This window comes from Nocardia sp. NPDC047038, from assembly GCF_040644075.1.
Lineage (GTDB): Bacteria > Actinomycetota > Actinomycetes > Mycobacteriales > Mycobacteriaceae > Nocardia > Nocardia sichangensis.
The window spans coordinates 482,311-539,981 of the sequence record NZ_JBEYVQ010000004.1 but is presented as its reverse complement, the minus strand read 5'-3'; the positions used below and the strand labels follow the sequence as shown (position 1 = coordinate 539,981).

The 57,671-nt window shown below is 68.0% G+C and carries 51 protein-coding genes and 1 pseudogene (2 of these 52 only partly in view); 23 read left to right on the top strand and 29 right to left on the bottom strand.

Translation table 11 applies throughout. From position 1 onward, the window contains the following. From ABZ824_RS19075 to ABZ824_RS19065, 3 genes and pseudogenes are all read right to left on the bottom strand, one after another. Positions 1-256, bottom strand: the beginning of a protein-coding gene (locus tag ABZ824_RS19075; protein WP_356964447.1) for a site-specific integrase. Its footprint begins 848 nt before the window's first position; the window shows 256 of its 1,104 coding nt (coding positions 1-256); the start codon lies at positions 254-256; the stop codon falls past the left edge of the window. Beyond that, the gene (locus ABZ824_RS19070; protein ID WP_356964446.1) at positions 253-726 is read right to left on the bottom strand and encodes a hypothetical protein; all 474 of its coding nucleotides are present in this window, start codon (positions 724-726) and stop codon (positions 253-255) included. Before ABZ824_RS19070 ends, ABZ824_RS19075 begins: the two co-directional genes overlap by 4 nt. 118 nt (positions 727-844) lie before the next feature. Next, positions 845-1,126: pseudogene (locus tag ABZ824_RS19065) on the bottom strand (enoyl-CoA hydratase-related protein); the annotation flags it as partial. Between the two features lie 239 nt (positions 1,127-1,365). Here ABZ824_RS19065 and ABZ824_RS19060 point away from each other — a divergent pair. Then, on the top strand, positions 1,366-2,127 hold the full coding sequence (locus ABZ824_RS19060; RefSeq protein WP_355074129.1) for a 3-hydroxyacyl-CoA dehydrogenase: 762 nt from the start codon (positions 1,366-1,368) through the stop codon (positions 2,125-2,127). A gap of 86 nt (positions 2,128-2,213) precedes the next feature. On the opposite strand, the gene ABZ824_RS19055 is transcribed toward ABZ824_RS19060, so the two are convergent. Then, positions 2,214-3,104, bottom strand: coding sequence for a hypothetical protein (locus ABZ824_RS19055; protein WP_356964445.1), 891 nt, complete (start codon positions 3,102-3,104; stop codon positions 2,214-2,216). 98 nt (positions 3,105-3,202) lie between these two features. Beyond that, the gene (locus ABZ824_RS19050; RefSeq protein WP_355074127.1) at positions 3,203-3,964 is read right to left on the bottom strand and encodes a DUF4239 domain-containing protein; all 762 of its coding nucleotides are present in this window, start codon (positions 3,962-3,964) and stop codon (positions 3,203-3,205) included. Between the two features lie 1,060 nt (positions 3,965-5,024). On the opposite strand from ABZ824_RS19050, the gene ABZ824_RS19045 reads away from it, so the two are divergent. The 5 genes from ABZ824_RS19045 to ABZ824_RS19025 all read left to right on the top strand — a co-directional run bounded on the left by ABZ824_RS19045 (position 5,025) and on the right by ABZ824_RS19025 (position 11,047). Next, positions 5,025-6,137: a hypothetical protein gene (locus tag ABZ824_RS19045; RefSeq protein ID WP_356964444.1), complete on the top strand. Its 1,113-nt coding sequence runs from the start codon at positions 5,025-5,027 to the stop codon at positions 6,135-6,137. 358 nt (positions 6,138-6,495) lie between these two features. Continuing rightward, complete coding sequence (locus ABZ824_RS19040; RefSeq protein ID WP_355074441.1) at positions 6,496-7,761, top strand: cytochrome P450; 1,266 nt, start codon at positions 6,496-6,498, stop codon at positions 7,759-7,761. 152 nt (positions 7,762-7,913) lie between these two features. Next, complete coding sequence (locus ABZ824_RS19035; RefSeq protein ID WP_356964442.1) at positions 7,914-9,344, top strand: hypothetical protein; 1,431 nt, start codon at positions 7,914-7,916, stop codon at positions 9,342-9,344. A gap of 134 nt (positions 9,345-9,478) precedes the next feature. Continuing rightward, entirely contained in the window at positions 9,479-10,354 is an 876-nt protein-coding gene (locus ABZ824_RS19030) for a DUF4231 domain-containing protein (protein WP_356964441.1), read from the top strand. A gap of 309 nt (positions 10,355-10,663) precedes the next feature. Further along, positions 10,664-11,047: a VOC family protein gene (locus tag ABZ824_RS19025; protein ID WP_355074122.1), complete on the top strand. Its 384-nt coding sequence runs from the start codon at positions 10,664-10,666 to the stop codon at positions 11,045-11,047. Between the two features lie 117 nt (positions 11,048-11,164). Here ABZ824_RS19025 and ABZ824_RS19020 read toward each other — a convergent pair whose 3' ends face one another. The 3 genes from ABZ824_RS19020 to ABZ824_RS19010 form a co-directional block, all read right to left on the bottom strand. Further along, positions 11,165-11,596: a hypothetical protein gene (locus tag ABZ824_RS19020; protein ID WP_356964440.1), complete on the bottom strand. Its 432-nt coding sequence runs from the start codon at positions 11,594-11,596 to the stop codon at positions 11,165-11,167. A 137-nt stretch (positions 11,597-11,733) separates the two neighbouring features. Beyond that, entirely contained in the window at positions 11,734-13,332 is a 1,599-nt protein-coding gene (locus ABZ824_RS19015; RefSeq protein ID WP_356964438.1) for a serine hydrolase, read from the bottom strand. 149 nt (positions 13,333-13,481) lie between these two features. Continuing rightward, positions 13,482-15,203, bottom strand: coding sequence for a GMC family oxidoreductase (locus tag ABZ824_RS19010; RefSeq protein ID WP_356964437.1), 1,722 nt, complete (start codon positions 15,201-15,203; stop codon positions 13,482-13,484). 187 nt (positions 15,204-15,390) lie between these two features. Between ABZ824_RS19010 and ABZ824_RS19005 the strand changes: the two genes are divergently transcribed. Next, the gene (locus ABZ824_RS19005; protein WP_355074115.1) at positions 15,391-16,089 is read left to right on the top strand and encodes a WHG domain-containing protein; all 699 of its coding nucleotides are present in this window, start codon (positions 15,391-15,393) and stop codon (positions 16,087-16,089) included. 118 nt (positions 16,090-16,207) lie between these two features. Beyond that, positions 16,208-17,128 carry a nitronate monooxygenase gene (locus ABZ824_RS19000; RefSeq protein WP_356964571.1) on the top strand — a complete coding sequence of 307 codons (921 nt, stop codon included), beginning with the start codon at positions 16,208-16,210 and terminating at the stop codon, positions 17,126-17,128. Between the two features lie 5 nt (positions 17,129-17,133). Here the strand turns inward: ABZ824_RS19000 and ABZ824_RS18995 are convergent, their stop codons facing one another. Both ABZ824_RS18995 and ABZ824_RS18990 read right to left on the bottom strand, forming a co-directional pair. Further along, a complete protein-coding gene (locus ABZ824_RS18995) occupies positions 17,134-17,328 on the bottom strand; it encodes a hypothetical protein (protein ID WP_356964436.1) in 195 nt (64 codons plus the stop codon). A 34-nt stretch (positions 17,329-17,362) separates the two neighbouring features. Further along, on the bottom strand, positions 17,363-18,682 hold the full coding sequence (locus ABZ824_RS18990) for a family 1 glycosylhydrolase (RefSeq protein WP_356964435.1): 1,320 nt from the start codon (positions 18,680-18,682) through the stop codon (positions 17,363-17,365). A gap of 443 nt (positions 18,683-19,125) precedes the next feature. On the opposite strand from ABZ824_RS18990, the gene ABZ824_RS18985 reads away from it, so the two are divergent. The 4 genes from ABZ824_RS18985 to lexA all read left to right on the top strand — a co-directional run bounded on the left by ABZ824_RS18985 (position 19,126) and on the right by lexA (position 23,663). Then, entirely contained in the window at positions 19,126-19,605 is a 480-nt protein-coding gene (locus tag ABZ824_RS18985) for a nitroreductase family deazaflavin-dependent oxidoreductase (protein ID WP_356964434.1), read from the top strand. Between the two features lie 62 nt (positions 19,606-19,667). Next, on the top strand, positions 19,668-21,962 hold the full coding sequence (locus ABZ824_RS18980; RefSeq protein WP_356964433.1) for a molybdopterin-dependent oxidoreductase: 2,295 nt from the start codon (positions 19,668-19,670) through the stop codon (positions 21,960-21,962). A 31-nt stretch (positions 21,963-21,993) separates the two neighbouring features. Continuing rightward, positions 21,994-22,971, top strand: coding sequence for a LysR family transcriptional regulator (locus ABZ824_RS18975; RefSeq protein ID WP_356964432.1), 978 nt, complete (start codon positions 21,994-21,996; stop codon positions 22,969-22,971). 29 nt (positions 22,972-23,000) lie between these two features. Beyond that, positions 23,001-23,663 (top strand): transcriptional repressor LexA, encoded by a 663-nt coding sequence (gene lexA / locus ABZ824_RS18970; RefSeq protein ID WP_356964431.1) that lies wholly within the window; start codon positions 23,001-23,003, stop codon positions 23,661-23,663. Positions 23,664-23,798: 135 nt separating this feature from the next. Here lexA and ABZ824_RS18965 read toward each other — a convergent pair whose 3' ends face one another. The 13 genes from ABZ824_RS18965 to ABZ824_RS18905 all read right to left on the bottom strand — a co-directional run bounded on the left by ABZ824_RS18965 (position 23,799) and on the right by ABZ824_RS18905 (position 38,373). Next, positions 23,799-25,274 (bottom strand): NAD(P)/FAD-dependent oxidoreductase, encoded by a 1,476-nt coding sequence (locus tag ABZ824_RS18965; protein WP_356964430.1) that lies wholly within the window; start codon positions 25,272-25,274, stop codon positions 23,799-23,801. Continuing rightward, on the bottom strand, positions 25,271-27,031 hold the full coding sequence (locus tag ABZ824_RS18960; protein WP_356964429.1) for a DUF3556 domain-containing protein: 1,761 nt from the start codon (positions 27,029-27,031) through the stop codon (positions 25,271-25,273). The genes ABZ824_RS18965 and ABZ824_RS18960 overlap by 4 nt, the downstream gene beginning before the upstream one ends. 32 nt (positions 27,032-27,063) lie before the next feature. Further along, complete coding sequence (locus ABZ824_RS18955; RefSeq protein WP_356964428.1) at positions 27,064-28,542, bottom strand: AMP-binding protein; 1,479 nt, start codon at positions 28,540-28,542, stop codon at positions 27,064-27,066. Positions 28,543-28,674: 132 nt separating this feature from the next. Beyond that, a complete protein-coding gene (locus tag ABZ824_RS18950) occupies positions 28,675-29,904 on the bottom strand; it encodes a helix-turn-helix domain-containing protein (protein WP_356964427.1) in 1,230 nt (409 codons plus the stop codon). 16 nt (positions 29,905-29,920) lie between these two features. Then, entirely contained in the window at positions 29,921-30,547 is a 627-nt protein-coding gene (locus ABZ824_RS18945) for a TetR/AcrR family transcriptional regulator (RefSeq protein WP_356964426.1), read from the bottom strand. 83 nt (positions 30,548-30,630) lie between these two features. Continuing rightward, positions 30,631-31,728, bottom strand: a complete 1,098-nt coding sequence (locus ABZ824_RS18940) for an acyl-CoA dehydrogenase family protein (RefSeq protein WP_356964425.1) — start codon at positions 31,726-31,728, stop codon at positions 30,631-30,633. Further along, positions 31,725-32,918 carry an acyl-CoA dehydrogenase family protein gene (locus ABZ824_RS18935; RefSeq protein WP_356964424.1) on the bottom strand — a complete coding sequence of 398 codons (1,194 nt, stop codon included), beginning with the start codon at positions 32,916-32,918 and terminating at the stop codon, positions 31,725-31,727. The genes ABZ824_RS18940 and ABZ824_RS18935 overlap by 4 nt, the downstream gene beginning before the upstream one ends. A 22-nt stretch (positions 32,919-32,940) precedes the next feature. Continuing rightward, positions 32,941-33,393, bottom strand: coding sequence for a MaoC family dehydratase (locus ABZ824_RS18930; RefSeq protein WP_355074093.1), 453 nt, complete (start codon positions 33,391-33,393; stop codon positions 32,941-32,943). Between the two features lie 17 nt (positions 33,394-33,410). Continuing rightward, positions 33,411-34,172, bottom strand: coding sequence for a 3-oxoacyl-ACP reductase FabG (fabG, locus tag ABZ824_RS18925; RefSeq protein WP_355074091.1), 762 nt, complete (start codon positions 34,170-34,172; stop codon positions 33,411-33,413). Between the two features lie 41 nt (positions 34,173-34,213). After that, positions 34,214-35,197 carry an NADPH:quinone oxidoreductase family protein gene (locus ABZ824_RS18920; protein ID WP_356964570.1) on the bottom strand — a complete coding sequence of 328 codons (984 nt, stop codon included), beginning with the start codon at positions 35,195-35,197 and terminating at the stop codon, positions 34,214-34,216. Positions 35,198-35,207: 10 nt separating this feature from the next. Next, positions 35,208-35,963: an SDR family oxidoreductase gene (locus ABZ824_RS18915; RefSeq protein ID WP_355074089.1), complete on the bottom strand. Its 756-nt coding sequence runs from the start codon at positions 35,961-35,963 to the stop codon at positions 35,208-35,210. 25 nt (positions 35,964-35,988) lie between these two features. Then, positions 35,989-37,206, bottom strand: a complete 1,218-nt coding sequence (locus ABZ824_RS18910) for an acetyl-CoA C-acetyltransferase (RefSeq protein ID WP_356964423.1) — start codon at positions 37,204-37,206, stop codon at positions 35,989-35,991. A gap of 663 nt (positions 37,207-37,869) precedes the next feature. Further along, on the bottom strand, positions 37,870-38,373 hold the full coding sequence (locus tag ABZ824_RS18905) for an SPW repeat protein (RefSeq protein WP_355074085.1): 504 nt from the start codon (positions 38,371-38,373) through the stop codon (positions 37,870-37,872). A 143-nt stretch (positions 38,374-38,516) separates the two neighbouring features. On the opposite strand from ABZ824_RS18905, the gene ABZ824_RS18900 reads away from it, so the two are divergent. The 7 genes from ABZ824_RS18900 (at position 38,517) to ABZ824_RS18870 (ending at position 44,649) form a co-directional block, all read left to right on the top strand. Next, positions 38,517-38,939, top strand: coding sequence for a MarR family transcriptional regulator (locus tag ABZ824_RS18900; protein ID WP_355074084.1), 423 nt, complete (start codon positions 38,517-38,519; stop codon positions 38,937-38,939). A 283-nt stretch (positions 38,940-39,222) separates the two neighbouring features. Then, positions 39,223-40,065, top strand: a complete 843-nt coding sequence (locus tag ABZ824_RS18895) for an ABC transporter permease (RefSeq protein WP_356964422.1) — start codon at positions 39,223-39,225, stop codon at positions 40,063-40,065. Next, positions 40,066-40,794, top strand: coding sequence for an ABC transporter ATP-binding protein (locus ABZ824_RS18890; protein WP_356964421.1), 729 nt, complete (start codon positions 40,066-40,068; stop codon positions 40,792-40,794). Beyond that, positions 40,791-42,380: an FAD-binding protein gene (locus ABZ824_RS18885; RefSeq protein WP_355074079.1), complete on the top strand. Its 1,590-nt coding sequence runs from the start codon at positions 40,791-40,793 to the stop codon at positions 42,378-42,380. Before ABZ824_RS18890 ends, ABZ824_RS18885 begins: the two co-directional genes overlap by 4 nt. Continuing rightward, positions 42,380-42,721, top strand: a complete 342-nt coding sequence (locus ABZ824_RS18880) for a 4Fe-4S dicluster domain-containing protein (protein WP_356964420.1) — start codon at positions 42,380-42,382, stop codon at positions 42,719-42,721. Before ABZ824_RS18885 ends, ABZ824_RS18880 begins: the two co-directional genes overlap by 1 nt. A gap of 16 nt (positions 42,722-42,737) precedes the next feature. Next, a complete protein-coding gene (locus ABZ824_RS18875) occupies positions 42,738-43,739 on the top strand; it encodes an ABC transporter substrate-binding protein (RefSeq protein ID WP_356964419.1) in 1,002 nt (333 codons plus the stop codon). A 139-nt stretch (positions 43,740-43,878) separates the two neighbouring features. After that, the gene (locus tag ABZ824_RS18870) at positions 43,879-44,649 is read left to right on the top strand and encodes a 2-phosphosulfolactate phosphatase (protein WP_356964418.1); all 771 of its coding nucleotides are present in this window, start codon (positions 43,879-43,881) and stop codon (positions 44,647-44,649) included. A 13-nt stretch (positions 44,650-44,662) separates the two neighbouring features. Here the strand turns inward: ABZ824_RS18870 and ABZ824_RS18865 are convergent, their stop codons facing one another. From ABZ824_RS18865 to thrS, 6 genes are all read right to left on the bottom strand, one after another. Beyond that, positions 44,663-45,280, bottom strand: a complete 618-nt coding sequence (locus ABZ824_RS18865; protein WP_355074073.1) for a TetR/AcrR family transcriptional regulator — start codon at positions 45,278-45,280, stop codon at positions 44,663-44,665. Positions 45,281-45,341: 61 nt separating this feature from the next. Then, positions 45,342-46,850: an NAD(P)/FAD-dependent oxidoreductase gene (locus ABZ824_RS18860; RefSeq protein WP_356964417.1), complete on the bottom strand. Its 1,509-nt coding sequence runs from the start codon at positions 46,848-46,850 to the stop codon at positions 45,342-45,344. Further along, positions 46,847-47,704 carry an SDR family NAD(P)-dependent oxidoreductase gene (locus ABZ824_RS18855; RefSeq protein ID WP_356964416.1) on the bottom strand — a complete coding sequence of 286 codons (858 nt, stop codon included), beginning with the start codon at positions 47,702-47,704 and terminating at the stop codon, positions 46,847-46,849. The genes ABZ824_RS18860 and ABZ824_RS18855 overlap by 4 nt, the downstream gene beginning before the upstream one ends. Beyond that, positions 47,688-48,593: an alpha/beta hydrolase gene (locus tag ABZ824_RS18850; protein WP_356964415.1), complete on the bottom strand. Its 906-nt coding sequence runs from the start codon at positions 48,591-48,593 to the stop codon at positions 47,688-47,690. The genes ABZ824_RS18855 and ABZ824_RS18850 overlap by 17 nt, the downstream gene beginning before the upstream one ends. Then, entirely contained in the window at positions 48,590-49,933 is a 1,344-nt protein-coding gene (locus ABZ824_RS18845) for a cytochrome P450 (RefSeq protein ID WP_356964414.1), read from the bottom strand. The genes ABZ824_RS18850 and ABZ824_RS18845 overlap by 4 nt, the downstream gene beginning before the upstream one ends. Before the next feature lie 110 nt (positions 49,934-50,043). Next, complete coding sequence (thrS, locus tag ABZ824_RS18840; protein WP_356964413.1) at positions 50,044-51,264, bottom strand: threonine--tRNA ligase; 1,221 nt, start codon at positions 51,262-51,264, stop codon at positions 50,044-50,046. A gap of 251 nt (positions 51,265-51,515) precedes the next feature. Between thrS and ABZ824_RS18835 the strand changes: the two genes are divergently transcribed. The 4 genes from ABZ824_RS18835 to ABZ824_RS18820 all read left to right on the top strand — a co-directional run. Then, a complete protein-coding gene (locus ABZ824_RS18835; protein WP_356964412.1) occupies positions 51,516-52,814 on the top strand; it encodes an extracellular solute-binding protein in 1,299 nt (432 codons plus the stop codon). Then, positions 52,811-54,625 carry a hypothetical protein gene (locus tag ABZ824_RS18830; RefSeq protein WP_356964410.1) on the top strand — a complete coding sequence of 605 codons (1,815 nt, stop codon included), beginning with the start codon at positions 52,811-52,813 and terminating at the stop codon, positions 54,623-54,625. Before ABZ824_RS18835 ends, ABZ824_RS18830 begins: the two co-directional genes overlap by 4 nt. A gap of 31 nt (positions 54,626-54,656) precedes the next feature. Further along, the gene (locus tag ABZ824_RS18825) at positions 54,657-56,408 is read left to right on the top strand and encodes a tetratricopeptide repeat protein (protein WP_356964409.1); all 1,752 of its coding nucleotides are present in this window, start codon (positions 54,657-54,659) and stop codon (positions 56,406-56,408) included. 132 nt (positions 56,409-56,540) lie between these two features. Next, positions 56,541-57,671 carry the 5' portion of a formyltransferase family protein gene (locus ABZ824_RS18820; RefSeq protein WP_356964408.1) on the top strand. Its footprint extends 24 nt past the window's final position, so the window shows 1,131 of its 1,155 coding nt (coding positions 1-1,131); the start codon lies at positions 56,541-56,543; the stop codon falls past the right edge of the window.

The window sequence follows — 57,671 nt, the reverse complement described above, 5'->3', positions numbered from 1 at the left end:
GTTGTTTGAATTCTGTGACAGTTGGCTCATCGAGTCGGCGATCCGGCCATGCCTCGACGATTCTCTTCCAATAGGACATGTAGTTTTTGCGGGTCACGCCGGGTGGCATGGCCGCATAGACGACTGATACATACTCGGCAAAAGTCGGTATGGTTCGTTTCGGCTCAGCCGACATGAGGTCTTCGAGACTTACTCCCAGTCGCTCGAGGAGCAATTGGGCGGTCTGCACTTCGACGCTCGACGCTGACGGTGTCATCGGCCGCCCCCCGCGGGAGGCGCCGTCTGCCGTTGCCGCGTGATCATCTGATCGACAGCGCCAGGGCCGAACATGAGGAGAATGCCTTCTGTGAGGTGCGCCGCCAAGAGGATCCGATCGGAGGTGTGGAAAGCGGCCTTGCGACGGAATCGGGCTGGCAGCCGGAGGTCGCCAGCGGCCGTAATCCACAGTTCGGGATCCCCGAAGCTCCCGACGATGACCATCGCGCCCTTGAGCTCATACCCGAGCCGCCTGCCGGGGCGCCAACCAAGAGCAGGTAGAAGCCTCTTCTCGATCACCCTGCCTCCGGCGTCCAGACGGCGAACGCTGCAAAGCCACTGCGGCTCATGCCGGGACGGGTGCTGATAGATCGTCGTCAGCGGACGATCATTCCGGTAATTGATCAGTGCGGGAGCTGCGTCAAGCCGCGGACTTCCACCGGGCAAGATCGGCGGCAGGATGTCGCTCATGTCGACCACCTCCCACGAGCGGACCGCGGACCGCAGGTGAACAGCCCTGGGTGCAAGGTGTCAGATCCGTTGTAGAGCGGCTGCCAGGTTGCGAGTTCGCTACGGAAAGATGCCCTAACATGCGCAGGACGACCTCGCCGCCGCTGTCACGGAAGGACTCCGCGGCGTCCTGGTCGCCCGCGACGAAGGTCTCCGCACCCGCTGACAGGTCCGCGCCCGCGCAGAAGGCGCGTCCGGCGCCCGTGATGATCACGGCGCGAATTCGATCGTCCCGGTCGCAGGTATCGAAGGCATCGATCAGTTCCGCGCCCATCGCGGTGGTGAACGCGTTGAGCTGCCGCGGGCGGTCGAGGGTGATGGTGGCGATGGCGTCGGAGACGTCCAGGCGAATATCGGCCATAACCAACAGCTTGCCATCACGCCGATTCCCGCGCTCTTGCAGGGGGTTCGGGTGACGTTGGACCCACTGCGTATTGATTCGCAGGAGAATGGCTGTTTACTTAGCGCTGCCCCTACGGTTAGCCTGTCGCCGTGTCTCGATTGGTCACGGCGCCTGGCTCCCCGTGTCGGGGGTGACAGCGCGGACCAGTCGGACGGCGTTTCACGCTGTCGTTCGACAACCCGGAGAAGAGGAGTGGGATGGAGATCAGCAACTCGGTCGCGGCCGTGACCGGTGGTGCGTCGGGACTGGGCTTGGCGACCGTGCGGGAGCTGCACGGCAAGGGAGCGAAGGTCGTGATCATCGACCTGCCGTCGTCCTCCGGCGAGGCCGTCGCCAAAGAACTCGGCGACGGCGTGGTCTTCGCGGCGGCGGACGTCACGAACGAGGAGCAGGTCACGGCGGCCCTCGACGCCGCGCAGGAGCTGGGCGATCTGCGGATCGCGGTCAACTGCGCGGGTATCGGCAACGCCATCAAGACCGTGGGCAAGAACGGGGCGTTCCCGCTGGCGGACTTCACCAAGGTCGTCAACGTCAACCTGATCGGCACCTTCAACGTGATCCGGCTGGCCGCCGAACGGATCGCGAAGACCGATCCGGTGGGTGAGGAGCGCGGTGTCATCATCAACACCGCGTCCGTGGCGGCCTTCGACGGCCAGATCGGGCAAGCGGCGTACTCGGCGTCCAAAGGTGGAATCGTCGGCCTGACCCTGCCGGTGGCGCGTGACCTCGCGGCCATCAAGATCCGGGTCGTGACCATCGCGCCGGGGTTGTTCCACACTCCGCTGTTCGCCACGCTGCCGGACGAGGCCATCGCGTCCCTCGGCGCGCAGGTCCCGCACCCCTCGCGCCTGGGCGACCCCAGCGAATACGCCGCGCTCGCGCGCCACATCGTGGAGAACCCGATGCTCAACGGCGAGACCATCCGTCTCGACGGCGCCATCCGGATGGCGCCCCGCTGAGGTGTGCCGGAGGGACTCCGAGTAGTGAGGACGGTGCGGGTGCCGGTTGTTTCGGCACCCGCACCATCCTTGCGCGGATCGGAGATCTAACGGGTTCGCCTGGGGCCGGGTGCGAGGCGGATACCGACGACGGTGATGACGGTGACCACCAGCACTGTCATCAGCCTCATGAGGTTCCAGACGGCCGGGTCGGGGGCCGGTTCGGCGGGTTGGATGTCCCGTCCGCGTGGCCGGTTCTGTTGGGCAGGGCGCTCGGGTAGGGGACGTTCGGCCTGCGGCGGTATCGGTGTAGGGGCAGCTGCGGGAGCCGGAACGATAGGGAGTTCCGGGGCAGGCGGACCGAGTTGGAGGGGGCTCATAGGCGGGGGCGGGGTGGTGGGAAGCAGCAGAAGACACGTCAGCACTGCGCTGCCGGTAGCGGCACTGCCGACGGCGGCACTCCCCACGCCCGATCCACTCGATCCGGGGCCGATGAGACCAGGTACGAGGGAGCCGAAACCGCTGCCGGTCACGAGCCCGAGCAGGAGCAACGCGCTGCCCGTCACGGCGCTGCCGGTGCACGCCAGCTGGACGCTGCCGGTGTCGACTCCCGGCGTCGCGGCCGGTCGTTCCGCCGTGACGTCCGAGTGGGGCGCCGGGCGTGCCGCGCCGCCGGTTTCCGCATCGCCGGTGGCGAGCGGACGGCCGCGAGCGCCGGCGGTCCCGGCGCTGCCGGTGGCGACGAGGCCGCCGCTGCCGGAAGGCAGCCGAATCGGGCCGAGACTCAGGGACCCACCGGACGTCTCACCTTCGGCAGCGGCGCTACCGGACGATGTGGCGGGGCGGTCGCTGGAACCACCGCCCGCGAAGGCGCCCACCGGCTCGGAGCCGGTCCCCGCACTCCCGGTGGCGAGGTCGCCGAACGGCGGCCACGGCGGTGGCTCCGCCGATGCTTCCAGCGGTTGGGCCACGAGTGCCGCTATGGTCAGGGGCAGCATCGCAGCGGCCAATCCCTTGGCCGTTCTCGGTGTTCGAGATGTGTTTCGCTCGCGTCGCATGTGCAGTCGCCTCGTCGTAGTCGGAACCGGCCGGAAGATCACGTCGTGTGCTGGTACCGGGACAGTGCGAGCTCGAAGGCCTCCTTCGGGACCACGTTCCCACCGGAGAACGGCTCGTCGAGGTTGTAGATCGCCCGGATCACCACGCCGACGATGGCGCCGAGCAGCGCGGTCGTCACGACGGTGCGCTTGGTGACCTGGACGCCGGAGAGGACCACGCTGAACAGCAGCAGTACCGTGCAGATCCACATGGCCAGGTAGAGGAAGCCGGGAACGCGGTAACCGGCGTCCAGCGCGCGATCGGCACGTGCCTGCGCCACCGCGTCGAGGCTGGTCAGCGCACTGGTGCGAAGTGTGTCGACCTCGGGATCGGCCGGATTCACCGCGGCAACGGCGTCGCGCAGGGTATCGAGGGTGTCCTGGGTGGATTGACTGAGATGACCGTCGTCGGCCATCACGGCCCATTCCGCGGTGAGAACCTGCTCGGTGTAATCGCGCACCAGTCCTTGGATGCGCGTGTGGTCGGGTTCGGGCATCCCGTGCGCGGCCCAGTAGGTGTCGATGAGCGATTTGGCTTCGGCGATGGTGTGATTGCGCGCGTTGTCATACTGCTGCCAGGCGATCACGACGATGAACGCCACCACCGCCATGAAGATCGTGTTGATCAAGTTGAGCACCAGGGCGCCGACGGTGTCGTCGTCGGTGTGCCGCCATGCCTTCGGATGTAGGCGATCCCCCGCCACGAAGACGACCACCGCGACCAGTGCGGTGAGAGCGGGCACGAGAAACTCGAAGGCCATGCGGGGACTCCATTCTGTCTGAGTGGTTCTCGCGACCGCCGCGTCGGCGATGTACCGCAGCGCTTGTCGCACTACGGGTTCGATGTATTCCGGGCATCGCTGCGTCCGAGGTCGCTCGATGCGCCTGCCCTCAGCGGTACTGCGGCGACCTGGTCATCCCGAGCGAATCATGCTCGGATCGGGAAGCTCTCAGCGCTGCCGACGGGACATCACGCGATCCCGCGAGCCGGTCGAGACGCTCAGCGGGTCGCGGCTACCAGGCGAGCCGGGATTGTCGCGGACAGGCATTTCGATGGTCATGCGTGGCCCTCACCCCCGAGATGGATACCGAGACGATCGACGAGCACGCTGTCGATGGTCTGCGTCTGTTCGGATCTGATCAGTGGTGCACAGCAAAGCGATAACACGACACGACGCCGATACGGACCAGGCGCCGTCGAATTGTCCTATCCAGCAGATCGGTTCGGACGACACCGATGGTAGACCGCGAATACGCCTGCGCGTGGGAAATTTTCGGAATGCCTCGCCGCAATTCGTCCAGGACGCGGCGCGGACTGCTGCGGTCGGTCGCCCCGGATTACGGTGGCCGGTGCCGACCCCGGGTCAGTGTTGTGCGAGGAAGTTGCTGCTGCGCAGCCGAAGGGTGCGTGATCCGCGACTTTGCCGATCACCGAACGATGCCGGCAAGCACCCCGTATCGGCTGCACGCCTGCTGGAGTCAGCGAAATAGTGACCGCTGTGCCGGGTCTAGTGGGCGTCGGGTTCGTCCGGTGCTTTTGTCGCGGTAGTCGCCACCGTTCGGGCCTCGCATCGAAGCACGGGGTTAATTCATTGGCACACAAAAGGTCCCGGTCCGCAGTGGCTGGCCGACTCGGCCACCGCAGTACCTGCCGCGACGGCGGAACGGCTTCGGAAACGTTCATCCGCTGGTCGATAGCGTGGGAACATCAGGGGGTGCGGGGTTCCGGCGTGTCCGTGTACGCTTGCACAGCTACCGATCGGCGTAACGGGAATGCTCCCGGGTCGCGGATCGCGCGTCCAGACAACAGAAGAGCCACAGATGACCAGATACGCGCATTATGTCGGCAGCCTGCCTGCCGAGCTGATGACGGGTGATCGTGCCGTCATGCAATGGTTTGCCGACCACAGCGAGGGACGGCCGGTGACCGCCGTGCCTTGCGATCTCGATCCGGACTGGATTCTCGACTATCTGCGCACGCGCAAGCAGCATGCCGACGTCTTCGAGATCGTCCGCCCCGGCGAGTACGCCGACTACAGCGACTTCCCCAGTTACGGCCTGAGGTCCGGCCGCACGTTGGAGCCGCGGCACGTCTCGATGGACCGGGTCGAGCGGATCGGCCAGGTTGTGGACACGTTCGAATCGCTGCGGAGCGACCGTCCGGAGCTGGCCGGAGCGAAAGTCCAGATCAGCCAACCCAGTCCGCTGGATCTGGCGATGTTCGTCTTCGCGGGCGCCGCGGTTTCCGGTGGGCTTCCCGTCTGGCCCGCCGTGCGGCGCTCCGGGCTCGTGGTCGGCGCGCTTCGGCAGCTGCCGGTGTTCACCGAAGCGGTGATTCAGGAGATGACCGAGGTCGTCGAACGGTACGGTGACCGCGTCGTCTGGCAGCTGGAGTCGCCGATCGCACTGCTGAGCATGGTCAAGGCCGAACGACTACGTTCGCAGTGGGTCCTGGCACCGCTCGTCGCGCGGCAACTCGCTGGTTTCCTCGGCAGGATGCACCGAATCGGCGCGGAAGCGATCGTGCACCTGTGCTACGGCGACTATCAGCACAAGAGCCTGCTCACCCCGCGCACCCTCACTCCGGCGGTGAAGCTGCTCGGCCGCACGGCACGGCTGCTGCGTGAACAGGGCACACCACTGCCGCCGGTGCACATCCCGTGCGCCTACGGCGCCGAGCCGGCGCCGCTGGACCCGCGGTTCTACGCACCACTGCGCAAACTCGATCCCGACTGGAAAGTGATCGCCGGTGTCGTCTCCCCGGACTCCGAAGAGGACAGCGCCCGCGCGCTCGCTCTCTTCGAGCAAGCCGCCGGACGCGAGGCCTATGGTGTCGCCTCCGCCTGCGGACTCGGCCGATGCACGGTCGACGACGCGCGGCAGGCGGCCGCGACGACGGTTGGCCTGGCCGGCGGTGGGGGATCCGAACAGTGATCTGCCGTGCGGTAGCCGACCGCGCGTGACCGCAGGGGAGCGGCGACGCCCCCCAGGTGCGGAACACGACCCGGAGCCGATGCGCGACGACCGGATCGTGCGCTCCCCACCAGCGCCTACAGCGTGCTTTCGTGCCGAAATTCGGCGAATTGCCTTGTCCCGACGTGCCTCTCGGCCGTATGTCGGCGCCGCCTTCGTCAGCGGAGGGATCGGAGCGTTGCTATGTTGCTAGCGTATGCGGGTCGCCGAGCTCTGGACGACAGGTCTCGGCAGGCACGTGTACCCGCTCACAGATCACTTTCGTCGAATCGCAGTTCCATTACCTGGAGTCACGTTCTTGACCACACCACAGTCCCCGATGGCCGCGCCGCACACCACTGGAACCGGAGCGTGCCCCGTCCAGCACGGACCCTTGACGGAAGCGGACGCCCCGCGCGTCCAGATGTATACGAAAGAGTTCGTCACCGACCCGCACCATGCCTACCGCGAGATGCGGAGCAAGCACGGCTCGCTGGTTCCGATCGAGCTGGCGCCCGGCGTTCCTGCCACCCTGGTGATCGGCTACCAGACCGCGGTGCGCATCCTCAGCGATCCCGACCATTTCCCGGCCGATCCGCGCACCTGGCAGAAGACCATTCCCGACGATTCTCCGGTGCGGCCGATGATGGAGTGGTATCCGGCGGCACGGTACAACACCGGACTCGCCCATGATCGCTACCGGCATGCTTCCGTCGACGCCATCGACGGGATCGATTTGTTCGACGTGCCTACCACGGTCGAACAGATCGCCGTCCCGTTGATCAATGCGTTCTGCGCGGACGGATCCGCCGATCTGGTCACCCAGTACGCGTTTCCGCTGGTCCTGGAAGTCCTCAACCAGATGGTCGGCTGCCCGGCCGAGATCGGCGAGCGAGTCGCCACCGGTATGGCCGCGCGCTTCGACACGGTGCGGGGGCCCGAGGGCATGAAGATGCTCAAGGATGCGCTGATGCAGCTGATCCGGCTCAAGCGCCAACATCCCGGCGACGACGTCACCTCGCGGCTGGCGCACCACTCGACCGAACTCGACGACATCGAGATCTTCGCCCAGCTGATGAGCTTCTACGGGGCCGGATTCGAGGCGCAGCGCAATCTGATCACCAACGCCGTGCTGCTGATGATCACCGACGACCGGTTCCGCTTCGGTGACGTCCTCGGACGGAACCTGTCCACCACCGACGCGCTCGACGAGGTCTTGTTCAACGATCCGCCGATGGCGAACTTCTGCACGACGTACCCGCGGCAGCCGATCATGGTCGACGGGGTCTGGTTGCCCGCGGACCAGCCGGTGGTCATCAGCCTCGCCGGGTGCAACAACGATCCTCAGATCCGTGGGACCGACGAGCCCGGTGGCAGTCGTATCGGCAATCGTTCCCATCTGGCGTGGAGTGCGGGTCCGCACGCGTGCCCGGCGAAATCCGTCGCCTACATGACGGTGCAGAACGCCATCGACCAGCTGTTCGACGCTCTGCCGGAAATCCAGTTGGGCAAGGCCGAACTGCAATGGCGGCCGGGACCGTTCCACCGGGCACTGATGGCCTTGCCGGTCGTCTTCCCGAAATCCGCGCCGGTCCGCGTCATATAGCGCCGATAACGAATGTGTCTTCACCGGCTCGGGTCCATACTGGTGCTCGCCGGTGAAAGCGGCTGACCTGCCCGGCGATATCGCCGGCGCGACAGGCGCAGCCATCGGCATACGGATGTTCGTCGGCACAGGGGCGGGACGGTACGCCAGCGGTGGTCAGCGGAATGAGCGGCGGCGAGTTGTACGCCCGCGTCCGGGGCGAGGAGACCGCGTCGCTGCGGTCGGCGGCTGGAAACGCCGTTCGATTCGTGGCGGCCGTGGCGGCTGTTGTCGTGGTCTGGGCTCGCGGGCCGCAGCTGCTGGCGGCCTGGGTGCCCGCGGTGGACCTGTCGACGTGGCGGCAGCTGGTGCTGTTTCCGCTGGCCGTGCTGGGGGTGGGGGCGTTCGCCGCCGGTGCGGAGGCCGTCACCGACGCATCGCAGGGGTTGCGGGCGCGATCACTGCGGCGACGCGTGGACCGTGATCCCGATCAGATCGCCATGCTGGTGCCGCCACTGGACACGCACATGGCCACGGTGCAGGAGGTCCGAAGTCACGGCGCGGCCGCGAGCCGACGGTTGCTCTGGGGCGTGGTGCCGGTCGCGCTGTTCGTCTTGGTCCTGGTCTACGGGGTGACCGTGGAGGAACCCGACGGAACGCGACGTCCGGCGCCGGAACTGGAGCCTGCCGTCCTCGGCCTGATGGTCCTGTCGGCGGCGGTATTGCTGGCATCGGTCGCGCTGCGGTGGCGGCGTTGGAATGCGAGCCGGACGGTCGAGAAGTGGTCGAAAGACCCCGCCTACAGCGCCAGGGTCAGCCCGATCGGCCCGGACCCGACTTGGTCTCGCGCGAGCGAGATTCCGGCGCTCACCGTGCGGTTCACCACCCCGCCGCGGGGCAGGGGAGACCTTCGCGAGGTCTCGCCACGGTCGAATGTGATCGGCGCGAAGCCGGTACAGATCGCCTATCTGCGCCTGTTCGACAATCGGGCGCGCGCCCGGGAATTCCTGCGCGGCGCGTGGCGCGAGTTCGGGTATGTGCATCTCCTGCGCAGCGCCGCGTCGGTGAGTCCGGAGGAGGTGCGAGACGTGCGCAGGCGCAATGCCTTCCGCACCATGTTCGTGGCGTCACCGCGCATGTTGCGCGAAGAACTGGCGAAACACTCGGACGAACCGTTGCCACCCGGACGCAGGCGGCTGCTCGGGGTGACCGATCTGGCGGTCAAGGTCCGCGACCCCGCGGGCAGCTATCCCGTTCGCTCGATCCTCTGCCACGTCAGCTTCTGGCAGGCGGCGGTGGACACACTGCTGTCCCGGGTCGACTACGTCGTGCTCGACCTCGCCGGATACGTGCCGACGAACGCGGGAACGCGATTCGAGTTGCAACGTGTGATCGACCGCTTTCCCATTGCCGAAGTCATCTTCCTCTGCGACAAGCAGAGTGACCGGGCGTTCCTGAAAGCGCAAGTGCTCTATCACTGGTCGCGAATGGACAGCCGCTCACCGAATTCCGGCACCACCCCGCGGACGGCCCGGATCGCCGTGACCGACGGTCATCGGGCCGCCACCCGGTATCTGATGGCGGATCTGCAAGTCCGTGGTTGATGTCGCGAATGCGTGGGCGGGAATGGCGATCGGCGATGGTCGACTCGTAATTCGAAAGCAGCGCAAAAGGATTCGATACGGACCTGTCGGCTGTTACGCTTCGGCCATGTCGGTTCGAACGCGTCCCGCGGCCCGTGCGGCAGGCTGACGACTACCCCGGGCTGTTCCAGTCCGCGGACACGGCGTCGCTGTACGGCCAGAAGTTCTATCTTCGCGCCTACGGAGCTCGGCTTTGGCTGGCCGTGGTGGCGGCGGCGTGCGCGGCATTCACCATACGCGTCGGCGCTTCGGGCACCGATATCGCGGCCATCCTCACGGCGATGGCCTTCGTCGGAATCCTCGCGGTCGATGTGGGCGTTCTGCGCGGACGTCCGGGTAAGTCCTGGTACGAGGGTCGCGCGCTCGCCGAATCGGTGAAGACCTTGACCTGGAAGTACGCGGTACAGGGTGCGCCGTTCGTCGGGACGCTGTCCGCGGGCGAGGCCGATCGGATGTTGATCGAGCGACTCATGCTGCTGCGTCAGGACATCTCGGCGCTGGCGTTGCGGCCGACCACCGCCCCGGCCATCACCGATCGCATGCGGCGGCTGCGCTCCGCACCGTTCGACGAACGGCGCCGCGTCTACTTGAACGACCGCATCCGGGAACAGCAACGGTGGTACGCGGGAAAATCCGGATACCACCAGCGCAGGTCTCAGTTGTTCGGCACGCTGGCACTCGTTTTCGAGGTCGCGGGTGTCGCGGGAGCGCTGGCGAAGGCGTTCAACGCGGTGAACTTCGATCTCGCAGGCATTTTCGCGGCGGGGGTGGCGGGCCTGGCCGCCTGGTCGTCGGCCCGTCAGCACAGTACCGGCGCCGCCGCCTATGCCGTCGCCTCGAATGAATTGAGCATCGTCGCCGAGGTCTTGGAACAGAACGACACCGAAGCCGCTTGGGCCGACGCCGTATCCGACGCCGAGGAAGCGATCAGCCGCGAACACACGCTCTGGCGAGCCTCGCACGGCGAATGACCTGCGTGCACGACGGTGCCGCATCGATCGGACACCGGATGATCCGGCGTGGCTGCCGGATATGCCAGGCGTGGGCGCTTACCATGATCAAGCTGTGTGACGTGGCGGCGTCGCATGGCGAACGGGGAAGCGGCCCGTCCGGCGTGTTTCGTAGCGCCGGGCGGGCCGTTGCGTTCGGCCCGGCCTGCCTTCGGCCCGTGTCATCCGTCGCAGCGGCGACGGGTGCGGGGCTCGGATGTACCCGCCCGCGTTTGCCACCGAGCGGCGCGGGTAGGCAACGACGAATGGCATAGGTCTGGAGGTCGGAATATGGCATCGAACAATGGGGTCGGACAGTTGCGCAGCGTCGTGCTGGATTGCCCTCAGCCGCGCAAACTCGCCAGGTTCTACCAAGAGTTGCTCGGGGGAGATCTGCTCGAGGACGATGACGACGACTGGGTGGTGCTGGTCGAGGCATCAGGTCGGCGCATCGCGTTCCAAACGGCGCCCGACTACCAGCCCCCGCGCTTCCCGGATCCCGAGGGGTCACAGCAAGTACATTTCGACGTCCTGGTGGACGATATCGAGCAAGCCGAGCCCGCGGTGCTCGCGTTGGGCGCGACACTCGTGCAGGACGAAACCGATGGAGCCTTCCGTGTTTATGCCGACCCGGTGGGGCATACGTTCTGTCTGGTGTTGCTCCCGGACGAGTAAAACTCCATCCGCGCCCGGTCCTGCCGCGCCGGAAGCGATCGCGCCATATACGGCGGATGTCTTATCCGGGTGGCGGGCCGGGCCACGGCGGTACCGATCAGGCGGGCATGCTCCAGTTCATTCGGGCGGGGCCGGGTGCCGGATGTCATCGGCCACCGAACCGCCCGCGACATCGGCCGCCACACCGATTTCCTCCTCGTAGCGGTGCCCGGCGAGTACCTGGTCGCGGTCGTCGGTGATGTCCTGGAGCTTTCGGTCGTCCTCGGTGCCGGTGGCCTCGGTCTCCAGGACTCCGGCATCGGTGTCGGGCTCCTCCTCGGCGAGCCGGTCGCCGAGCGGTCGAGGATGAGATTGCTCCCACTGCGTCACGCCGTACTTCGTGACGCCGCTCCAGTGCTCCGGTGGGTCCATTCCGGCCTCGAGCGGGTCGGAACGCAGCCGATCCTCGTCCAGATCCTCGGCGCTGCTGAGGGCCGCCGCATCGGTCTCGACCGCGTCGGGCGCGCCGGTGTCCTGCGGCGGGTCGTATGTCTCGTTCGGTTCGGTCATCGCTGCCTCCTCTCCTGCATTCAGCGACTTCCCGCAACGGTGGTCGGCAAACCCCCGGGAAACGGATGGACGGCGTCCGCGACCGGCTGCGGGCCGTGCGCCGGAGCCCGGGGTCGCGGTCGGGGTGGGCGCGACCGTCACCGTCGGGTGAACACGCCGAGGTGTTCGGTGTCGTAGTACTCGAGGGTGAGTTTGTCGCCGTCGAACCTCGCCTGGGAGACCGATCCGTGCGGGGCGTTCTCGCCGGGAGGCGTGAAGACGAAAGTGTCGCCGTTCCAGTGCTTCAAGGGGAAGGTCATGTTGTTCGGGCCCAGGGTGAGCGTGAGGAATTGATCGGTGGCGCTGATCGTCGCCGGTCCGTAGTAGGCGTTGTCGTAGGTACCCGCGTATGCCGCCGCCGGTCGCGCGGGTGCAGGGTCGGCGGGCGGCTGTTTGCCCGCCAGCGACCCTGCCGGTGCTCCGAGGGGCTGGAACGCCGTTCGATACAGAGTGCGCCAGTCCTGCTGGACCTCCCCGAACTGCACCAGGTCGGCGAACTCCGCGTTCAGCGTCTCCGGCACGCCGATCGGGGCCGCGTTGGTGAGCGTCACGATGCCGACGTCGGCCGAGGGGATCAGGGTGAACGCGGTGGCCGCGCCGAGGCCGAACGCTCCCGAGTGACCGAGCACGACGCGGCCCGCGGCGGAATCACTCACATTGAAGCCGAATCCGTAGAACCCGGCCCGCGCGTCCGGCGTTTTCGGTGGCGCCGACACGGCTTGCGGAGAGATTGCGGGCAGCAGATCCTCCGATGGCACCAGGACCGAGCCTCCGGCGGAGCCGTCGGCGAGCACCATCGTCATCCATTTGGCCATGTCGGTCACCGAGGAGCTGACGCCTCCCGCCGGGGACTGCGCGTCCGGTTGGCGCTGTGGGTTCGCCGGCTCGTACTTCCCCTCGATCAGCACGTGCCCCTCCGCGCGGTTCGCGCGGGACACGAAGTCGGTGTAGCGGGAACTGGTCGAATTCATGCCGAGGGGACCGTAGATGGTCTGTGCGGACAAGGTCTCCCAATCGGTTCCCGCCGCGGTGGCCACGGCGACGGCGGCCGCGGTCAGCCCGAAATTGGTGTACTCGTAGGAATCGCGGAACGTGCCCAGCGGCAACAGCCGAAGCCGGTCGAGAATTTGACCGCGGTCGTAGCCGAGATCCTCCAGCAGGTCGCCCGCGTGATCGGGCAGTCCGGAGCGATGCGCGTACAGATCCCCGATCGTGACGTGCTCGGTGACGTAGGGATCGGCGAGGGCGAAGGACGGCAGCAGCCGGTGCACCGGAGTGTCCCATTCGACGCCTCCCGCGGCGATCCGGCGGGCGACGACCGTGGCCCCGACCGGCTTGGACAACGACGCCAGCTGGAAGACCGTATCCGGGTCGACCTTCTCGTCGGTGACGACGTTGCGAACGCCGAATCCCTTGCTGTACACGACCTTTCCGCCGTGAACGACGGCGACCGCCATGCCGGGAACCCTGGAGGAGGCGAACAGGTCTTCCGCGAGCCGGTCCAGCTCGCCCAGGGCATCGTCGATCCGGCCGTCCGGTATCGGCACACCGGCGATCCGGTTGGGCAGCACCGCGGAACTGGACGGTGCTCCCGCTCGCGTGGAGTCCGCTCCGTCGCCGCCGCACCCCGCTATCGCGAGGATGAGGACCGTCGCCATCGCCACGGGGCCGAGCAACATGCGCCGCAGTGTGCTCACGGATCGCCTCCTGGCTGTCGCAGCGACAAAAGACCAGATAAAGGCTAGTTGAGGTGAGATTGCTGCGCGGTCGGTTCGGGTTTTCGCGGCGACGGGCCCCGCACTCGCCCGCCGCCGTCGAATTCCGGCAGATCAGACCGGCGGCGGAGCTATCCGGCGGCGGGCGTCTCCCGGATCTCCACGATCGGAAGCACCAGCGCCGCGGGCGAAGTCGCCGGAACCGCCGGATTCACCGGTGCGATGGGAGCGATACGCCGGTATCCCGTGCCCACCGGTGGGCGGGCGTCTACCTCGCCCTTGTTCGGCCAGTACGCCGCCGCCCGCTCGGCCTGCGCGGTGATCGTCAGCGACGGGTTGACGCCCAGGTTCGCCGAGACCGCCGCCCCGTCGACGACGCTGAGCGTCGGGTAGCCGTACACGCGGTGGTAGCCGTCGATCACACCGTGCTCGGCGTCGGCGCCGATCACCGCGCCGCCCAGGAAATGGGCCGTGAGCGGGATGTTGAAGATCTCCCCCCAGCTACCGCCCGCGATGCCGCCGATCTTCTCCGCGACCCGCCTGGTGACGTCGTTGCCCACCGGAATCCAGGTCGGATTGGGTTCGCCGTGGCCCTGTTTGCTGGTCAGCTTGCGGCCGAACAGGCCGCGTTTGGTGTAGGTGGTGATCGAATTGTCCAAGTGCTGCATGACCAGCGAGATGATGGTCCGCTCACTCCAGTTCTTCGTGCTCAAGAAGCTGAGCAGGTTCATCGGGTGCCGCAGCACCAGGCCGAGGAAGCGCAGCCAGCGCGGGATCCGGCCACCGCCGTCGACCATGAGCGTCTGGAGCAGCCCCATCGAGTTGGAGCCCTTGCCGTAGCGGACCGGCTCGATGTGCGTGTCGGGAGTGGGATGAATGGACGAGGTGATCGCGACGCCCTTGGTGAAGTCGGTGCCGGGGCGCACCTGCTTGGTCGCGGCGCCGACTATCGACTCCGAGTTGGTGCGCGTGAGCACGCCGAGCCGATCGGACAGGTCCGGCAGCACACCCTTGTCGCGCATGGCGAACAGCAATTTCTGGGTACCGCGCGTGCCCGCCGCGAGCACGACGTGCGCGGCGGTGAGCGTGCGAGGTTGCTTGCGAATCCAGGCGCCGGTACGGGCGGTGGACACGTCCCACGTGCCGTCCGGGTGCGGACGCAGTTCGGTGACCGTCGTCATCGGGATGACTTCGGCGCCCGCCTGCTCGGCCAGGTACAGGTAGTTCTTCACGAGCGTGTTCTTCGCGCCGTACTTGCAGCCCACCATGCAGTCGCCGCATTCGACGCACCCGGTGCGCTCCGGCCCGACGCCGCCGAAGTAGGGGTCGGGCACGGTCTTGCCCGGCTCGCCGAAGAACACGCCGACCGGCGTCTGCACGAAGGTGTCGCCGACACCCATGTCGTCGGCGACGGCCTTGAAGACCTCGTCGGCGGGCGTCATGTGCGGGTTCCGCACCACGCCGAGCATCTGCTGCGCCCGCTCGTAGTACGGGGTGAGTTCGTCGCGCCAGTCGGTGATGTCACGCCACTGCGGGTCGCGGAAGAACGGCTCCGGCGGCACGTACAAAGTGTTCGCGTAATTCAGCGATCCACCCCCGACGCCAGCGCCGCCGAGGATGAGGACGTTGCGCAGCGGATGGATGCGCTGGATTCCGTAGCAGCCGAGTGCGGGCGCCCAGAGGAACTTCTTCAGCTCCCAGCTGGTCTTGGGCAGTTCGTCGTCGGCGAAGCGCCGGCCCGCCTCCAGTACGCCGACCTTGTACCCCTTCTCCACCAGTCGAAGCGCGGTGACGCTGCCGCCGAACCCGGAACCGACGATCAGCACGTCGAAATCCGTCGTCCGCTGGTCCATGTGGAACTCCTCGATCGTGTCGCCAGTGACTCGGCTAACACTACTCCCGGGTAAGTAACGGTTCGCAAGTCGGCTCGAACCAGCCGATCACTCCGGTGATCAGCGGTGCCGGTGGTCGCCCGCCCCGGTAAAAGAGCGATGCTCTCAATAGTTGACAACGCTCTCGGATGCGCGCATCGTTTCTGTTATGCCGACGACACCCCGCGCCCGCGCCAGGGCCCAGACCATGAACGACATCGTCCGGATCGGGCGCGAACACCTGGCGACCGAAGGCGCCGCCGCCTTGTCCCTGCGCGCGGTCGCGCGTGACCTCGGCGTGGTCTCCTCGGCTGTCTACCGGTATGTCCGCAGTCGCGACGAGCTGCTGACCCTGCTCGTCGTGGACGGCTACAACGCCCTCGGCGACGCGGTCGACGAGGCGCTGGCCGAGGCCGGGGACGATCCGATCGACGGGCTGCGGGTTCTGGGTCGCACGGTGCGGCGTTGGGCACTGGCCGAACCCGCTCGCTACGGGTTGTTGTTCGGTACGCCGGTTCCCGGCTACGACGCACCCGCCACCGAGACCACCGCGCCGGGCACCCGGGTGATCGCCGCGCTGCTGACCCTGTTCGCTCAGGCCCATCGCGCCGGCCGACTGGCCGCGCCCGGTAAGGAGCCGCGGATCTCCGCGCCTCTCGCGGGCAGCTTCGCGGTGATCCGCGACGAGTTCCCGCTCGAGGTGCCCGACTGGCTGGTCGTCCGCGGCGTGACGTTCTGGGTCGGCCTGTTCGGGGCGGTGAGCGCGGACGTCTTCGACATGTACGGCACCAACACTTTCGCCGACCGCGACGAATTGTTCGAACTCCAGCTCGACGGACTGCTGGACATGCTCGGTTACCGCGGGTGATCACCCGCGGTAACCGGGCGGCCCGGCACTGTTCATGGCACGGTGTGCTGCGATGGAACTCGTGACGACGCCCGGCGAACAGTTCCCCGCACACGACGCGATCGCATGGGCGCACCGGATGGGTGCGCGCATTCCACTGGTCAACGCGCCGATGGGGGGTGTGGCGGGCGGACGGCTCGCCGCGGCGGTGACCGCGGCCGGCGGGCTCGGGATGATCGGGATGGGCAGTGCCGGATCGGTCCGGGCGCTGCAGCGGGAATTGCCGCACCTGCGCGGCATCGACGGCCCGTTCGGCATCGGTCTGGTCGATTGGGTGGTCGCCGAGGAGCCGCGACTGCTCGAGGTCGCGATCGAGGAGCGTCCCGCACTGATCTCGGTGAGCTTCGGGGAAGACTTGGGCTGGGCTGCCCGAGTCGCGGACGCCGGGATCGTCCCGGCCACTCAGGTGTACAGCGGGCAGGACGCGCGGCGTGCGCAAGCCGCCGGTGTCGGCGTCCTCGTGGCCCGCGGCGTGGAGGGTGGTGGGCACGGCGCCGTGAACGCGTCGCTGCTGCCGCTGCTGGAAGAGGTGCTGGACGCGGTAACGGTCCCGGTGCTCGCGGCGGGCGGCATCGGCGCACCGGGGGATCTCGCCGCCGTGCTGCGCGCCGGGGCCAGTGGCGCATGGCTCGGCACCTGCCTGGCGGCCTCCTCGGAATCGCTGCTGTCGGATGCGGGCCGTCGTGCTCTGATCGAGGCACGCGGCGACGACACGGTGCTCACCCGCGCGTACGACGTGGGAATGGAATTGCCTTGGCCCGCCAGGTTTCCCGCGCGGGTGCTGCGCACCGGGTTCACCGACCGGTGGACCGGGCGAGAAGAAGAGCTCGCCATGGACGCGGCGGCCAAGCGCGCTCTCACCGCGGCGCTCGCCGCTGACGATCCCGCCGTCGCGCCGATCGACGCGGGGCAGGGGGTCGGCCTGATCACCTCCGTGGAACCGGCCGCGCGCGTGCTGGAGCGGCTGTGGGCGGGGGCGACCGGATCGGTCGTGAGCTGAGCGGTTCAGTCCTCGCTGCTGGTTCGCTCACCGAGATAGCGGATCAACTCGGGATCGGAGGAGACCAGCCGGTCGACCTCCTCTCCGCCCGTGCACTGGTAGAGGGCGACGGTGACCGAACCGGGCCGGCGTCCGGCGACCCGCCAGATTCCGCCGGAATCGGCCCAGCGCCGCAGCACCGCGACGGGATCGTCGGTCATCGTCCACCTCCACTCGATGGTGTACCCCGAAGTGTCACCGCGGGACGGTGACCGGGTCGGAACAGCTGGCGGGCGCGTCGACGAAGGAACAATCCTTCGGCGCACGGGTCGGCCGGTAACCGGGCGCGACGCCGCCGGTCCGGGTGATGTCGGTGTATGCGGCCACCGCGTCCGTCGGCTTGCGCGTTAGGGCCGGATCGGTGAGGACGTCGACGGTGTAGAGGCCGAAACGTGGTGTGTAGGAGCCCCACTCGTAATTGTCGGTCAAACTCCAATAGTTGTAACCGATCAAGTTCATGCCGTCGGCCTTGGCTCGCTGGAGCCAGTAGACGGTGTCGCGGAGTGAGTCGGCGCGGCTGTATCCGTCCGCGCGGGGCAGGCCGTTCTCGGTGGGCATCCCGTTCTCGACTATGTAGAGCGGCTTACCGGGGAACTGACGCGCATAGTGTTGCAGCGCGTAGTAGATGCCTTCCGGCTGCAGCGGGTTCTTCCACAACTCCGTGAAACTCGCCGTGGCGGTGAGGCTGTCGGGGGAGAGGCCGTAGTAGTAGTCGATGCCGATGTAGTCGAGCTTTGTGTCGAGCCTGTCCACCAGCGGCTTGTTCACCACATCCTCACCGCCAGGGATGTAGGCGACATTGCTGGTCACCATGGCGCCCGGCTGTACCCGGTGGATGTAGTCGTAAATGCTGTTGTGCGCCTGGGCGATCCGGTCTTGCATCGCGGGCGCGGCCGCGGGCGAAAGTCCGCCGTGGCGCAGTTCGTTCAGCAGGTAGAAGGTCGGCTCGTTGAACGTCACCCACAACGGCTGGAACGGGGCGTAGCGATCGACGACCGCTCGTGCGTTGGCCAGCCAGTCCTCGACGAGGCCCGGGTTGTTCCAGCCCCCGCGGTCGACCGCCCAGCCCGGGTAGACCCAGTGGTCGATGGTGATCATGGGACGCATGCCGGCAGCCGTGATCGCGGCGACGACATCGTCGTAGAACTTCAGCCCCTCGAGGTCCCACTTGCCCGGTTCGGGCTGGAGGCGTGCCCACTCGACGCCGATGCGGTACACCTTCACGCCCAGATCGGCCGCAAGGGCGATGTCGGAGCGGTAGCGCGCGTAGAAGTCGATCGAATCCCGGTAGGGGTCAGTCGTTTTCCCGGACGCGACGTAGCGGGACCAGTTGCTGTCCGGGGCATGGCCTTCCGATTGATATCCCGACGAGGCGACGCCCCAGAGGAAATCCGGGCCCATCGGGGTGACCGCGGCGGGCGGCTCGGGGCGGGCGGCTGCTGGGGCGACGCCTCCGAGCAGTACCGCGGCGACGGCCGCCAAGGCGGCAGAGACATGGCGGCGGTGTGAACGCATCGAACTCCTGTTCCGAAAGGGGCTGGTCCTCGTCGTCCTTCGGGTGCTCGAACCAGGGTGGGGGAGGACGGCACGGGGGACAGGGTAACTGGTCGCTTGTCCGTTTTCTCGAAAGTCGGGGAGGGGTGCGCTTCGAGTACTTGCGCGGAACGGAGTTGCGTGGAGGGCGATGTGGCGGAGTTCAAATAACATGTTGATACGTAGATATTCGCATTCAACTATGCTTTTCGACCTCAAAACCACGCAACACTTCCATAGCCACCAAACAGTCATGCGCCACAACTCCGCCTAGGACGAGACAGACGGCGATCGCGAAGATCAATACTTCGCAATGGATATCGAAGACCGAGAGGCCGACTGTGCATAGATGTTGGTACGAGGTGTTAGATCTGTTGTAGAGCGCCTGCCAGCCTGCGAGTCGTACGGAGAGGTGTCCTGAAGTGGTGTCTAATCCGTTGCCGCGCGTGGCGAGACGGCTCGCTCAGCAGCGCTGGGTGATGCGGTCGGCGCCGGTCGTGCTCCGGCTCGAGCGCGTGATCCGGCGGGTGAGCGGCGGGCGAAGGGGTGTCCTGGATCTGGCGGGGTTGCCGTCCATCGAGGTCACGGTGCCGGGCCGGAAGACGGGGATCCCGCGGACCACGTCGTTGCTGTATGTCCCGCATGGTGCGGACTTCATCGTTCTCGGCTCGAATTGGGGGAGTTCCGAACATCCGGCGTGGTCGGCGAATCTGCGTGCCGCGCAGACTGCCTCGGTCCGGCACGAGGGTGAGCAGTTCCTGGTCGCGGTGCGTGAGATCGACGGTGTGGAGCGCAAGCCCTTCTGGGATCTGGCGGTCGAGTTCTGGCCAGGTTATGCCATGGAGTACGAGCTCTCCGGCGGCCGTGTGTTCCGGATCTTCGAGCTGCGCCGTAAATCCGGCTGAGGCGGCGTTGGCGGGGAGACGGGCGGCGCCGCGATGTCGGTGGGGCCGATTACGGTGGGGCGGTGACCACGCATCTGACCCACTGGGGCGCGTTCGAGGCGGACAGCGACGGTGAACGACTGACGGAGGTCCGGCCGTGGCGTGGTGATCCGGAGCCGATGCCGTTGATCGGGAACGTCGCTTCTGCGCAGCACCACCCCACTCGGATTGATCGGCCGTATGTCCGCCGGGGTTGGCTGGAGAACGGGCCGGGGCCGGGGCCGCGCGGTTCGGAGGCTTTCGTTCCGGTGTCGTGGGAGCGGGCGTTGGACCTGCTGGCGGGCGAGCTCGGCCGGGTGTACCGGCGGTATGGGGCGGAGGCGGTGTATGGCGGTTCGTACGGTTGGGCGAGTGCGGGGCGGTTCCATCACGCGCAGAGTCAATTGCACCGCTTCCTGAACTGTCTCGGCGGTTACGTCCGGCACGTGAACAGTTACAGTCTGGGCACTTCGACGGTTTTCCTGCCGCACGTCATCGGTGACATCGGCTGGTTGACGCAGCAGGCGACGGCGAAGGCGGTACTGGCCGAGCGCTCCGAACTCGTGGTGGCCTTCGGCGGTCTGTCACCGAAGAACGCGGCGGTGTCGCCTGGTGGCGTCTCCCGGCACAATGTGCGGGGCTGGATCACGGCGGCGCGGGAGCGGGGCTGCCGGTTCGTGTCGATCAGTCCGTTGCGCGACGACACCCCGCCGGAGAGCGAAGCCGAGTGGATCGCGCCGCTGCCTGGCACCGACGTGGCGATGATGCTTGCGCTGGCTCAGGTGCTGGACGCGGAAGGCTTGGCGGACAAGACGTTTCTGCGTGAGTACACGGTCGGCTTCGAGCGTTTCGCGGCGTATCTTCGTGGCGCGGTGGATGGAGTCGTCAAGGATCCGGAGTGGGCCGCGGCGATCACCGGTGTGGGGGCGGAGCGTATCCGGATGCTGGCGCGCGAGATGGCCGCCGCTCGAACTCTGGTGACGGTGAGTTGGTCGCTGCAGCGGGCGCGACATGGTGAGCAGCCGTTGTGGGCGGGTGTGGTGCTGGCGGCGATGCTGGGGCAGATCGGCCTTCCCGGCGGCGGGTTCGGGCATGGTTACGGCTCGGCCGCGGGCGTCGGGGAACCGGCGCGCGGGCCGGTGCCGCGACTTCCGCAGGGGCGCAACGGTGTCGATGCCTTCATTCCGGTCGCGCGGATCGCGGACATGCTGCTGAATCCGGGTGCGCCCTATCGGTACAACGGTCGGGATCTGGTGTATCCGGATGTGCGGTTGGTGTATTGGTGTGGCGGCAATCCGTTCCATCACCATCAGGATCTGGCCCGTTTGCGAATGGCGTTCGAACGGCCGGACACGGTGGTGGTGCACGATGCGTTCTGGACGGCTACCGCGCGGCACGCGGACATCGTGTTGCCGTCGACGATGTCCATCGAGCGCGATGACTACGGCGCGGGGGAAGGTGACCGGTCGTTCTTTCCGATGCGAGCGCTGACCCGCCCGCCTGCCGAGGCGCGCGACGATTATCGGATCTTCGCCGAGACGGCGGATCGGCTCGGGGTCGGCAAGGAGTTCACCGAAGGACGTTCGGTCGCGGAGTGGCTGCGGCATCTGTACGAGCGGTGGCGCGTAGAGCAGTCGCGTGCGGGACAGGAGTTTCCGGATTTCGACGCGTTCTGGTCCGGCGAGGCCCTCGAGCTTCCGGTGCCGGACCCACGGCAGGTGCTTGCCGCGGACTTTCGCGCAGACCCGGACCGGTACCCGCTGAGCACGCCCAGCGGGAAGATCGAGATCTTTTCGTCGACGATCGATGGCTTCGGGTACGCCGATTGCCCGCCGCATCCGGTGTGGCTGGAGCCGGAGGAGTGGCTCGGTGGCGCGGCGGCGGAGCGGTTCCCCGTGCAGTTGGTGGCGAACCAGCCGCGGACGAAGTTGCACAGTCAGCTGGACGTGGGCGCCTATAGCCAGTCGGTGAAGATCTCCGGGCGGGAACCGATCCGGATGCATCCCTCGGACGCCGAGGCTCGTGGTCTGCGTGCCGGTGACATCGTGCGGGTGTTCAACGATCGGGGTAGTTGCCTGGCGGGGTTGGTCGTGGACGAGGGGGTGCGAGCCGGTGTCGCGCAGCTGTCCACCGGCGCGTGGTACGACCCCGACCCGGCGGATCCGACGTTCTGCCGTCACGGTAATCCGAACGTGCTGATCGCCGACCGTCCGTCCTCGACTCTCAGCCAAGGGTGCGCCGGGCAGCTCACTTTGGTGGAGATCGAGCGTTATGCGGGCCCGCTCACGGAGGTGGAGGTGGTCCGCCCGCCGGAGCGGACGGGCGCGGAAGCGTTGTGAGGTCGCCGAGCAAGGCGGAGGTTGCTGGTCGATGGAGGTGATGGTGGATCTGGATCTGGCGGCGTTGCGGGCGTTCGTCGCTGTGGTGGAGGAGGAGCAGTTCGGTCACGCCGCCGCTGTGCTGGGTATCAGCCAGCAGGCGGTGTCCAAGCGCATCGCGAAACTCGAATCGCAGTTGGGTGCGGAGCTTTTCGAGCGTGGACGCGGTGGCAGTGCGCCGACCGCAGCGGGTCTTCGGCTGTTGCCGCATGCGCGTTCACTGCTCGTGGGCGCCGAGGCGGCGGTGCGGTCCGTGCGCGAGCGGGTGCGGCCGTTGCGGGTGGCGGTTCTGGGTAAGCGTATGGCCGCGACGGAGTTGGTGGAGTTCTATCTCGCGCGTCATCCGCGCTGTGAGACCGAGATCGTCATGTCGAACATGATCACGACGTCGCGGGAGGCGCTGCGCAGCGGTCTGGTCGACGCGGCCTTGGCTCGCGCGCACGGCGGCCCGGTGGCGTTGCCCGGTGACATCGTCGCGGCTCCGGCGTATCTGGAGCCGCTGTATCTGCTCGTGGGTAAGGACCATCCGTTCGCGGGCCGGTCGACGATCGGGTTGCGGGAGGTCGCGGGGCATCCGGTGTGGGTGCCCGGTGCGGCCGTGCCGTCGGAGTGGGCCGATTTCTATCGAGAACTCAGCGCGTTCAGCGGGATTCCGATCGATACCGGGGGTCCGCTGGAGAATATGGCGGGAATCGTCGAACGTATCGCGGATTCGTCGTCGTTGGCGACCTTCGCCGGTGACGGCGGGCAGACGCCGTGGCATCCGAACGTGCGGCGGCTGATGATCGTGGATCCCACTCCGGCCTATCCGCTGGCGCTGCTGTGGTCGGCGGGTGACCGGCATCCGGGATTGCGGCATTTGGTCGAGCATGTCGCGGAGAGCTACAACCGGGATACCGCCGCCGCCTGCTGGGTTCCCGAACCCGATCAGGAGTTGTTCGGCGTGCCCGGTGTGGTGGCCGGTCCATAGTGTCGGCCCGTGCCTCTACCATTCCCCGGGTGACCGGATACGACCCGCTCGACGCGTTCGAGCACCTCGACACCTCGACGTTGCCGCCGCGCCAGCAGCGGATTCTCGCCACGATTCGGGACTGGGTTCTGCGGTACGGGTATCCGCCGAATACGCGCGAGATCGGTGACGCGGTGGGTCTGCGGTCGGCGTCGTCGGTGTCCAAGCATCTGAAGAGCTTGGAGGAGCGTGGTTTTCTGCGCCGTGGCCGGACGGTGTCGCGTCCGATCGACGTGCGGATGTTCCTGCGGGCTCCGGTGCGGCGGGAGACGGCGGAGGATTCGGTGGCGGTGCCGGTGGTCGGCGATATCGCGGCGGGTGCTCCGATCCTGGCCGAGGAGCATGCCGACGACACGATGACGTTGCCGCGCGAGTTGGTCGGCCGTGGCACGGTGTTCGGGTTGCGGGTGCGTGGTGATTCGATGATCGACGCGGCGATCTGTGACGGCGACATCGTGGTGGTGCGACAGCAGCACGAGGCGCATTCCGGTGAGATCGTGGCGGCGATGATCGACGGAGAAGCGACGGTGAAGGTGTACCGGCGGCGTAGCGGTCATGTGTATCTCGAGCCGCGCAATCCGGCCTACGAGGTGATCGACGGTGACGAAGCGGTGGTGCTCGGCAAGGTCGTGTCGGTGATGCGGCGGGTCTGAGCTCGGTGCGCTTGCTCGGTGGGCGTCGCGTTGACCGGTGCAGGGGTCTGGACCGACAGGGGATCGCGGTGGTCGAGCAGGTCGGGGCCTTGCTTGTCCCAGTAGCCGCCCAGGTCGACGCGACGCGCGCTGCGATCAATGTTCGGGGGAGTTCGGGCCGTTTCCGCCGCGCGGCACTGCGGATCGATGCCTCGGTGGGGCGGCGAATTCTCGCAGGGCCGCGACCGCGGCGTTGTATCCGCTCATCCCGTGCGCTCCCGGCCCTGGCGGGACGGCGGCCGAGCAGATGAACATCCGGTTCGCCACATGATAGGGGCGCCTGGTGATGCGTGGTCCGCCGAAGACCAGCTGGCGGATGCTCTTGTCGCCGGTCAGGATGTCTCCGGCCACATAGTTGGGATTGTAGGCCTGCATGTCGATGGGGCCTACGACGGTGGTGGCGAGGATGCGGTCTCGGAACCCCGGTGCGAACCGCTCGACCGCGTCGAGCAGCACTTCGGTGATGTCCTCCGAATACCCTTGTGGCACATGGGCATACATGTCGACCGGGTGCATGTTTCCTTGTGAGCGTGTTGGGTCGGCGAGGTACTGCTGTCCGACGATGATGAACGGTCGGTCGGAAAGCCGACCTCGATGCACAGCGCGTTCGGCGCGGACCACGTCAGCTGCGCTGCCGCAGATGTGCAGGCTTCCCGACTTCCTGGCGTGCGGGCTGGTCCAGGGAATGCCGCCCGCTATGGCGAGGCTTATCTTGTATGCGGCGGGCCCGTGCCGGAAGCGCCGGTACGCCCGGGCGACCCGTGACGGCAGCCGGTCACCGGCGATGTCGGCGATAGCGGCCGGGGCAAGATCGAACATCACGAGGTCGGCCGGCGGCAGCCGGTCCAGCGACTCGACCCAGAACCCGGTCTCGATCTTTCCGCCCAGATCTCTCAGCGCCGCCGCCATGGCTTCGGTGATGGCGCGTGAGCCGCCCACCGCAACTGGCCACCCGTAGCGATGGCCCGCGGTGGTGATGCCGAGACCGATCGCCGCGGACAGGATCCGGTGCTGTGGTTGCCAGCCGTGCGCCATGTTCCCGGCGAACAACGCCCGTCCCCGCTCGGTCCGGAACAGCCGTCCGAGTGCGGCGGCGGGGATCAGGGTCGGGATGCCGAATCGGGCCAGCCGCAGCGGATGTGACGGTATCCGTAGGAGCGGTTGCATGACGTCCTTCGCCAGCAGTTCGTATCCAGCGGCGGGGTCGGCGAACAGGCGGCGCCAGATCGGCCCGTCCGGCCCGAGGCCCGCCGCGGTCTCTTCGACGGATTGATACAGCACTGCCGCTGTTCCGTCGTCGAGCGGGTGAACGCAGTCGATTTCCGGCCATGCCCATTTCAATCCGTAGCGGGCCATGTCGATTCCGGCGATGAACGGTGAGCCGACGGCCATGGGGTGGGCCATGGCGCAGTGGTCGTGCAGCAGACCGGGGAGGGTCAGTTCGCCGGAGCGGGTGCCGCCGCCGATGGTGGCGGCACCTTCCAGCACGGTGACGTCGACCCCGTGCCGGGCCAGTGTCACGGCGGCAGCCAGTCCGTTCGGCCCGGAGCCGACCACGATCGCCGTGGTCATCGCGCACGCGCCGAGGGCAGATCCTGGGTGTCGTCGTGGTGGAGAGGATGGACCGGGAACAGGTCGTCCGGCTCCGGCCATGGCTGGCGGGCAAGCATGTCCTCGACCAGTACGTAGCCCTCCTCGATGACCCCGGTTCTGGCATCGATGATGCGGTATGCCTGGCGTCGCCGGTGGATGGGCTGAGATTCGAGGACGACGACGCGAAGCTCGCCCTCCTCGAACTGGCAGCGCCGCTGCAGCGCTGTCAGCAGCTGTTCGTTGTGCAAGTGCCCTTCACCGAAGTTCCAGCCCAGCAGCGGGCCTGCGACAATCTCTCCGTCGCGGACGGCGTAGTCCTCCGGGTTGTCGACGGCGCGTGCGATGAGGCCGTTGAGTGCCCGGCCGTGGGTGTGCATCGATCGCCAGCCGAGCCCGGTCTGGATGAGGATGTCGGCGGTCTCGGGGCCGTACAGCTTGGTCAGCTGGGTGACCGGCAGCGCGGCGCTCATGGTGACGTGCTGCTCGAGTTTCAGCTCGGCGTCCCCGCGGAAACACCAGGCGCTTGTGGCCCAGTTGCCTGCGTAGTAGCGCATCGATGTCAGGAACGAAACCCATTGTGGCCGAATATGTCCCACGACGACGACAAGTGTGGAGAAGAGGATCATCGCGAGCACCAGCGGTGATCGAAGCTGCTGGACGTGGATGTAGCCGTAGTGTCCGAACAGGTAGAACAGGCTGAAGATGAAGAAGATGTTCCATTCCAGCGGCACGCCCATCGGGACGGTGGAGATGATGTGCAGGTGGAAAACGGCCATGAAGATGATCGCCGCCCAGGTCAGTGGGCCGCCGTGGCCGAGGAACACGAGGTAGGCGGGAACCAGGTATTCCACGACGGTGCCGCCGTGAGCCAGCAGAGCCGGGATACGTGACGGCCGCAGGTCCTGCGGTGGGTTGCGGTACATCTTGCGCTCGAGCCATCCGAGTCGCATGACGGGGCTGTTGCTCATCATGACGGCGACCACGTGCCCGAAGTGATGGTTGAGCTTGGACGTGGCCGCACCCCACCAGAGTGCCAGCATGACCAGCTTGAATCCGATCACCATGTCGGCGAAGGGGACGAAGAACATCAGCAGCATCAACAGGTAGTGCTCGGGGCGTGCGGCCAGAAACACCGTCTTGTCTCGCAGCCCGAGCACGCAGAGGGCGATGACCAGAGCGACGACGACCTTGGGATCGAGCAGGCCTACATGGCCGCCGTCCACCGGCGGAACGCCGCGACCGGAGGCGAGCAACGCCTGGATTCCGGATCCGAGGACGACCGCGTACAAGGCGACATCGATGAGCCCGCGCTCGTCACCACGGGTGAACGGCACCTTGCCCGGCCATGGCGGCAGCCGCAGGGTGCCGGGACGCAGGAAGTACAGCAGCCCGCCGAGCGGCGGCAGGAACCGCATGGTGAGCGGTCCGAACCCGCATCCGAGCCCGAGTATTTCGAACAGCAGAGTCCAGACGACGAGTTTCTGGTAGACGATCGGTTCGGTCCACCACGAGCTGATGTCGGTGAGCGCCCCGAGCCCGGGGGTCAGGGAGATCACCGCGGCCGCGCCGAGGACGTACAAGGCGCATTTGACGATGTAGAGCAGGTAGACGGCGAGAGGCGTGCCGAAGCCGTGCTCGACCCAGTGCTCGGCGACGGTGCGCAGCCGTTCACCGCGCGGGCGGGTCTTCCATTCGGCGTAGTCGATGTCCGGAAGATCGGGTTTCGTGAATCCCATGGCAGGTGTCTTTCGAGAGGGAGAGGAGGGGGTCAGAGGGTGGCATCGACCGAGCGGCGGCGCAGAAGCCGCTTGTCGATCTTCCCGACGGGGTTCTTCGGGATCTCGTCTACGGTCACGATCAGCTCGGGAAGCTTGTAGGCGGCCAAAGACTTCCGCAGTAGCTGGAGAATCTGTTCCGGCTCGACCGCGGCGCCGTCGCGATAGGACACGAAGGCGATGGGCACTTCGCCGTAGACCGGGTGCGGTCGACCGATCACGGCGGCCTCGAGCACCTGTGGGTGGGTGTAGATCGCGGACTCGATCTCCTTGGGATAGATGTTCTCTCCGCCGCGGATGATCATGTCCTTGATGCGGTCGACCAGGGTGAGGTAGCCGTCGGCGTCCATGCGACCGATGTCTCCGGTGTGCAGCCAGCCATCGACGATCACCTTGGCCGTTTCCTCCGGCCGGCCCAGATATCCCCGCATCACGGTCGGGCCTTTGACCACGACCTCGCCCACCGATCCGGCGCTGAGGAAATTGCCGTCGCTGTCGACGATGGCGATCTCCTGGCCCGGCAGCGCGAGACCGACGGTGCCGGGTTTGCGGACACCGTCGAGTGGATTGCCCGTGCTCGCGCACGTCCCCTCCGACAGGCCGTAGCCTTCGTAGATCGGGATCGCGTAGCGCTCCTCGAATCGGGTGAGCAGTTCGACCGGCATCGGAGCCGCACCGCAGAGCGCGAACCGGACCGAGGAGGTGTCGGGCCGGATCTCCGCCGGCAGCGCCGACAGCATGGCGTAGACGGCGGGCACCGCGGAGAAATAGGTCGGCCGCGCCGCCTCGACCCTGTCGAAAAAGGTCCGCGGCGAGAACCGGCCCGCGACAGTGGCCCGGCCGCCGGCCAGCAGCGGCGACAGCACGCTGACCACGATGCCGTTGACGTGGAACAGCGGCAGGATCAGCAGACTATGGTCCTCGGCGGTCAACCGCATACCCGCGACCATCGTCTCGGCCATCACCATGATGTTCGCGTGCGTCAACTCGACGCCCTTGGGACGTCCGGTGGTACCGCTGGTGTAGATGATCAACGCGAGCGCGTCGTTCGAGAACTCGGTCGCTTCCGCGGCGCCGCCGCGGCCTTCGTGCCGATTCAGCTCCGCCAGCGCAATTCGCTGCGGTTGATCGGCCTGGCCGGCCCCGCGTTCGTCAGCGCAGACAAGGACGCGAGCGCGGGAATCGGCCAGCTGATAGTCGGACTCGGCCGCGGTCGACGACGGGTCGATCGGCGTCGCCGCGGCACCCAGCCGCCAAGCCGCGAACAATGTCACGATCAATTCGAGCCGGTTCGGCAACATCACGGCCACGACATCGCCGACACCGATCCCCGCCTCCGACAACCGATCGGCGTACTTCCGCACGAAGTCGAGGAACTCGGCGTTGGTGATACTTCCCGAATTGTCGTCGGCAAGACACGGGTTGGTGGGGAAGCCTCCGGCACGTATATCCGGCAGGGCAGCGAAGTGCATGTCGATCTCCTTGCTAACTCGGCAGCTCACTTGCGTGAACGCCACGTTAGGAAGGGGATGTGACCTGGACCATATTGTGAGCGCATGAAGATAGCGGGAGGGATCGTGCGCCGCGCACGACGGATGTCTCGGTCACCCCACGGGCTGCAGCACGGTCGACCCCAGCCATCGGCAGGCCAGCAGGGCGACCTCGACCTCCAGTCGTCGCTCCCGAAGCGAATGTCCCAGTACCGCCTCCGCCTTACGGATCCGGTACTGGACGGTGTTGCGGTGCAGCACCAGCCGCTCTGCCGTTGTCTGGAAGCTGCCGTTCGTCTCCAGGAAGACACGCGCGGTCTCGCGGAGCTGCGCCGTGGCATCGTCATCACGCGCAAGCGACCCGAGAATTTCGCTGATCCATGCCCGGGTGGCGGTCAGGTCCGAGCACATCAGCGCGATCGGCCCGAGCTGAGCCGAACAAGACATCGACGCACGCTGCGGTGCCGGTGCGGACATCGCGACGACCTGCGCTTGTGCCGCCTGGCGATGGGTCAGCCGGAAGCCTTCCAGTCCGGTGGCAGGTCTGCCCACCGCTGCCCATGTCTGCTCCGGAGTGCGCACCGCGGCGGGATCGACATCCAGTTCCGGTTGCGGGAGCCACGCCCACAGGGTCGATTCGTCGGCCGGGATCAGCAGCGGTGGTCCTTGGCAGGACAACTGATCGGCGATGGCCGTCGCCACTTGTTTGGCCGCGCGCAGTTGGTCGGCGCCCGCGTCGGACCAAATGACCATGCCGAGGTGGGTTCGGTCGAGCCGATATCCCAGTGTGCGCTCGCTGTCATCCGGGTCGACGCGCTGTCCGGACAGGATCGAGCGCACCCTCGCGGTACGGACGGCCATCTGGTTCTGCAGCCACCGGTCCCGCTCGTCCTGGTAGGCGGTCACGACTTGTTGGGAGACCCGATCGATATAGGCGAACGAGCGGTCGGTCATCTCGGCCACTGCGGAGGTGATCAGGGCGACGTCGTTGGTCGCCGCGGTGAGCTCGCCGAGCATGTGGTCGTTGAACAGTCGCTGCCCGATGCGGTAGGCCCGCAGCAGGGCGGCGATCGAAGTGCCGCGCTGGGCCATGCGCCGGGCGTATTCCAATGCCTCCGTGGGAGCTTCGAGTTCGTCGATGTCGAGCCCCAGCTCGTAGATATGCAACGCGATCACGACGTTGCCGGTGACGCTGGCCCGCAGTAGTGACTCCACGCGGCTGTCGCCGCGCAGCTCCGGCTCGATGTGGAGCATCTGCTCGGTCAAACGTTCGGACAAGCCGAGCGCATGTCGGCTCAGTTCTCCCGCGATCCTCGCGAGCAGTTCCGCGGCGTCGCTCCGCATGATCATCCTGACCGCTTCACGATCGAGCGGACTCCGGGGGGCTCGACCTTCGACCGCCCACGATCCGCAGCGCGAGGTCCGCGTAATAGTCGCCGATGTCCTCCGGTGACCAGGAGCCACCCTCGTGGTACCAGCGCGCGATATCTATTCCCAGCGAAAGCAGAGCGGCCGCGGCCATATGGGTATTCGAGTTCTCGAACACCCCCGCGGCCGCCCCGCGCTCGATCAAGCGCCGGACCTCGCCCTCGATCGCACGCCGGGTTGCCTTGATCTCCTGTTGATGTTCTGGGCTCAGTGCGGCGAGCTCATAATTGATGATTCGGGCGACGGTGTGGGAGCGGGCGTGATGGATCGTGAACTCCCGCATCACGGCGATCAGTTGCTCGGCGGGGTCTTGTGCCGAAGCGATCGCAGTGCGGACGCGCTCCAGGGTTTCCAGGTGACCGGCGCGTGAGATCTGGTAGAGCAACTCTTCCTTGGAACGGTGATACACGTAGATCGTCCCCGTGCTCACCCCGGCGATCGATGTGATGTCGCGGGTGGTCGACCCGTGGAAGCCGCGTTCAGCGAAGGCCACCACCGCGGCGTCGAGCAGCCGCGCTCGGGTCTGGTCCGCGCGCGATAGGTCCTCTGTATCGGTCACCTGGACAGTATGGCTCTACACAACGAGCACGAGTTTGCCGGTATCGGCACCTGTGAACAGCATGTTCAGTGCATTCAGCTTTCTCACGCGGGCAGCCCGACGAGGTCCGCCAGCAATCTCCGATGGTGGCCGGGACTTCCCAGTCCTATCTGGTCGGCCTTCGCGCGTTTGAGGTACAGGTGTGCCGGGTGCTCCCAGGTCATGCCGATCCCGCCGTGCAATTGGATGGCCTCCTCGGCGGCCCGCACCGCGATATCGCTGCAATAGGACGCCGCGACGGCGGTGGCGATCACGCTGTCGGGGTCGTCGGCCGCGTATGTTCCCGCCGCATACCGCGCGGCGGCCGAGGCCGACTCGACCTCGACGTAGAGGTCGGCGAGGCGGTGCTTGATCGCCTGGAATCCGCCGACCACCCGGCCGAACTGGCGTCGCAGCTTCAGATACTCGACGGTTGTCTCCAGGCACCAGGCGGCGATTCCGGCTTGCTCGGACGCGAGGAGTGCGGCGCCGAGTGTCAAGCCGGATTGGATAGCTGCCCAACCGGATTCGGCGGCGACGACGACCCGGCCCGGCACGGAGTCGACAGCGACGTCAGCCAGCGGGCGGGTCATATCCAGGGAGACCACCGGCTTGATCTCCGCCGCGGCGGCCGTCAACGCGTGCACCTCCGTGCCGTTGGCCGTCTCGACGGCGGCCAGCAGTACATCGGCGTCGAGCGCGCCGGCGACGCTGGTAACCAGTCCGGACAGCCTGCCCTGCGCATCAGCCGTCAAGGTCGGGATGTGTGTCGCGAGCGCAGTGGAGAACGGCGTCAGCAGCGCTGCGCTGCAACTACCGTCGCCGAGTCGACCGACCAGCGTGGAGTCGCCCGCGAGCAGGACGGTCGCGGCAATGACGCTGCTGGTCAGAAATGGGACCGGTGCGACGAACCGTCCGAACTCCTCGAGGACGACGGCGGCGTCACGGGCCGTACCGCCCGCTCCGCCGCGGTCCTCGGGGATGAGGAGACCAGCGAGCCCGAGGTCGTCGGTGATCGATGTCCACAGCGTCCGGGTCAGTGTCCGATCGCCGTCGTAGGCCCGCGCGACCGCGGACGGATCGCATCGGGTGGTGAGCAGGTCACGCACCGCGCTCCGCAAGGAGGTCTCGACATCGGTATCGAGCAGCAGGATGTCGCTCATCGGCTCAGGTCCTTCCAGGCGATGTCCTTGTCCGCACGGGGTTCGCCCGGCAGCCCGAGGACCCGTTCGGCGATGATGTTGCGCAGGATTTCGGAGGTTCCGCCCTCGATCGAATTGCCTTTGGCCCGCAGGAAGCGGTAACCGGCGCCGCGACCGGCGAAATCGACCCGGTCGGGGCGCACCATCGTCCAATCGTCGTATCGCAGGCCGTCCTCGCCGTGCAGTTCGACCTCCAATCCGGCAACCTGCTGGTTGACTCGGGCGAACGACAGCTTGACGGCGGAGGTTTCCGGCCCGGGCTGGCCGCCGGCCACCCGCTGACGCAGCCGGGTCGCCGCCAGCCGGGAGACCTCGGCATCCACCCACAATCGCAACAGCCGGTGGTGCAATTCGGGGGTGCGCTTTTCCGGGAATTCGCGCCAGAGGCCGGCGGCGGCGCCCAGCACTCCGCTCTCGCGGGGGAGCGCGCGCCCCCCGATCGAGACGCGCTCATTGTTCAAAGTGGTGGTTGCGACTCGCCAGCCTTCTCCTTCCTTGCCGAGGCGGTGCGTGTCGGGGATCCGAACGTCGGTCAGGAAGACTTCGTTGAATTCCGCTTCGCCGGTGATCTGCCGCAGCGGCCGCACCTCGACTCCGGGTGCGGTCATATCGCAGATGAAGTAGGTCAGCCCCGCATGCTTGGGCCGGCTCGGATCGGTGCGTGCCACGAGGATCGCCAATTGCGCTTTATGCGCGACCGAAGTCCACACTTTCTGCCCGTTGACGACCCAGTCAGCGCCGTCACGCACTGCCCTGGTGGCGATCGCGGCCAGGTCCGAGCCTGCCCCCGGTTCACTGAACAGCTGGCACCAGATCTCCTCCCCGCTCCACAGCGGACGCAGGAAGCGCTGCCGTTGTTCCGTCGTGCCGTGGGCGAGGATCGTCGGCGCGGCCATACCCAGACCGATACCGTTGATCGCCGCGTTGTTGTCCGGAGATCCGGCCTGCTCGAACAGGGCGTCGACGAACGGTTGCAGTTCCCGATCGACGGCCCGGCCACCGAGCCCGATCGGAAAGTGAACCCAGGCCAGGCCCGCGTCGAACCTGGCGCGGTGAAAGGTCACGGCATCGGTGGTGGCCGGATCGTGCTTTTCGAGTACGGCTTCCACCCCGCGCCGCAGATCGTCGCGAACCGCGTCGGGTCGAGTCATCTGTCATCCTTCTGATCGGCCGTCACGGCACCAGCACCGCGACCGTCTCGGCCACACACGCGGGCTTGTCCGAGCCGTCGAGTTCCACGGTCACTCGGAGCACTGCCTGCGACCCGATCGTGCCCGGCACGAGCGAGACCAGTTCGACACCGGCTCGGACCCGGGATCCGGCCGGGACCGGAGTGGGGAATCGGACCTTGTTGGTGCCGTAGTTGACACCCATGGACAAGCCCCGCACGGCATATACCTGACCGGCCAGCATCGGCACCATCGAGAGGGTGAGAAACCCGTGTGCGACGGTGGTGCCGAACGGTCCGGCGGCGGCTTTCGCGGGATCCACATGGATCCATTGGTGATCCCCGGTAGCTTCGGCGAAGCGATCGATCTGTTCCTGGGTCACCGTGTGCCAATCGCTGTATCCGAGGTGGGTGCCGACCGCGGCCTCCAGCTCGGACAGGCCCTGGAATATCTGCACAGCTCTCCTTCCTCCGTTCAGTTCCGTGGGCCGCCGGCCACGTAGATCACCTGGCCGGACACGAAGCCGGCCCCCTCGCTCACCAGGAACGACACGGTGTGCGCGATGTCGGCGGGAGTGCCGGTACGGGCAACCGGAATCTGGGCGGCCATCGCCGCCTTGAGCTCCTCGAAGGAGATGTTCATCCGGGCGGCCGTGGCCGCGGTCATCTCCGTCTCGATGAAACCCGGGGCGACCGCGTTCGCGGTGACGCCGAACTTGCCGAGTTCGAGTGCGAGCGTCTTGGTGAATCCCTGCAGCCCGGCCTTGGCGGCCGCGTAGTTGGCCTGGCCACGGTTGCCGAGCGCCGAGGTGCTGGACAGGTTGACGATGCGACCCCACTTCTGCTCGATCATGTGCGCCTGCGCTGCCCGGGCCAGCAGGAACGAACCGCGCAGGTGCACGTTCATGACGGCATCCCAGTCGTCGGCACTCATCTTGAACAGCAGATTGTCACGCAGGATCCCGGCGTTGTTGACCAGCACCGTCGGTGCGCCGAGCGCGGCGGCCACGCGATCGACCGCCTGGGTAACCGCGGCCTCGTCGGAAACATCGACACCGACCGCGAGCGCGCGTCCACCGGCCGCCTCGATGTCGTCGACGACCGTCTTGCAGGCGGCCTCGTCCAAGTCGAGCACGGCTACTGCCATACCGTCGGCGGCCAGCCGCCGGGCGACAGCGGCGCCGATTCCGCGAGCCGCGCCGGTGACGATGGCGGTCCGCTGTGTCGGATCGGTCATGAATACTCCTCGAAGATGTGATTGCGGTGGAAATGCTGAGTTCAGGGGGTGTAGACCACGCGACCGACGGTCTTGCCGTCCGCGAGTCGCTGCACGGCGCCGGCGACCTCCTCCAGACCCAGCCGCGCGCCGACCAGAGGACGGATCGCGCCGTCGGCGGCAAGTGCGGTCAGCGCGCGATGGCATTCGGCGACGGCGCCCGGGTCCTGGGTGTTGTACAAACCCCAGTGCAGGCCGAGGATCGAATAGTTCTTGACCAGCGCATGATTCAATGCCGGAGCTTGGATCTCGCCGCCGGCGAATCCGACGACCACGATGCGGCCCTCGAAGGCGATGCATTTCGTGGACCGTTGGTACACCTCGCCACCGACCGGGTCGTAGATCACGTCGGCGCCACGACCGCCGGTTACGTCCTTCACAACGTCGACGAAGTCCAGCTGATGCCGATCGATGACCACATCGGCGCCCAGATCCTCGGCGTAGGAGGCTTTTTCGGCGCCACCGACAACTCCGATCACCCGGGCGCCCGCGGCCTTGCCGAGCTGGATCGCGGCGCTGCCCACGCCACCTGCCGCGGCATGCACCAGGAGGGTCTCGCCCGCGGTCAATCCGGCGCGCCGATGCAATCCGAACCAGCCGGTCTGGTAGCCGATGAACAGCGAAGCCGCCTCCGCGTCATCCAACGACGGCGGCGCTGGGAAGGTCTGGGCGGCCTCCAGCACGGCGAATTCCGCGAAACCACCGTGCGGCAGCGCCGCGCCTCCCAGCACCCGGTCACCGGCAGCGATCCCGGCCACGTCGGCACCGACCGCCACCACTTCGCCACACAACTCGACGCCGGGCGTGAACGGCAACGGCGGCCGGACCTGATAGAGGCCCCGGCACATCAGTACATCGGGAAAGTTCGCCGCGGCGCCGCGGACCCGCACGACAACCTGGCTCGGGCCGGGCTCGGGAACTTCCACCTCCTCCAGCCGCAGTACCGTGCCCGGTTCGCCCAGCTCATGGACTCGCCACGCTTTCATCCGCGCCATGTCAGATTCCGCCTGTCAGCGTGACGCCGCCGTCCACGACCAGCAACTGCCCCGTCAGCCAGCTCGCGTCGTCGGAGAGCAGAAACGCCACCACACTGCCGATGTCCTCGGGCACGCCGAGCCGCTTCAGCGGGTACGCCGCGGCGACCTCGTCCTCCCTGCCGTCGTAGAGAGCGGTGGCGAACTTCGTCTTCACCACCGCAGGGGCGACGGCGTTGACCCGTAGGTTCGGGCCGAGCTCGACCGCGAGTTCCTGAGTGATGTGCGTGAGCATCGCCTTGCTCGAACCGTAGAAGCCGATGCCCGGCGCCGGCTTGAGACCGGCGACCGACGACACGTTCACGATCGCGCCGCCGAAGTCCTTCATCCAGGCCCGATACGCCTGCTGCACCCACGACAGCGCGGCCAGGCAGTTGACCTCGACTATCTTGCGGGCCACGTCCAACGGCAGATCGACCATCGGCCCGAACGCCGGGTTGATGCCGGTGTTGTTGACGAGGAGGTCGGCGCTACCGAACGTGTCGATCGCGCGAGCGACGGTCTCCGCCTGGTGCTCGACGTCATCGGCACGGCCCGCGACGGCCAGCGCGCGGTCCGGCCCGCCCAGTGCTTCCACCGCTTCGTCGAGCGCGTCCTGTTTGCGGGCGGTGATCACGACTCGCGCCCCCTCGTCCACCAAGCGCTGCGCGATGCCGAGCCCGATGCCCCGGCTCGCACCGGTGACTATCGCTGTCTTGCCTTCGAATCTGTTCATCATTGAATCCCTTTCGCGGAGTCAGCGGTTACGACAAGCGCTCCAGCACCATCGCCATGCCCTGACCGCCGCCGACGCACATCGTTTCCAAACCGATCTGCTTGTCGTGGAACTGCAGGGAGTTGATCAGGGTGCTGGTGATGCGGGCGCCGGTCATGCCGAATGGGTGACCCACCGCGATCGAGCCGCCGTTGATGTTGAGCTTGTCGAAGTCGACGCCCAGCTCCCGCGCCGAGGGGATGACCTGGGCGGCGAAGGCTTCGTTGATTTCGACCAGGTCGATGTCATCGATGGTCATCCCGGCCCGGGCCAGCGCCTGCTTGGACGCCTCCACCGGCCCCAGGCCCATGATCTCCGGCGACAGCGCGCTGACTCCGGTCGCGACGATCCGAGCCAGTGGCGTCAGGCCGAGTTCGGCGGCCTTGGTGTCCGACATGATGACGACCGCGGCGGCGCCGTCGTTGAGCGGGCAGCAGTTTGCGGCCGTCACCGTCCCGTCGGGCCGGAACACCGGCTTCAGTTCGGCGACTTTCTCCAGGGTGACTCCAGGCCGCGGGCCATCGTCGTGCGAGACGACACTGCCGTCGGGCAGGGTGATCGCGGTGATGTCGCGCTCCCAGAATCCGTTGGCGAGGGCTGCCTCGGCGAGGTTCTGGCTGCGGACACCGAAAGCGTCCTGTTCGGCACGGCTCACACCGCACAGTTGCGCCACGTTCTCCGCGGTCTGCCCCATCGCGATATAGACGTCCGGCAGTAGATCCTCGGTGCGCGGGTCGGTCCAGGCCTCGCCGCCCGCAGCGAATTTCGCCGTACGGTGCACCGCGTCGGCGAATACGGGGTTCTCGGTGCCGGGCAGGCCGTCGGCACTGCCCGTGACGTAGCGGCTCACGGTCTCCACGCCGGCGGAGATGAAGACGTCTCCCTCGCCGGCCCGGATGGCGTGTAGCGCCATGCGGGTCGTCTGCAAACTCGACGAGCAGTACCGGTTGACCGTTGTGCCGGGCACCCGATCCAGGCCCGCCAGAATCGCCACGACTCGAGCGAGGTTGAAGCCCGACTCACCGGCGGGCTGGCCACACCCGAGCATCAAGTCGTCGATGCCGTTCGGACTGAGGGCCGGCACCTTCGCCAGCGCGGCCCGGACGATCTGCGCCCCCAAGTCGTCGGGCCGGAGATCCCGCAACGAACCCTTGCCTGCGCGACCGATCGGCGAGCGGGCGACAGAGACGATGACGGCTTCGGGCATGACTGTGAACCTTCCAGCAAGTAACTGAGCGCTTGTTAACCTATCGACACCATGCTGGACGGACCGTCGATGGTCAATACGTCACAGTGAATTGAGACTGTGACACAGGTCACAGGCCGACGCGGTCGCTCAGCAGGCGGCTTGCGTCCGACACAGCAGCCATCATTGGATGAGTACAGCGACGATCGAATGGATGGCCTTGTGGGGCAACGGATCCCCGGCCCTGTGCGGCAGCGGATCCGGCGGGAACTTCACCACACGATTCCGAGGTGCGCCGCCCCCGAGCGCGGCGGTACGGCCGCGCTCGGTGCGGTTGTGTCTCTGCTGGTCACCACCATCGATGGGGGTCGGGACCTGTCGTCGATGTGCGGGATACCGGCCGACAGCTCCTATCGTCTGCTGCCGGCCTGACGGCTCCGCCTCATTTCGGGTGCCGGGCGAAGAATCGGATCCCTTCGTCCGCCCGAGCGGCCGCACCGCGAAACCCGATCAGGCAGGTGGCGAAGCTGAGCATCAACCCGGTGGAGTCGGTGTTTGCCTGGGAACAGTGCCCGCGCTCGCCGAGGGCCTGGACCGGACACGCGTTGCCGGCCAGGGCCGAATCAGCTGGACGCGCGTAGCGTCGATTCGCTCACTCGGCAGAGCGCTCGGGGAACTGCGTTTTCACCGTGTGGAGGTCTCCGGCCCGAGCCCGGACGGGCGCTGGGTTCGCGTCGCTTCCGCTCGAGGTGCTGGGCCGGTGAGTCCCCCGGTCCTGCGCATTCCGAGGAACATCGAGGCCAGGCCGAGCAGCACGGCGACGGCGCCGGTGACGACGTTGTTCCAGATCGTCGAGGTGGTATCGACGTTGCCGCTGACGATCCAGGGGGCGACGATCGTCCAGAGGCCGATCAGCGGAGCGGCCCAGACGATGCCGTGCGTCCGGCCGTACACCGAGGCGAACCCGAGTGCGAGCATGGCCAGAGCGATGCCGACGACGAGGTTGTTGACGGTCAATGTGGAGAGTCCGTTGAACCCGACGACCCAGGGGGAAATCGCGAGGTAGAGCCCGGTCAGGAACATCAGGCCGGTGACCGCTTGGGCGTCGGGCGCCTCGGAGGCGCGCTCGTACTTCTCCCGCAATTCCACGATGTCGGGATGCCTGCTCATCATGGTTTCACTACTCATGTTTCCACCACCCTTCGGACGTAGTGGCGTATCGAAGCTCTCCCGAGCCGGGCGGCTCACGATCGGTTCAGGAACGTGACCCGTCCTGATCGCCGCTCACTTATATCATCCTGTGATAATATCACTCCATGATGGAAGGGTCGATGTCCTCATCGGGCCACCTCACCGACCAGGAATACACGCGGCTGCTGGCGTTTCGTACCGTGCTGCGCCAGCTGCTGCGCTGGAGTGAGCGTGGGGCGGCCGAAGTGGGACTCACCGACACCCAGCACCAACTCCTGCTGGCGATCCGAGGGCACTCCCACCCCGGCGGGCCGAGCATCGGGGAGGTCGCCGGTTACCTGTCCGCCCGCCACCACAGCGTGGTGCAGCTGATCGATCGCACCGAGCAACTCGGCCTCGTCACTCGGAAACGAGGGCAGGGCACCGACCGTCGCGTCGTACACCTCACGCTGACCGAGGCAGGCAAGGAAACGTTGGCCTTGCTCAGCGCCACACATCGGGAAGAGCTAGAGCGACTGACTCCCCTCATCGGCGCGCTGGACGATCTCCCCGCCGTAGGGTGAGCGTTGCTCGGTCCGGGTAGGGCCACTCGAGCCGGGATCACCTCGCGATCCGCTCTGGTGGGCCGGGTGTGCCGAGAAAGGTGCGCCCCTCAGCGGCCGAGCAAAGCGCTTGCCCCGTGCGGATTTCGCCCGTCCATGCCCGCATCGTGCCTGATGGGGGTGGGGCGGCAGGAGTGGGAGGACCCGCGCGCGGGTTCAGGATCGCGCTGATCGCAATCATTCTGTGAACCGTCTGCGCACCTTACTGTTCCGGACAGTACTTCTCGTGTGAGGACCGCGTCAGATGACATTGCAGTTGGATCCGACCACATCCGCGCCGTCTTCCGCCCCTGCCGAGGCGGTCGTCGAAAGCCCGGCCCCGTTCATCCGGAAGCTGATCGGCCTGGGCAGAGCGTCTTCCGGGCTGATTTTGGCGGTGATCGTCTGGCAGCTGGGCGCCCGATCCTGGCTCGGTACGACCACTCCGGCGCCGACGGAGGTGCTCGAGGCCGGGTGGGAGCTGATCAGGTCGGGCGAGCTGTGGCAACATCTGGCCGCCTCCGGGCGTCGGGTGGCGGTCGGGTTGGCGATCGGCATCGGCATCGGGCTGGTGTGCGGGGTGGCGGCCGGGTTGTTCCGCGTCGCCGAAGATCTGGTGAACGGCCCGCTACAGGCGTTGCGAATGTTGCCGACGCTGGCGCTGGTGCCGGTGTTCATCATCTGGTTCGGCATCGGCGATTCGTTCAAGATCGCGTTGATCATCGTCGCGCCGATCTTCCCGATCTATTTGAACGTGCTGGCCGGGATCCGGGGTGTGGACCGGCGGTTGGTAGAGGCGGCGGAGTCGCTGGGCCTCAACCGGTTCGAGTTGACCACCAAGATCATCCTGCCCGGTGCGTTGCCGCAGATCTTCGTCGGTTTGCGGCAGGCACTGGGCGTCGGCTGGCTCACCTTGGTGGTCGCGGAGATGCAGACCACGCCGGTCGGTCTCGGGTTCCTGATGAACGATGCCAAGGAGTTCCTGCGGACCGATCAGATCTTCTTGGTCCTGGTGATCTACGCGGTGCTGGGGTTGCTCACCGATCTGTTCGTGCGCGTGCTGGAACACCGGTTCCTGGCCTGGCGCACCGGATACGAGGGGAAGTAGATGACCGCCACCATCGGGACCGGTGTCCGTATCCGCGGGGCGGTGCGCGCTTTCGGCGGGCGCACGGTACTGCGCGGGGTCGACTTGGATATCGCGCCGGGGGAGTTCGTCGCCCTGCTCGGCGCCAGCGGGTCCGGTAAGAGCACGCTGCTGCGCGGCATCGGTGGGCTGGACGGCGGCTTCAGTGGGTCGTTCGACGTGCCGGGATCGAAGGCGATCGTGTTCCAGGAGCACCGATTGATTCCGTGGATCACCGTGTGGCGCAACGTCGTTCTCGGCGTCGACCGGGCCGGCAAGGCGCGTGCGTTGACGGCGCTGGAGGAAGTGGGGCTCGTCGCGAAAGCGGATGCATGGCCCGCGACCTTGTCGGGCGGGGAAGCGCAGCGGGTGGCGCTGGCCAGGGCGCTGGTCCGCAATCCGGAACTGCTGCTGCTCGACGAGCCGTTCGGTGCCCTCGACGCGCTGACCCGGTTGAAAGTGCAGGCTCTGGTGGCGCGCCTGTGGACGCTGCACCGCCAGTCGGTGCTGCTGGTGACCCACGACGTGGAGGAGGCGCTGCTGTTGGCCGACCGTGCGCTCGTGCTGCGCGAGGGCCGCATCGCCGAATCCTTCGACATCACCGTCGCCCGCCCGCGTTCGGTGGTCGACCCCGAATTCTCCGCACTCCGGCGCCGGTTGCTGCTCGCACTCGGCGTGAATCCCGAGGCACCGACAGGAGCAGACGTATGAGTGAACCGTTGCAGATCAGTACGGACGTCTTGGTGATCGGCGGCGGGCCCGCCGCCTGCTGGGCCGCGATCCATGCCCGCGAGGCCGGCGCCGAGGTGACGTTGGTGGACAAGGGCTACTGCGGGACCAGCGGCGCCACCGCCCCGTCCGGCACCGGCGTGTGGTACGTGGCGCCGGAGGCGACCGCGCGGGCCAATGCGAAGGCCAGCCGGGAAGCGCTGGGTGGGCATCTGGCCGATCACTATTGGATGGACCGGGTGCTGGATCAGACCTACGCGAACATGAATCGGCTCGCGGTGGAGGGACGGTATCCGTTCCCCGTGGATCCGGCTACCGGTGAGCAGATTCGCACCGGCGTGCAGGGCCCGGAGTACATGCGCCGGATGCGGGCGTGGGTGAAACGTGCCGGGGTGCGCATCCTGGACCACTCGCCCGCGCTGGAGTTGCTGGTCGACGACGACGGCGTGGTGCGCGGCGCGGCGGGCTACCAGCGCCAGGCCGACCGGGACTACCGCATCGCGGCCGGTGCGGTGGTGCTGGCCACCGGCGGTTGCGCGTTCCTGTCCCGGGCGCTGGGCACGAATGTCGACACCGGTGACGGCGCGCTGATGGCGGCCGAGGTGGGCGCCCGATTCTCGGGGATGGAGTTCTCCAATGCTTATGCGATCGTGCCGAAGGGGTCGACGATCACCAAGACCGCCTACTACGGTTACGCGACGTTCTTCCACGAGGACGGGCGCGTGCTCGAGGGCGCGGGCTCGACCAAGGGCCGTTCGGTGATCGCGCGAACTCTGTTGCGGGAGAAGGTGTTCGCGCAGCTCGATCGTGCCGACGCGGCGGTGCAGGCGCAGATGCGGCTGGGGCAGCCCAATTTCTTCCTCCAGTTCGATCGGCGCGGTATCGACCCGTTCACCGACCGGTTCGAGGTGGATCTGCTCGCCGAGGGCACCGTGCGCGGCACCGGCGGCATCGATGTGGTCGACGACGACTGCGCCACCTCGGTCGCGGGCTTGTACGCGGCGGGTGACGCGGCGACCAGGGAGCGGATCTGTGGCGGTTTCACCGGTGGCGGCAGCCACAATTCGGCGTGGGCGATGTCGTCGGGCAGTTGGGCGGGCCGCGGCGCGGCGTTGTTCGCGCTGAGCTCCGGTGGGGCGCGCAGTGCCGATCTGCGCGGTGCCGGGCGCACCGGGTTGCGGCCGCAGAGCGCCGAGTCGGTCCGGGCGGCGGACGTGGTCGAAGCCGCGCAGCAAGAGCTGATCCCGTTCGAGAAGAACTACCTGCGCCACGGCGACCGGGTCGGGCCCGCGCTGGAGCGGCTGGACAACGTGTGGGAGCAGGCCACCCGCGGCTTGGGCGGCGGCACGGGGGACGAGCGGGTGCGCGCTCGGCAGGCCGCGGCCATCACCGCCGTGGGACGGTTGATGTACCGGTCGACGCTGGCGCGGACGGAGACGCGCGGGATGAGCAAACGCGCCGATCATCCGGATCTGGACCCGAAGCAGCACCATCACATCCTGTCCGGCGGGCTGGACGAGGTGTGGACGGCGACGTCCGCGGCGGCGACCACTTCGGCGGTGGCGTGATGATCGAGATCTTGCGCGCTGGTGACTGCATCGGCTGCGACAAATGCGTGGACGTGTGCCCCACGAATGTCTTCGATCGCACCGACAGCGGAATCCCGGTCATCGCACGGCAGTCCGATTGCCAGACCTGTTTCATGTGCGAGGCCTACTGCCCCACGGACGCGCTGTACGTCGACCCCGAGTCGACGCCGCTGGCCGATCACGACGCCGTGCGCGGCGAGCACATCGGCCGCTACCGCAAAGAGCTGGGCTGGGGCCGCGGCCGCCAACCGGGCAGTCTGGTCGCGGTGGGGCCGCGTCTGCCGCACGGCACTCCGCCGCCGCGGTTGTCGGAACTCTGAACAACGAAAGCGAATCATGCGCATACTCCGGCTGATCGTGCCCGCTGTCGTGTCCGCCCTGCTGCTGGTTCTCACCGGCTGCGGGTCGGACGACGCGGGCTCGGCGACCCGCGCCGAGATCAAGACCCTCCGCATCGGCACCATCGGCACCGGCAACGTGCTGACCGGGCCGGTCGGCTTCGCCCATCAGCGCGGAGCCCTGTTGCCCGCGCTGAAGCCGCTGGGGGTGGACGCCATCGAGGTCTACAGCTTCCCCAACGGTCCCGACCTGAACCAGGCGCTGGTGGGCGGCCGCCTCGACGTCGCCACCTACGGTGACACGCCCGCGCTGGTCGCGCGTGGCAGCGGGTTGAAGACGCGGCTGCTGGCCATCGCGGCGGTGAATTACAACGCGGGCGTGGTGGCCAAGGATCCGGCGATCCGGACGCTGAAGGATCTGGCGGGCAAGAAGATCGGCGTGCAGTCGGGCTCCTACATCGATCGGTATCTGCAGGGTGCGTTGAAGGCCGAGGGCATCCAGGCCCAGCTGGTGCATCTGCTGGCCACCGACGCGGAGGCTCCGCTCAACGGCGGCGATATCGCGGCGGTCGCGCTGCCGGATGTGAACCCGTCGTCGTTCTTCCACGCGTTCCTGGCCAAGGGTTTCCACCAGGTCGACTCGATTCACGACAACCATCCCGATCTCGCGGGTACCAGTTCCTCGGTGAGCAGCCAGGACTTCCTCGACAGCCATCCGCAGTTCGGTGCCGCGTGGCAGTCGGTGATCGTCGAGGCCAACCGGTATGCGAAGGCGCATTGGGACGATTACGTGAACTACGAGGTGTCCCAGTCGAAATCGCCGGAAGCGGTGGTGCGCGCCACGGCGCGTGAGAGCTACATACCCGACGAGATCTTCGCGCCGCTGGGCATCCAGTTGCTGACGGGAACCAAGCAGTTCCTCGTGGATCAGAAGAAGATTCGGGAGGATTTCGGTTTGGAGGAGTGGTTCTACCGGCCCGACCGGCCCAAGCAGGGCTGAGCCGAGCGTCGGTCGCCGAGTTCGCCGGGCCGGGCGGCGGTGACCCGTTCATGTGGGGCGAGTACGCGTTCGCCCAGGTCCAGCGGGGGACAGCCTCATTCGTGGCAGACCTCGGCAGTGTCGATCGGGAGGGGAGTTCGTGGCGGAGATCGCGGAGTGGGCGCGGCAGCGGCCGTGGGGGGTGCGGCTGGAGTGGGGGCTGACCGGTGCGCTGGCGCTGGGGCCGGGGAGCGCGTGTGTGGTGGTGGTCGACGTCCTGTCGTTCACGACGTCGGTGTCGGTCGCTGTCGAAGCCGGGACCCGAGTGCTGCCCTATCCGTGGCGGGACGGCGGTGCCGCGGAGTTCGCCGCGCGGCACGGCGCGGAGCTGGCGGTCGGGCGGCGGGCGGTATCGGAGCGGCAGCCGTGGTCGCTGTCTCCGGCGGCGTTGCGGCGCGCGCCGGTCGCCGAGCGGCTCGTGCTGCCCTCGCCCAATGGTTCGGCCATCTCCGCGGCCGTCAGCGGTGTGCCGGTGGTCGCGGCGTGCCTGCGCAACGCGAGCGCGGTCGCTCGCTGGATCGCCGGGCGGGGATGGGGAAGCGCGCGCCAGCCGGTCGCCGTGATCGCGGCAGGTGAGCATTGGCCCGGCCGCGACGGGCTGCGGCCAGCGGTGGAGGACTGGCTCGGTGCGGGGGCGGTCGCCGCGGCACTCGCGCGCAGCGCAGCCGGGCCGCTGTCTCCGGAAGCGCACGCCGCCGCGGTGGCGTACGGCGGGATCGCCGATGTGGCGGCGCTGATCCGGGACTGCGCCTCCGGCCGCGAACTCGCCGAGGGCGGGTTCGCGCAGGATGTCGCGGCGGCCACCGAACTCGACAGCAGCGGGGTGGTGCCGGTGCTGACCGATGGGGCGTTCGTCGACGCCGCGCGGTGAGCGCGGCCGGGCGCTAGCGGTGGGGGCCGATCAGCCCGATCGCGGATTCGACTGCCACGTCGATGATGTCCGCGATGTCGTCGCCGTCTTCCACGGTGGTGGCGATGAGTTCGCGGAAGCCGCCGAAGAGGATGGTCGCCACTTGGCGCGACGGCGGACGTAGTCCGGCGGCCGCGAATTCGGGTGTGTCGGCGAGCTTCTGGATGAGCGCCACGAACGACTCGCCGACCTCGCGCTGCAACTGCCGCGTGTCGTCACCGAGGGCGGGAACGACACGGATCCAGCTCAGAGTGAGGGATGGCTCTTGCTGGGCGGTGCGTATCCACGCTTCGATGGCTTGGCGCACCTGGGTGCGCCAAGCCATGTGCGGGTCGACCGCGGCATCGATCCGCTGGATCATGTCCTTGTGGTGCTCGCTCAGCAGGGCGATGAAGCAGTCCTGTTTGCTGGTGAAGTGCTCGTAGAAGGTGCGGCGCGAGGTGCGGGCATAACGAACCACGTCGGCGACGGTCGAGTCCTGGTAGCCGCGTTCGCGCACGGCGGCGGCCATGGCGTCGAGCAGGCGGCGGCGGAACCCCGAATCCGTGCCGTTGTCGGCGGAGGTGCGGGGTACGGGCGCGGCGCGGGTCACGAGAATCAGGTTAGTTACTCCTTTCGGTTCGTCGCGTCCGGCCCGAGTCCGCGGCCGGATGTCAGGCCGTGGATTGCCCGGAATCGTGTGCCGCTGCCACCGCCTGGTCGTCGTCGGAGGGCGAGCCGCCGCGGGTGAAGCGGATGGTGCCGTCATCGATGCGGCCGTAGCGGAGGGTGAGCACGTCGTGGGCGTAGCTCATGCCCAGCCGCCACGGAGCCCGCGAACCCGCTTTGGGGAATCGGTCGATGTCGCGCAATACGTAACCGGCCTGGAAGTCCAGCAGCGGTGTGGGTGTCACGGCGGGGTCGGGCCACGGGGTGGTCTGCCGGTAGCCGCCTGCGTCCATATGCCGCAGCAGTCGGCAGACGAATTCGCTGACCAGATCGGCTTTCAGCGTCCAGGACGCGTTGGTGTAGCCGATGGTGAACGCGAAATTCGGCACTCCGCTGAGCATCATGCCCTTGTAGGCCATGGTGTGTTGCAGTGCGACCTCGTGCCCGTCCACCGTGAGGCGCAGGCCGCCGAGCGCGAGCAGTCGCAGCCCGGTCGCGGTCACCACCACATCGGCGTCGAGTTCGCGGCCGGATGCCAGGCGCAGCCCGGTCGCGGTGAACCGGTCGATGCGATCGGTGACCACCGTGGCGCGGCCGTCGCGGATGGCGCGGAACAGGTCGCCGTCCGGCACCAGGCACAGCCGCTGATCCCACGGCTGGTAGACGGGTTTGAAATGGGTGTCGACGTCGTAGCCTGCGGGCAGTTGCTTGACGGTCAGGTTGCGGATGAATCTGCGCATCTGCCGGGGCCGCCGTCGGCTCAGCTGGTAGATCAGTGTGCTGACCAGCACGTTCTTCCATCTGACCACGGTGTAGGCCCGTTTCGGTCCCAGTAGTGCGCGTAGCCGGTTGGCCAGGGCGTCGCGGGCGGGCACGGGCAGGATGTAGGTCGGGGAGCGTTGCAGCATCGTCACGTGCGCGGCGGTGTCGGTCAGCGCGGGTACCAGGGTGACCGCGGTGGCGCCGCTGCCGATGACGACCACCCGCTTGCCCGCGTGATCGAGGTCGGTGGGCCAGTGCTGCGGATGCACCAGCTGTCCGCGGAAGTCGCCGATGCCGGCGAACTGCGGGGTGTAGCCCTCGTCGTAGTGGTAGTAACCGCTGCACACGAGCAGGAAGTCGCAGGTGAATTCGCGGGTGCCGCCGTCGTGTTCGGCCGACACCTTCCAGCGTGACTCGGCGCTGGACCAGGATGCGTCGGTCACCCGGTGCCCGTACCGGATGAACCGGTCGATGCCGGCGTCGGCGGCCGTTTCGCGGATGTAGCGCAGGATCGCGGGACCGTCGGCGATGGCTTCGGCTTGCGTCCACGGGCGGAATCGATATCCGAGGGTGTGCATGTCGGAGTCCGAACGCACTCCGGGGTAGCGGAACAGGTCCCAGGTACCGCCGAGAGTGTCGCGTGCTTCGAGGATCGCGTAGGTGCGGTGCGGGAAGGCGGCCTGCAGGTGGTGGGCCGCGCCGATGCCGGACAGGCCCGCTCCGATGATGAGGACGTCGAGGTGTTCGCTCATGCCCGTGCTCCTTTCGGTTCCCGGGTGCGCAGGCTGCGCTCCAGCAGCGCGACCACACCGTAGTAGTGGGTGGGTGTCACCCGTGCCAGGGCGTCGAACAGGTAGGCGTCGGGGCCGACGAGGATGCGGGACTTGCCGTGTTCCACTCCGCGGCGGATGATTTCGGCCGCCTTCTGCGGCGTGGTCAGTGCTATGGTCTCGAATTCCGCCGCCATCTGCTCGTGCGTCCGGCCCCGGCCCTCGGGGTCCTTGCGGACGCGGGCGTTGCGGGCGATGTTGGTGCTGATGCCGCCAGGGTGGACGTTCACCGCGGATACACCGGTGCCGCGCAGTTCCTGGCGCAGGGCGTCGGTGAATCCGCGGACGGCGAATTTGGCCGCGCAGTAGGCGCTCTGGTTGGGCATGCCCAGCAGCCCGAACACACTGGAGGTGTTGACGATCACGCCGTGGTCCTGCTCGACGAGAATGGGCAGGAAGGCGCGGGTGCCGTTGACGACTCCGTCGAAGTTGATGCGCCGCAGCCATTCGTCGTCTTCGGCGACGGCGTCGAGCACCGAGGAGGAGACCGCGACACCGGCGTTGTTGAACACCGCGGCCAGCGGCGCGGACAGCCAGTCGCGGACTTCGTCGGCGAAGGCGAGCTGATCGGCGGCGTCGCGCACGTCCAGGACGCGGGTCAGCACCGGCCCGGTCAGCGACGCCGCCGTCTCCTTCAGCCCGGCCTGGTCGATATCGGCGATCGCGACGGGAGAGCCGGTGCGGGAAAGCAACTGGGCGAGGCTGCGCCCGATCCCGGAGGCCGCGCCGGTGATCATGACCGGGCGGCCGGATAACGGCCTACGGATGCGGGGCATCGATGCTCCTGCTTTCGGACGTGCGGATGTGTTCGTGGATGAGGTCGGCGAGTGTCGGCCACACCGCGGCGGGCAGGTCGTGGCCCATACCCGCGAGGGTGTGCAGGCGCGCGTGCGCGATCGCGCGAGCGGTGGCGTGGGCGCCGGTCGGGGCGACCATCCGGTCACGGTCGCCGTGCAGCACCAAGGTCGGGGCGGTGACCGCGCGCAGTTCGCGGGTCCGGTCACCGGATTTCACGATGCCCGCCAATTGCCGGCCGACGCCCGCTGCGGGCCTGGGGTCGCGATCCCAGGTGCGGGCGGCTCGCGCGCGCACGGCGGACTCGTCGAAGGGGTATCCGGCCGAGCGGATGTGCCGGTACATGCGCACGGTGCGATCGATGTGCTCGTCGCGGGTGCGTGCCGGTCGGGCGAACATCAACCGCCAGGTCGACCAGGCCGGGCGGCCGACCCGCGCGGCGCCGGTGGTGGACATGATCGAGGTCAGGGATGCGACCCGGGCGGGATGGTGGGCGGCGACGGTCTGGGCGATCATTCCGCCCATCGACATGCCGACCAGATGCGCGGAGGGCAGCTCGAGCGCGTCGAGCAATCCGACGGTGTCGGCGGCCAGATCGGCCAGCGTGTACTGCTCGCGATGCCAGCGCCGCCGCAGCATCTGCACCGGCGCCGGTGGCGGGAAATTCGCATGCGTCGAGCGGCCGACGTCCCGATTGTCGAAACGGACGACCTGGCAGCCACGCGCCACCAAGAGCTCGCACAACCCGTCGGGCCACTCGTGTAACTGTTGACCCAATCCGGCGATCAACAGCAGTGGGACACCGCCCACGCCGTGCTGCTGGTAGGCGAGGGTGACGCCGCCGCCGACTTCGGCGAACTGCTCGCTCATACCGCCGCCTCGGCGGCGCGGTCGAGCGCTCGCCCACTGGACGGCGGTGTGCGACGGTGCACCACGGCGCGGCCCTTCTCGGCCGGGACGAGCGCGACGCCGCGGAAGTGCGTGCGCTCGTCGCGGGCATCGGTGGGTTCGAGCGTGAAATCGCGCAGCAGCGTGCGCAGCACGACGTTCATCTCCATGGTGGCGAACGCGGCGCCGATGCAGCGGCGGCTGCCGCCGCCGAACGGGATCCAGCTGAATGTGCCAGGACGGACGCCGACGAACCGGTCGGGGTCGAAGGCGCGGGCGTTCGGGAAGAGTTCCTCGTTGTCGTGCATCAACCGGATGTTGGCCACGACCTTCTGGCCCTTGGGCAGGGTCCACCGGCCCAGCTGCAGGGTTTCGGCCCGGACCTGCCGGAACGTCGCGTCGATGACCGGCCGCACGCGCTGCACCTCCAGCAGCGTCGCCTCGCGCAGTTGTGATCCGCCTGCATCGGCTTCGGCGACCAAGCGGCGCAGGATATCCGGGTGCCTGCGCAGCCGCTCGATCGTCCACGACAGCGTCGTCGCCGTCGTCTCGTGTCCGGCGGTGAGCAGGGTCAGCAATTCGTCGGCGATCTCACTGTGTGACATGGCCGAGCCGTCGTCGTAGCGTGCTTGCAGCATCATCGCGAGCACGTCGTCGCGCTCCTCGATCCGGTCGCTCGCGGCGCGGTCGATGAGTTGTCCGACGATCTCGTCGTAGCGGCGGCGGTAGGCCGCGAAGCGGGCCCAGGGGCCGAACCGGCCCAGCGCCCGCTGGGGAACCGGGATCGCGGCGAGAGCGGAGCCGATCAGGACGAGTCTGGGCAGCAGTCGGCGCAGTTCTTCGAAATCCGCGCCTTCGGCGCCGAAGACCGCGCGCAGGATCACGTTCAGCGTGATCCGCATCATCGAGTCCATCGTCGCGAACTCGCGGCCCGAGGGCCACGACGCCATCTCGTGGACGGCTTCCTCTTCGATGAGCGATTCGTACACTGTCAGCCTGCGGCCGTGGAAGGGTGGGGTGAGCAGTTTGCGCTGCTTGCGGTGTTCGTTCCCGCTGAGCGCGAACAGCGAACCGGGACCGAGGAATTGACCGAGGTTGATGTCGATGTTGTCGACGAGGTCGGCGCTCGCGGTGAACAGGGCTTTGATCTCGGCGGGGTCGGCGAGTACGACGGACCGCCCGAATCGGGGCATCTGGATGGTGAAGGCCGATCCGTAACGGTCGTGCATGCGCCGCCAGGTCCGGGTGCGCCCCGTCAGGATCTGCAGGTTCTGCACGATCGGCGGGGTGGATGGCCCGTCGGGAAGTCGCACAGCGGGCATACGCCCACCTCCTCGTGTGGTACTTCGATGTACCACCCGTACGGTACGCGCACGTACCATGTTGTGGCAAGGCTCACATCATGCCGACCCGGGCTGCCGCCGCGATCCCGTCAGCAGTCGTCCCACAACACCGCGCTGTGGGCGGCGAGCAGAGCGGCGATGCGGTCGAGCGCTTCGGCGGCGGGCAACGGGTCGAGGCGGCGGCCGTCACGCAGCCGCAACGCCACACGGTCGGCGGTGAGTTCCTCCGCGCCGATGATCGCCTGATACGGCGCGAGCCGGTGCTCGCGGATGCGAGCGGCGAGGCTGCCGCGATCCGGCGGCGCGACCGCCACCCGCAGCCCGCTCTCGCGGCAACGGCGTTCGAATCGGGCGGCCGCGCAGTGCTGGGCCTCGGTCACCGGCAGCACGACCACCTGGGTCGGCGCCAGCCAGGCCGGGAACCGGCCGCCGTGGCATTCGATCAGATGGGCCACGGCCCGTTCGATGCTGCCGATGATGCTGCGGTGCACCATGACCGGACGGTGCGCGACGCCGTCGGCGCCGGTGTAGCGCAGATCGAACCGCTCCGGTTGATGGAAATCGACCTGCACGGTGGACAGGGTGGCCTCCCGTCCCGCGCTGTCGCGCACCTGCACGTCGATCTTCGGGCCGTAGAACGCGGCTTCGCCGTCCACCGCGTCGTAACGCAGGCCGCGCTCGTCCAAGGCGGCGGTGAGCACGGCGATCGACCGCTCCCACAAGTCCGGAGCGGCAACGTATTTCCCGCCGGGACCGGGCAGCGACAACCGGTAGCGGGCGGCGCGGATGTCCAGTGCGGCATAGGCGTCGGCGATCATCGCCAGCGCTGCGGCGACCTCGTCGGCGGCTTGATCGAGGGTGCAGAAGACATGCGCGTCGTTGAGCTGGATCCCGCGCACCCGGGTCAATCCGCCCAGCACGCCAGAGGGCTCGGAGCGATACATACCACCCAATTCGGCTATGCGCAGGGGTAATTCGCGATAGCTGTGCGCACGGGAGCGGAACAGCAGCGCGTGATGGGGACACAGGCTCGGGCGCAGCACCACCTGCTCACCGCCGAGATCCATCGGCGGGAACATCTCGTCGCGGTAATGCTCCCAGTGTCCGGACAATTCGTAGAGTTCGCGTTTTCCGAGCACCGGCGAATACACGTGGTGGTAGCCCGCGCGGCGCTCGGCGGCGCGGATGTAATCCTCGAGGGCGTGGCGCACGGCCGCGCCGTCCGGCAGCCAGAACGGCAGTCCCGCGCCGATGAGCGGGTCGGTGTCGAACAGATTCAGCGCACGGCCGAGGCCGCGGTGGTCGGGCATGATGGTCTCCTCGTCGACACAGGGCGAGTGACCACGAGACGAAACCCCGGGGCACTCGCCCCGGAGCTGGAATGAACGTGGATCAGCGCGCCGGGACGAATTCCGGCGTCGTCGTCACAGCTGCGCGCTCCATGCCGGTGACGCTAGCAGAGGCGTCCGCGCCCGCGCACGAGAGTTTTCAAAGCGGCCACCGGCGCGACGGCTCTGACGCATAATCGAGTTCGACTGGCACGCAATGACATCGGGGGTCGATGGGGACGCGCAGAGCGGTGCTGCAAGCGGGAATGGTCCTCCCGCTGGCTGCCGCGTGCGCGCCGGAGGTGCTGCTGGGCAGCTCGGACGCGGTGCGCGTCGGCGTGTCCTGGAGCGGCCAGGAACTCGCCGCCTTCCACGCCGTCCTGGACGGGCTGGACCTCGGCTTCGAGGTCGAGGTCATCCCCCTCGGCGACAACACCGACACCGCGTTCACCGCAGGCGGCCGCTCCGCGCCGGACATGGTGCTGCTTCCGCAAGCCGGGCGGGTGCGCGAACTCGCCGACGCGGGCAAACTGCGGCCCCTCGCCGAGACGGTGTGGGCCGATGAACTCGGCACCCGCTACGCCCAACCCTGGCAACTGTTGCTGCGCTACGAGAGCCGGCTCTACGGTGTGCCGTTCAAAGCCGCGGACAAATCGCTGGTGTGGTTCGACCGCCAACAGTTCGACACCCACGGCTTGGGTGAGCCGGCGGCATGGACGCTCGACGGCTGGGTCGACCGGATGGAGGTGCTCGCGCAGACGCCGACCCGCCTGCTGGCGCTGGCCGCCGCCGACGGCTGGGTGCTCACCGATTTCTTCGAGAACGTCCTGCTCGCCGAATCACCCCGCATCTACGACGAATTGGCCTCCAAGAACCACCGGGAACGGGAATGGGACAACCCGGCGGTGCGCGCCGCCTTCGGTCATCTGGGGATTCTGTGGGGACAGCGGCACGCGTTCCCCGGTGGCGTCGGCGTCGCGCTGACCAGGCAGTTCTCCGACGCCATCCGAGAGGTGTTCCAGCATCGCCGTGCCGCGGCGGTCGTGGCGCCGGACTTCGCCGAACCGATCGTGCGCAGCGCGGTCCGCGCGTCCGGGCGCGAGATCGACGACGCCGTCGGGGTGGTGGCCTTCCCGCCGGTGGACACCGCGCCGGGGCGGCCGAAGATCGTCGGCGGTGACGTGATCGTGGTGACGCGGCAGGCGACCCCGCGCGCGGACGAACTGGTCGAGAAACTGGCCGCCGCTCGCGCCCCCCTGCCGTGGATCGAGCGCTACGGCGGCTTTCTCGCCCCGAACCTGCGCACCGAGGCGGACTACTCGCCGCTGCTGGCGCCCTCGGCGGGTGAGCTCGCCGCGCGCAGCACCTTCGATCTGTCCGACCGGATCGGGCCGGTGGGCGGACGGGAAGGATTGTGGCGGGTGCTGACGGAGTTCCTCATCGCGATCGGCGATGGCGGGCAGGCACGAACGACCGAGGCCACCGACCGTGCCATCGCCGCGCTGGACGACGTCGATCGGCGGGGCCGATGACGATGCCTCCGGATTTCGACGTCAACGGTCTGCGCATCGAGCTGGCCACCCGCCGCATGCGCGGGCCGCTGGTCGCGGGCAGCAGGCCACGGCGCTGGCTGGGCTGGGTGGCCGGGCTGCCAGCGACGCTGCTGACGGTGGCGCTGCTGGTGCTACCGGCGGGATGGACCGTGCTGATCGCCGCCCGGGCCAGCCCGTTGTCGGTGCTCGCGTGCGCGGTCGCGGCGACCGGTGCGCTGCTGCCCGCCGCGCTGCGCAGGCGGCGGGGTGTGCCGTGGATCCGGATTCTGCTGTGGCCGTTGTCGATCGGTGCCACGATCGCCGGACTGTGGCTGCTGGGCGGCACGATGAACGCCGACGGTCGCGGCGCGTACCTGCGCACACTGTTGTGGGTGGCGTTCGGGATCGGGCTGCTGCTCGTGGCGCTGGCGATCGCCTGGTGGGGCCGGGCGGCGCGCTGGTTGTGGCTGCCGCTGATCGTGCCGTTCGGGGTGTCGGCGTTCGTGTCCGGGGTGGCGTTCCGGGTGATCTTCGGCAACGGCGCGCGGTGGCTGGACATCGAGGACGTCGGGCTCTACCGGTGGTGGCTGGCGGCGATGCTCGGGTCGGCGTTCCTGTGGACCTGGCTGGGTTTCCTCACCGCGCTGTTCCGCGCGGGAATCCATGCGATCGAAGCCGATCCGGCGCGCGCCGGGTACCTCTACCGCGACGACGGCAGACCGCTGGCGGTCCGGCTGTACGAGTTGCTGCGGCCGGTGCTGCTGATCGCCGGACTGGCCGTCGGCGTCGCGGCCGCGCGGGTGTTCGACGTGGTGCTGATCGGGGTGCCAGGGGCGCTCGAATACCAGGTCGACAGCGCGACCGTGCACTGGTGGCGGCTGGCCGCCGACGCCGAACCCGGCGCGGCGGCGGCCTACGCGCTGCCGCTGGCTGTACTCGTGGGCGCGGTCGCCTGGCTGCTGCAAGTGGACGTACGCCATCACCGCGCGAGTTGGTCGGCGGTGCGCGCGATCTCGGTGGCGGGACGGCGGCGCATCGGTCCGGTGCGGGCGGCGGGCATCGTGCTGGTGTCGGTGCTGGTGCTGTATCCGATCGGCGTGCTCGCCTATACCGGGTTGCGTACGCACAACGGCTTCGGCTTCTCGGCCATCGCTCTGGTGTCAGGCGACGACGGACTGTGGCGTTCGCTGCAGACCACCGCCTGGGTCGCGGGGATCGTCACGGTGGTCGTGGTCACCGCCGCCGCGCCGGTGGCCTACCGGCTGGCCGCGCTGCGACCCAACGGCACCGCCGCACGACTGGCCGTCGTAGCGCTGGTGGTGCTAGCGGTGATACCCGCACAGACCTACCTCGGACCGATCGACGGTCTCGTCGACACCTACGAACTGTCCGGAACCCGCATCCCGCTGATCCTCGTGCATGCCGCTGCCGGACTGCCGATCGCCATCCTCGTGCTGCGCGGCGCGATGCTCGCCCCGCCGGGCAGCACCGCCGCGGACGCACTGCACGGTCTGGCCAGTCCGGGGACCATCGCCCAGCGCGTGCTGGCCTCCTCCGGGCCCGCGCTGGGGGCGGTGGCGGTGCTGGAGTTCGTGCAGGTGTGGAACGACTTCTTCATCGGCCTCGTGGTCAGCGGAGCGGGCGCGAGCCCGTGGTCGCTGCTGCTGTGGGGCGAAGCACGGCAATTCGGCGAGAACAGCGCGCAACTGGCCGCGGGATCGCTGGTGTCGGCCGTGCTGCCGGTGGCGCTGCTGCTGGTGACCTGGCGGCGCTGGGTGGTGCCGGGCATGACCGGCGGAGTGCTGCGATGACGCGAGCCGCCGGCGGCGAGGAAGGAATCGGGTGAGCACCTCGACCGAGCACACCGAACCGGTCGGGCAGACCGCCACACCCAGATCCTCGATCTGGATCGGGTTCCTTGGCACCGCGTCGCTGGTCGCCTACACGGTGTTGTTCGAGCTGGTGCGCACCCTGGTGGTGAATTCGTTCGGCGAGAACGCCGTCGTGCAGTTCTTCAACGGGCCGCTGCGCTGGTTGTCGGTGCTGTTCATCGCCGCGGCGGCGACCTACGCGCTGTACCGGTTCGCACGCGGGTATCGCACCAAGATGCGCACCGCTCGCGACATGGACCTCATCGCCGGTCTCATCGAGCCGGGCCCCGCGCTCGCGGACCGCAGGCCGCGGGAAGCCGCGCCGCCGCGCCGGACGGTCGCGGCGCTCGACGGGCATCTCATCGCCGCGGTACTGCGGGACCTGCCGGTGCACGACTATGAGACCGTCGCGCTGCTGGCGGTGCTCAACGCCATTCGGGACACGCCGGGACGGTTGCCGCTGGCACGGGAACCCTCGGCCCGCACGGCGGCGAGACTGCTGGACGGTCTGCACCGCCGCGGAATTCTCGCCGGGCACGGTGCCCAGCGGTGGTGCGTGCGACAAGTGCCCAGGCTGCCGGATCGAGCGACGGTCACCGCCGGACCGCAGTGGGCCGCGGCGCTCACCGCGCTGCTGCACCACTACGCCGACCGCGCGGGGCGCTGGGCCATCGCGCTGGAGTCACGGCGCTTCGCGGTGGGCGCTCGCCGCTGGTTCGAAACCGAGGAACCGTACCTGCGCGCCCTGGTGGACGCGTGCGCGGCTCGAGTGAATCCACCGGATTCTCCGGATCCAGCGGATCCACCGGCTCGAGGCGTGGATTTCCCCCCGGCGGCCGTGGCGCACCTGGTCGACATCGGCAACGCGTTGGACGTGTGGTACGCGCGTATCGGCCTGGGGGAGAACGGGCGCGGAGTGGCCGACGATCTGTGCGCGCTGCCCGAAACCGACGAGCTGAACCGCGATCTGCTGTTGTTGCGGGCGGGACGGCTCACCGAGCGGCCGCGCGGCTACCGGCCGCGGCGATTGTCGACGAGCTTGGCCGCCCGCTGGGAGCATCAGGCGGCGCTGCGGGAGCTGGACGCCGGCTCGCCGGTGCTGGACAAGGTGGCCGAGCAGCTGGAGACCGCGTGGTGGCTGCTGCCGCGTGACGACGTCGCCGGTGAGGTGTGCGCCCTGATCAATCTCGCCGTCGTGCACATCCGGCAAGGACGCCTCGACGCCGCGCAGGATCGTCTCGAACTCGCCGAGTCCCTCACCCGCGCCGGCCTCGATCCCGACGGACGCGCGCAGACCCACGAGACCATGGGCACGATGTGGTGGGCCCGCGGCGAACCCCGCCGAGCCCTGCGCTGCTGGCAGCTCGCCCTGACCGCCTACCGCGTCCTCGACGACGACCTCGGCATCGGCCGCTGCCTGCAACACCTCGGCTCCGCGATCGTCGTCGACCCCGACCACGCCACCCTGTTGCTGCCCACCGACCCACCCCTTACCCGCACCGAAGCCCTCCGCCAAGCCACCGGATGGCTCGCCGAAGCCCGGCGCAGGCATCCCACCGCCCGCCACACCGAACACTATGCGGCACAGGCACATTCGCAACTGCGCGCCGATCGCGGCTTCCGCGACCTCCTCCGATCCCGCCGCCGCACCCCGCCGGCTCGGATCGATCAGTGGCCCGCGTCCCTCGAAGATCACGCCCACCGGCCGCAAGACCATCGCTGACCTGCCTGTGACCCGGCCGTTCGAGTTCGCAACCCGCAGCAGGAGAAGCGAGCCCGGCCGCTGCGCCCTCCGCGACGCCCAGCATCGATGCACATCGACCATGGCGCGTTCGCTGTGCCAGACTACGAAGCCGTGCCGGAACTTCGCGTCGCGGTGATCGCCTCCCATAACGGATCCAATCTGCGTGCGCTGCACCGAGCTTCCCTCGTCGCGGACGCGCGGTTCCGGATCGTGCTCGTCATCAGCAACAACAGCGACTCCGGTGCGCTGCGCTATGCCCGCGACAACGCGATTCCCGCCCGCCACCTGTCCGGACGCACCCACGACGACCCCGACGAAGCCATCCGCGCCGCGCTCGTCGAGCACGCGGCCGACTGGGTGGTCACCGCCGGATACCTGAAGAAGATCGGGCCGCGCACCAGAGCGGAGTTCTCCGGACGGATCATCAACGTCCACCCCGCACTGCTGCCCCGACACGGCGGCCCCGGTATGTACGGCGGGCACGTGCATCAAGCCGTCCTCGACGCCGGAGATCCCGTCAGCGGCGTATCCGTCCACCTCGTCTCGGACGAATACGACACCGGGCAGATCATCGCCCAGGTAGAGGTACCGGTCGAGCCGGGTGACACCGTCGAGACACTCGGCGCGCGGGTGCTGCACGCCGAACACACGCTGCTTCCCGATGTGGTGCGACGAATCGCTACCCGGCACACGGTCCGCTCCACTCTCGTCCTGGTCCGTCACGCTGAGCCGTTCACCCCTCGCGCGGGTGGGCCGGGCGACTACGAGCGGTCACTGACCGCTGCAGGCGAACAACAAGCCGAGCTGCTGGTCACCGACCTGGCAGCCCTGTCGCCCACCGTGATCTTCTCCAGCCCCTACCTCCGCGCAGTCCGAACCATCCAACCGCTCGCACGTCGCACCGGCTTGCCCATCGAGACCGACCACGATCTGCGCGAGTGGGATTCCGGGATCGGCGCGACACCCGACTATGCGCGCTACTACTGTGAAAGCTGGGCCGAGCCGTCGCTCGCCAGGCCCGGTGGCGAGAGCCTGCGACAGTTGTCCGACCGGGCCGCGGCGATCCTGACGACGCTGGCGCACCGGCACCGCGGCCGGACCGTCGTCGTGGGCAGCCACGGCACGTTCATCTCCCGGGCGCTGATCGCGTTCGGTCGCGGCGAGGTCGACTGGGCATTCAGCCGCGCCATGCCGATGCCCGCGGTCTACCGGCTGGACTTCGAGGACGAACGCGTTCAGTCC

Coding starts and splice junctions, on each gene's coding strand:
- ABZ824_RS18895 (WP_356964422.1), top strand. CDS start 39,223: ATGACATTGCAGTTGGATCCGACCACATCCGCGCCGTCTTCCGCCCCT.
- ABZ824_RS18915 (WP_355074089.1), bottom strand. CDS start 35,963: ATGATGAACAGATTCGAAGGCAAGACAGCGATAGTCACCGGTGCGAGC.
- ABZ824_RS18950 (WP_356964427.1), bottom strand. CDS start 29,904: ATGCGGAGCGACGCCGCGGAACTGCTCGCGAGGATCGCGGGAGAACTG.
- ABZ824_RS18885 (WP_355074079.1), top strand. CDS start 40,791: ATGAGTGAACCGTTGCAGATCAGTACGGACGTCTTGGTGATCGGCGGC.
- ABZ824_RS18960 (WP_356964429.1), bottom strand. CDS start 27,031: ATGGGATTCACGAAACCCGATCTTCCGGACATCGACTACGCCGAATGG.
- ABZ824_RS18995 (WP_356964436.1), bottom strand. CDS start 17,328: ATGACCGACGATCCCGTCGCGGTGCTGCGGCGCTGGGCCGATTCCGGC.
- ABZ824_RS18910 (WP_356964423.1), bottom strand. CDS start 37,206: ATGCCCGAAGCCGTCATCGTCTCTGTCGCCCGCTCGCCGATCGGTCGC.
- ABZ824_RS18955 (WP_356964428.1), bottom strand. CDS start 28,542: ATGCACTTCGCTGCCCTGCCGGATATACGTGCCGGAGGCTTCCCCACC.
- ABZ824_RS19060 (WP_355074129.1), top strand. CDS start 1,366: ATGGAGATCAGCAACTCGGTCGCGGCCGTGACCGGTGGTGCGTCGGGA.
- ABZ824_RS18830 (WP_356964410.1), top strand. CDS start 52,811: ATGACGATGCCTCCGGATTTCGACGTCAACGGTCTGCGCATCGAGCTG.
- ABZ824_RS19055 (WP_356964445.1), bottom strand. CDS start 3,104: ATGCTGCCCCTGACCATAGCGGCACTCGTGGCCCAACCGCTGGAAGCA.
- ABZ824_RS18890 (WP_356964421.1), top strand. CDS start 40,066: ATGACCGCCACCATCGGGACCGGTGTCCGTATCCGCGGGGCGGTGCGC.
- ABZ824_RS19000 (WP_356964571.1), top strand. CDS start 16,208: ATGGGTGCGCGCATTCCACTGGTCAACGCGCCGATGGGGGGTGTGGCG.
- ABZ824_RS19025 (WP_355074122.1), top strand. CDS start 10,664: ATGGCATCGAACAATGGGGTCGGACAGTTGCGCAGCGTCGTGCTGGAT.
- ABZ824_RS18880 (WP_356964420.1), top strand. CDS start 42,380: ATGATCGAGATCTTGCGCGCTGGTGACTGCATCGGCTGCGACAAATGC.
- thrS (WP_356964413.1), bottom strand. CDS start 51,264: ATGCCCGACCACCGCGGCCTCGGCCGTGCGCTGAATCTGTTCGACACC.
- ABZ824_RS19005 (WP_355074115.1), top strand. CDS start 15,391: ATGCCGACGACACCCCGCGCCCGCGCCAGGGCCCAGACCATGAACGAC.
- ABZ824_RS19050 (WP_355074127.1), bottom strand. CDS start 3,964: ATGGCCTTCGAGTTTCTCGTGCCCGCTCTCACCGCACTGGTCGCGGTG.
- ABZ824_RS19045 (WP_356964444.1), top strand. CDS start 5,025: ATGACCAGATACGCGCATTATGTCGGCAGCCTGCCTGCCGAGCTGATG.
- ABZ824_RS19070 (WP_356964446.1), bottom strand. CDS start 726: ATGAGCGACATCCTGCCGCCGATCTTGCCCGGTGGAAGTCCGCGGCTT.
- ABZ824_RS18975 (WP_356964432.1), top strand. CDS start 21,994: ATGGAGGTGATGGTGGATCTGGATCTGGCGGCGTTGCGGGCGTTCGTC.
- ABZ824_RS18920 (WP_356964570.1), bottom strand. CDS start 35,197: ATGAAAGCGTGGCGAGTCCATGAGCTGGGCGAACCGGGCACGGTACTG.
- ABZ824_RS18835 (WP_356964412.1), top strand. CDS start 51,516: ATGGGGACGCGCAGAGCGGTGCTGCAAGCGGGAATGGTCCTCCCGCTG.
- ABZ824_RS18905 (WP_355074085.1), bottom strand. CDS start 38,373: ATGAGTAGTGAAACCATGATGAGCAGGCATCCCGACATCGTGGAATTG.
- ABZ824_RS18940 (WP_356964425.1), bottom strand. CDS start 31,728: ATGAGCGACATCCTGCTGCTCGATACCGATGTCGAGACCTCCTTGCGG.
- ABZ824_RS18935 (WP_356964424.1), bottom strand. CDS start 32,918: ATGACTCGACCCGACGCGGTTCGCGACGATCTGCGGCGCGGGGTGGAA.
- ABZ824_RS18845 (WP_356964414.1), bottom strand. CDS start 49,933: ATGCCCGCTGTGCGACTTCCCGACGGGCCATCCACCCCGCCGATCGTG.
- ABZ824_RS18965 (WP_356964430.1), bottom strand. CDS start 25,274: ATGACCACGGCGATCGTGGTCGGCTCCGGGCCGAACGGACTGGCTGCC.
- ABZ824_RS18850 (WP_356964415.1), bottom strand. CDS start 48,593: ATGAGCGAGCAGTTCGCCGAAGTCGGCGGCGGCGTCACCCTCGCCTAC.
- ABZ824_RS19040 (WP_355074441.1), top strand. CDS start 6,496: ATGGCCGCGCCGCACACCACTGGAACCGGAGCGTGCCCCGTCCAGCAC.
- ABZ824_RS18855 (WP_356964416.1), bottom strand. CDS start 47,704: ATGCCCCGCATCCGTAGGCCGTTATCCGGCCGCCCGGTCATGATCACC.
- ABZ824_RS18900 (WP_355074084.1), top strand. CDS start 38,517: ATGTCCTCATCGGGCCACCTCACCGACCAGGAATACACGCGGCTGCTG.
- fabG (WP_355074091.1), bottom strand. CDS start 34,172: ATGACCGATCCGACACAGCGGACCGCCATCGTCACCGGCGCGGCTCGC.
- ABZ824_RS19020 (WP_356964440.1), bottom strand. CDS start 11,596: ATGACCGAACCGAACGAGACATACGACCCGCCGCAGGACACCGGCGCG.
- ABZ824_RS18860 (WP_356964417.1), bottom strand. CDS start 46,850: ATGAGCGAACACCTCGACGTCCTCATCATCGGAGCGGGCCTGTCCGGC.
- ABZ824_RS18990 (WP_356964435.1), bottom strand. CDS start 18,682: ATGCGTTCACACCGCCGCCATGTCTCTGCCGCCTTGGCGGCCGTCGCC.
- ABZ824_RS18875 (WP_356964419.1), top strand. CDS start 42,738: ATGCGCATACTCCGGCTGATCGTGCCCGCTGTCGTGTCCGCCCTGCTG.
- ABZ824_RS19010 (WP_356964437.1), bottom strand. CDS start 15,203: ATGGACCAGCGGACGACGGATTTCGACGTGCTGATCGTCGGTTCCGGG.